Below are 50,665 nucleotides of genomic sequence, written 5' to 3' on the forward strand. Positions count from 1 at the left end.
CCTTCGTCTTTTGATGAAGACGTCTACCCTCTGGATATTTCCCGACGCCATCGGTTGGTGGTGGATCCGGATCGACCGTGGATTTCGTTCTATGGCGGCAAGCTGACCAACTGCATGGATGCTGCGGCGGACATTTATGCACACCTTCCGAGGCAACGGTTCGCAGCACCGCGAATCAACGGTGTGCACCACGAGCCGCCCGGGGCCATCGAGCAGATGTCCTTTCCCGGACTCAATGACCCGGTACCGACGGTTGGATGGACCGTTGAGCACGAGTTTTGTCACACGCTGGCCGACTACCTGCGTCGGCGAACGAATATCGCCCAGTGGGTCGCGCGACAGGGCTTGGGTCGCGGGGACGAAAATATAGCCCAGATCCGGCGCATCGCCCTCGAATTGAGTCAGGGTGATGTTCAGGCGGCGGACCGGGAGCTGGATCGCTATCGGGCCTTGGTCAGGGAGAACTTCGATCAGGTCTTGGGTGTTGCATAACCAGGAGGGAAATCGCATGGATACAAGAAACACAAAGCTTCCCGCGATTCTGGGTGGCCCGCCTGCAGTGACCGCGGACCAGCTTGCGGCCAACCTCTGGCCCCTGCTCACCCGGGAAGACGAAGAGGCTGTGTTGGATGTGATGCACGATGGAAACATCTCGACCCATCCCGTGATCCGTGGACTGGAACAGGATTATCGAGGGTTGACCGGGCGCAAGTATGCGCTCGCACATTGCAACGGTACCGCAGGGCTGTTGGCCGCATTTTTTGCCCTTGATCTCCAGCCCGGGGATGAAATTATCGTTCCGTCCGCAACGTTCTGGGCGTCGGTACTTCCGATGCTGTGGACGGGCGCGGTGCCGGTCTTCTGTGAGAGTGAGCCACAGCGCTTGGGTCCGGACCCGGAGGATATAGAGCGAAGAATCACGTCCCGCACGCGCGCGATTGTGGTCGTCCATCTGTGGGGCTTGCCGTGCCGCATGACCGAAATTCTGGACATCGCGCAGCGGCACGGACTACGCGTGATCGAGGACGCATCCCATGCCCATGGCGCGATTTGGCGTGATCGACCCTGCGGTTCTCTCGGAGACATTTCGGTCTTCAGTCTGCAGGGGGACAAACTGGCGCCGGCGGGGGAGGGAGGTGTTCTTCTTACCGATGACTACGCTCTCTATGAACGCGCGACGTGTCTCGGGGACATCACCCGTTTTTTTGAGCTGGAATGACAGCTGAAACACCTGCCGGAACGCAATCGGCGGCGTCGGAACAACCTGGAATACCTGTCACGGAAGCTGGAGGTCCTTGGATTTGACACCTTCCTTGCGCCGGCGCACATCGAACGTACCTATTTCGAGTTTCTGATCCGGCCTGATCCGGGGCAACTGTCTCTGCCGACCGAAACCCTGATTGCGGCACTGCAACAGGAGGGATGCCAGGTCGGGTCGCCACGATATCCACTGGTGCACCAGCAGCCTTTCTTCAGCGAAGGGCACTACCGAAAGGTCTTGCGCAGTGACCGCGAAGACCTGCCGGACTATTCACAAGTTCGTCTGCCGGTAACCGAGGCCGCGAATCAATCCCTGGTGAAGTTGCCAGCCTTTCCCAATGCGGATCGGGAGCTGCTGGATCAATATGCCCAGGCCTTTGAGAAGGTAATCTCCCATGCCGATGCAATCCTTGCACGAGCCTGACAATACGCCGATCCAGCCGGCGCATGGACTGAAGCGCGCCGCGTTGCTCGCCGCGGATCGGGGCCTGTACGTCCTGCACCTGACCACGACTCTGCTGATCGTGTTCGGCTGGATCCCTGCCGCAACCCGTATGATCAACTGGTATCTGATCGTGGCAACCTTTGTGTCCTGGCTGGGTTTTGGTCTGATCTTTGGATTCGGTTATTGCTTGTTTACCGATATTCAGACTCGAATTCGTCGGCGTTTGGGTACGGGTGAACCACTGGAATCCTTCGTGAAGGATGTCGCGGATCGCGTTACGGGACGCAACTGGAATGCGAGGCATGTGGAAACGGTCACCCAGGTGGTCTTCTATGTCTGTGCCGCCGCCTCGTTCTATGTGAATTTCGCCTCCGGCTGGATCTAGGTCCACCAGGAGGGTCACGCTCTAGACACGGCTGCTCATGTTGACCACATCCCTGGACAGGCCGAGTACGATTCGATCCCGTAGGCTCTCAATCTCACGCAGCAGCGGGGCGATTCCCGGCTGATTTCCGGCAACAATCTCGAATTCCATTTTCTGGCAGGCCTTCATGAGGTCGTAGTAGCCAAAGTTGCCGCTGGTTCCCTTGAGCGTATGCAGCTGTTGGCGCAGGCCATCATTGTCATTGGCGTCATAGGCGGCGCGAATCCTGGCCACCGTCTCCGGGAGCTGGTCGACAAAACGATGCACGAGATCCGCGAGATCGGGTTCCTCGACCAACAAGGGAGAAACGATAGGACTCTGTTCGACATCGGATTTGCCTTTCGGCCGCAAAAAGCGTTGCAACAGCTCGTTCAGGTGTTGGCGGTCTATGGGCTTCGCCGCGAATTCGGTGCACCCCGCCTCGAGGCAGGCGTCCGCGTCCGAACGCTGGGCTCCCGCGGTCAGTGCGATGACGGGGCCGGTATAGCCGTTGTTGCGGATCGCGCGTGTGGCGTCCAGGCCGTTCATGACCGGCATCTGGATGTCCGTGATGATCATGTCGAACTTGCCGTTCCGTGCCTTCTCCACGGCTTCTCTGCCGTGATTGGCCACGATCACGTCTGCCCCCGCCTTTTTGAGGTACATGGAGATCAGGCGTTGGTTGTCGATATTGTCCTCCGCCAGGAGTACCCGGCCCGCGATCAGGGTTTCGGGAGCGTGGACAACATCGGGCGAGAACTTGGGTGTGAAACTCTTGTCCGTCCAGCTTGCCTGACTCAGGTCGCCGGTGGCGATACGCACGGTGAAGCAGCTGCCGACTTCGGGCGTGCTGTCCAGGGTCAGATCTCCCCCAAGCTTGAGTGCCAATTCGCGCGAGAGGTGCAGACCGAGTCCGGTGCCGCCATAACGGCGGGTGGTGGAGGTATCGGCCTGCGCGAATGCCTCGAACAGGCGTGATGCCTGTTCCTCGCTCAACCCGATGCCGGTGTCGATGACCTTGAAGTAGAGGGCACCGGCATCACGATCACAGGAAACCTTGATTCGGACACTGCCTTCGTGGGTGAACTTGATCGCGTTGTTGCACAGGTTGATAAGGATTTGCTTGAGCCGCAAGGGATCGCTCTGGATCTGCAAGGGCAGGGGAAAATCGTACTCGATACGGAACGCGAGACCTTTTTCCTGTGCCATCAACGCAACGATCGACTCCACGTCTGCGAGAATTTCAAATGGATTGACCGGGATACGTTCGATTTCAAGCTTGTCGGCCTCGATCTTGGAAAGGTCGAGAATATCGTTGATGATCTTGAGCAGATGTTTGCCGCTTCGCGTGATCGTCCCAATGGCATCCACGCGCTCGGCCATGGATTGGTTCGCGTCAAGCAACGACTCGGAGAATCCGATTATCGCAGTCAGGGGTGTGCGAATCTCATGGCTCATGTTTGCCAGAAAGGCGCTCTTGCTTCGATTGGCCTTGATTGCTTCGTCGCGGGCATCCGCCAGCTGGGCGGTTCGCTCCTGCACCCGGACTTCCAGCTCATCGTGGGCGCGGCGCAGTTCGTCCACGTATTCATGCACGCGCTGCGCCATTTTGTCGAACGCGCGCCCGAGAATCGCTACCTCATCACTTCCGGACAGATTGGCCCGCACCTCCATTTCCCCAGCGGCAAAGCGCTGTGCCGTGCTTGCCAGCACATCCAGCCTCCGGGTCAGCAGATAGCCGATCAGCATACCGACCACGGCAATCACGCACATGCCTACGAGACCGATACTGATGCCGAGATTGAACAACTGCTGGTTGGTCTTGAGCAGGCTTTCGTGGGAGAAGCGCATGACCAGGGTACCCACCTTGCCGTTGGCATTTCTCAAATCGTGGGAGATCCAGATCAGGGAGGGACTGTTGGTGATTGGAGGCAGTGCCTTGCCGATGTAGGAATGTTGACTGCTGACGACAACGCGACCCCTGTCGTTCGCGAGGAACACAGCATCGATGTGGGGATCCTGCACCACCTGTTCGATATAGGGTTGCAGGTCGTCGTATTCCTCGGTCAACAGGCCGCTGCGACTCAATTCCCCAAGCAGCTTCATCATGACCGTTTCGCTGAGGCCCAGCTGTTTGCGGGATTCGCTCAGGGAGTATCGGAGGGTAACGCTCAACACCGTTACCATCATGATGGCCTCAAGGAGGAAGATGATGACTGCGATCCGGAACTTGAGGGAGTGTCGCAGTCTGCTCAACGGCGAGGTCATGGCTACCTATTCACGCGACAATTCGCGAACCACGTTGTAGTCGGAATCGCGAATGGGAATAAACGGACTGAGACGGCCCCGGGCCAGCAGCTGACGACCTTCTTCCGTCTTGGCCCAGCCCACGATTCTCTCGCGCAGGGCGTCCCGGTCGGACTTGGGCACCCGGGGATTGATGGCAAACAGGGTGTGCGGGATCGGGCGCGATGCCGCGATGGTCTTGAGTTTCACCTTCATCTTGTGCTCGAAAAATCGCAACGCGGGCGCTGCAGTACCGCAGACATCGGCTTCACGAATCAGAATCTGGCGCATGCAGGCCACGTGGGACCGGTGATAGGAAAGCTGAATATCCTGGTCCGGTACCAGACCATGCTCCTTGAGAAAAGCGCGCATCAGGCGGCTGACCGCGGCCATCTTGGGTGGCAGCGCCATCCGCTTGCCCCGCAGATCCGCCACCGACCGGAGCGGGCTGTCCGTACGTGCGACAACGATGGCGGTCAGTTTCTCGCTTCGTGTCGCCAGCGGCAGATAGCCATAGCGGTCCGCCATATGGATGTAATCGAACGGCTGGATGAAGGCGATATCGTACTCCTGCTTCTCCAGGTGCTTTGAGAAGCGCGCGTAGGTCGTACTGGAGCGCAGAACGATGTGGCGGTGAACAGTCTTTCCCAGGTCCGCGGCCATGGGAGCGAATACCTTCTCCAGATCCCGTGGCGGAAGGTAGGGAAACACACCAAGCACGTAGTCCTTGCCGGCATGGACGGAAGCAGTGGTCGCCAGCAGGGCAACCATGAGTATGAACAACGATGGTTTTCGAAACATGTTCGCCGGGTTAGGCACCCCTGCCTGTATTGATCTTCGTCCGGTTGCTTCGCATCAGAATGCAGTGGCTTGGTATATCCGGGCCCCTAGAGCATAGCAGTTGTCCGGCAGGCTGCAGTCGTGCAGGCCGGTGCGAGACCGTGCGTGGACGGGAGCCTAGATCTGGACGCCAATTTTTCAGGGATCGCGAACGCGCAGCGGGATTATTACCGGTTTTTCTGGCCGGCGATGGAAATCGACCTAGCGTGCGCCAAAGATGCCGGACCCGATCCGGACCATCGTGGCGCCTTCGAGGATGGCTGCTTCCAGATCCGCGGTCATGCCCATGGACAGCTGATCAAATTCGTCCATGCCGAATTGGCTTCGTGCATCCGTCTGCATGGAGCGCAGGGTGGCAAAACAGGTTCGCAGATCGGTTTCAGACCCGCCACGGGGGCCGATGGTCATCAGGCCGCGAAGGCGGATGCCCTCGAGGCGGGCGGCCACGACTTCCTCCATCAACCGGGAAAGCGAACCCGCAGCGATGCCCGACTTTGCTGCATCCTGTATGACGTTGACCTGGATAAGGCAGTTCAGCTTCGTTTGCATCGCAACCGCGGCACGGGAAAGCCGGCGGGCCAGGTCAAGATTGTCGAGTGTGTGAAGCCACTGGAAATGCCCTGGCACCAGACGTGCCTTGTTGCGCTGCAGGTGGCCGATGAAATGCCAGGTCATCGCGAGTTCGCGCAGGGAATCGATTTTTGGAACCGCCTCCTGAATTCGGTTTTCAGCAAAATCCACTTGTCCGGCTGCATAAGCCTGCCGGATCGCTCCGGCGGAATGGGTTTTGGAGACGGCGACCAGTCGTATGTCGGCGGGGTCGCGGCCCGCAGTCTGCGCCGCCGAGGCAATGCGCGCCCGGACCCGCTGCAGTTTGGATTGGAGGTCCATCGTATGTCTTGTTATGGGGCTCGGCGAGCGGTCCGCCGACCGGAGGTCAGGACGTCGGAGTACGGGGGCGAGCCGTCACCGGACCGTCCCGCTGCAAGTAGCCTTCCGGATCCATGTGCCTGCCTTGCTTGAGGACCTCGACATGCAGATGGGGTCCGGTGGACCGACCGGTGGACCCGACGGTGGCGATCGCCTTGCCTCGTTGCACACGGTCACCCGGCGCAACCAGAACCTCGCTCGCATGGGCGTAGCGGGTGGTGAGCCCCTGACCGTGATTCACTTCCACCATCAACCCATACCCCGGCCGTTTGCCGGCATAGCTTACCACCCCGTCACCGAGGGCGTTGATGGTGGAACCCAGTGGGCTGGCAATGTCCACGCCGCGGTGGACGGAGCGTCGTCCCGTAAACGGATCAGCGCGCACCCCGTAGTGAGATGAGAGCCAGCCTTGCTGGACAGGCCAGCCCCGCGGAAGTTGCGCACGCTGGGTGTGGCGGTTGATCAATACGGTCTCCAGAGCGGCCAACTGCTCGCTTTGCTGGGTGACATGCCGATCCAGGGAGTCCAGGGTTGCAAGCATATCGCGATTGCCGTCAGCGGAAATCGCCGGCGCAGGACCACGCAGGGACGCGTTGGTGCGAAAATCGAATTCCTGATTGTCGATTCCGGCCACGTGTGTAAGCCGTTCGCCCAGGGCATTGAGGCGAAGAATCTGTGCCTGCAGCTGGCCCAGTCGCTGCGCCAGCGCGTTGAGATGGGTTTCCGTCCGGAGCCGCGCGCGCTCGATGGAGGCGCGTTGTTCCTGCAGCTCGAGTTGCTGCTCCCGCAGGCGCTCCGCGGCCCCGGAGACGGGACCACGGGACAGGAGATTGGCGCCCTCGAACGCGATCGTGCCAAGAAGCACGGGCACGGCCAAGGCAAGGGAAAGCAGGACCAGGATGTGTCGGCGGGAAAAACTGGCGGGTCGCGCCGGCCGATTTCCCTCCGGGATCAGGATGATGTTCATACTATGGTGTATAGTCTGACGGAAAATATCCTTCCAGCAAATACGCGGGATTATGCAGGAACATGAACACAGCACGAACGGTTGGTGATTTTCTCTCGGGTCCCCTGGCGCAGCGCCTCGCCGAACGCCAGGCCCGGCAGGAGGCCCTGCGGCCGGCCTGGGACCGCTCCGTGAGCCCGGAACTGGCCCGTCATAGCAGTCCCTTGAAGCTGGAGCAGGGCAGGTTGACGGTGCAGGCGGACGGCCCGATTTGGGCCCACCGTTTGCGTACCGAGGGCGGCAAGTTGCTGCAACGTCTGCAGGCGGAGATGGCGGAACCGGTGTCGGAACTCGCGGTCCGCGTGGTGCCCCCGGAAGTGGAATTGATACCGTCCCGGGCCAGTGTCATGAGGGAATTGTCAGTTCATTCGCGTCTGTTGATCGACGACGTCGCGGTCAATATCGGCGACGAGGACTTGCGCAGGGCGTTGCGGCGGCTCGCGCGAGCGACGGACTGAGAATGCCGGGCCGAGTGTTTCGCTACCGTCCCGCTTTCTTCCCGAACCGTCGCGCCGTGGTTCGTGGTCTCGGCCTTGTGTTTGCGGGTGCGTTCCTGGCGGCGTGCGCGACGAAACCCGCGCCTGCACCCGTGGCCCAGCAATCCCCCGATGTGATTTCCATAGTCGCCGTGGGCGACATTATGCTCGACGGCAGTGCCCGTCCGGAATTGAAAAAATACGGCTATGACTATCCCTTCGATCGTACGCGCAAGGTACTCGAAGGCGCCGATATCGCCTTTGCGAATCTTGAGGGTCCGTTGACGGATCGGGGAGAGCGGGTCGAGGACAAGAAATACACCTTCCGGTCGCCGCCGGCCGAGGTTTCCGGTGCCCTCAAACGGGCAGGGTTCGACGTGGTTTCCCTGGCGAACAATCACACCATGGATTATGGCGCCGAAGGTTTGTCCCAGACCATCGGTGCTCTGCAACAGGTCGGAATTCAACATGTGGGAGCCGGAGCGGACCTGGCAGCGGCGCGCACGCCCGCTGAATTCACCGTACGAGGCAAGAGAATTGCCTTTCTCGCTTACTCCCTGACCTTCCCGGAGAGCTATTGGGCGGGCTCGATGCGCCCAGGTACGGCGTTCGGACACGAACAGCAGATCGTCGCGGACGTACGGGCGGCACGCGCGAAGAACGATATCGTGGCGGTATCCTTTCACTGGGGCCAGGAGTCAAGCACCCAACTGCGGGAATATCAGACACGGCTTGGGCACGCGGCCATTGATGCCGGGGCGAGCCTGGTAATCGGGCATCATCCGCATGTCCTGCAGGCTGTGGAACATTATAAGGGTGGCGTTATCCTCTACAGCCTTGGCAACTTCGCCTTCGGCTCCTATAGCCACAAGGCCAGGACATCGGTGATCGCGCGCGTCCGGTTTCACGGAAACAGGCTGTCGGCGGTCGATCTCTTACCGATCGATGTGTACAACCCGGACGTCGTGTTCCAGCCCACTAGCCCATGATCCGTCCGCTGGAGCTCTTTATCGGGCTACGCTATCTGCGCGCCCGGCGGCGCAACCATTTCATTTCCTTTATTTCGGTCATGGCGGGCCTGGGGATTGTCCTCGGGGTTACCGCCCTGATCACGGTGCTGTCGGTCATGAATGGTTTCGGCCAGGAGCTTCGCGACCGCATCCTTGGTGCCGTCTCCCATGTAACCGTACATGCCGCCCACGGACCGCTGCGGGATTGGCAGGCGGTTAATGAAAAGATTTCGCGGCTTCCCCATGTGCGCGCGACCGCTCCCTATGTGGAAGGAGAGGGCATGATTTCCCTGGCCGGGAACAGCCAGCCAACGGTGGTGCGGGGCATCGACCCGCAACGGACGGAGCGGGTTTCGACGTTCCGCAACCACATGCGCGAGGGTTCACTGGATGACTTGCGGCCGGGCCGATTCGGCGTGGTGCTGGGTTCGGAGCTGGCCTGGCGCCTGGGTGCAGGCGTGGGTTCGCGGATTAATCTGCTGTCATCCCGCGTGCAGGTCACGCCGGCGGGTCTGCTCCCTCGTTCCAAGACCCTGACGGTTGTGGGCATCTTCCAGTTGGGAATCAGCGAATACGACGGCGGCCTGGCGCTGATGAATCTGGATGATGCCTCCCGCATCTTTTTCTCCCACGGTGTCACGGGGATTCGGCTGGACCTGGATGACTTGTTCGCGGCCCCGGCTGTGAGTCGCGATATAGACCGGATCCTTGGCAAGAAATACCGTGCCATCGACTGGACCGAGCAACATGCGAGTTTCTTCCGGGCGCTGCGACTGGAGAAGATTGCCATGTTCGTAATCATGATGCTGGTGGTGGCGGTGGCGGCGTTCAATATCGTTTCCATGCTGATCATGATGGTGACGGAAAAGGAGGGCGACATCGCCATACTCCGTACCCTTGGGCTCAGTCCGCGAAGTATCATGGGGATATTCATGATCAACGGCGGCATCCTCGGCATCGGAGGCACACTGGCCGGCGTCCTGGGCGGGGTCCTGTTGGCGGACAACATCCAGGCCGTGGTTCAGTTCTTCGAAGATCTCTTTGGCGCCCAACTCTTCAGCCAGGACATCTATTACTACACGGGTCTGGTGGGGGATATCCACTGGCCGGACGTGATCGTAATTGCCATCGCGTCGCTGGTGGTGACCGTCCTGGCGACCGTCTATCCCGCGCGGCGGGCATCCCTGGTACAGCCCTCGGAGGCCCTGCGGTACGAATGAGCATGAGCGTTTCGTTAGCACAGTGGCTGTGGTTTGATATGCCGTCATGATTCGCCCGCTGGAAGTCTTTATTGGTCTGCGCTACACCCGCGCCCGCAGACGCAGCCAGTTCATCTCGTTTATATCGCTGATGTCCAGCTTGGGGATTGTCCTCGGCGTGGCGGCCCTGATCGTGGTTCTGTCCGTAATGAACGGTTTCGGCAAGGAACTGCGCGCGCGAATCGTGGGTGTTGTATCCCATATCACGATCACGGAGGAGCCGTTCGGATTGCGCAACTGGCGTGCCGTGGCGGATCGGATCGCACACAAACCTCATGTTGTTGCCAGTGCGCCGTATATCGACGGACGGGGACTGGTACTGCACGGGCAGACCGCAAAAGGCGTGTTCGTCCGTGGCATCGTCCCGCAGCGGGAGGAGCTGGTTTCGTCCATTGGAAAGCATATGCGCAGCGGAGCACTCGCCAGTTTGCAGCCCGATGCGCACAAGCTTGTGCTCGGTTTGGCCCTTGCGAAACAGCTGGATGTTCACACCGGGGATCATCTTGCGCTGATCGTTCCCGCCAATGGAAAGGGGGATGGCGCGCCGAGACTGCAGCGCTTCACCGTCAGCGGCATCTTTTCCCTCGGCATGTATGAATACGACAGTTCCCTCGTCCTGGTAAATCTTGCGGATGCCTCCAAACTGTTTGGCAAGCCTTCGTACGTCAGCGGTCTGCGTATCCGGGTCGACCGGCCCGATCTGGCACCGGCGATCAGCCGTGATCTGGGCGAAGAGCTGGGCGATACCGCGTATGCGCGCGACTGGACGCAGCGGCACAGGAACTTTTTCATCGCGCTTCAGGACCAGAAACGCATACTGTTCCTGGTTCTGACCTTGATCGTCGCGGTAGCGGCGTTCAATATTGTTTCGACAATGGTGATGCTGGTCACGGACAAGCGCGCCGATATCGCCATCCTCCGGACCCTGGGCATGAAGCCCACCGGGATCATGGCGGTTTTCGTGGTTCAGGGTTCTACCCTGGCGACGGCCGGTACGGTGCTCGGGGTTCTGAGTGGTGTCGTCTTGGCCTGGAACGTTGAATCCATTGTCCACTGGATCGAGCGTACCTTTGGTTTTCATTTCCTCGCCGCGGATATCTATCCGATCACCGATCTGCCGGCCTCCATACACTGGCCGGATGTCTGGTCCATCGCGGGCATCAGTATCGCCCTGGGTGTGGTGGCGACGATCTATCCCGCATGGCGTGCGGCGAGGATACAACCGGCGGAGGCTCTGAGGTACGAATGAGCGCGGAACTTGTACTGCAGGCGACAGGCTTGCGAAAGGTTTTTGAGGAAGGCCATTTGAGTGTCGAGGTGCTCAAGGGCGTCTATCTTCGTGTCGCGCGCGGCGAGCAGATCGCGATTGTCGGTGCCTCGGGCAGCGGCAAGAGTACATTGCTGCATCTTCTGGGTGGCCTGGATCGTCCGAGCGCCGGGCAGGTGGAACTGGATGGGCAGAATCTCGCAGAGCTGGGAGAGAGAGCGCGCGGCGAGCTGCGCAATCGTACCCTGGGGTTTATCTACCAGTTTCATCATTTGCTGCCGGAATTCACCGCCCTGGAGAATGTGGCCATGCCGTTGTGGATCGCGCGGGTCGATCCGGGGGAGGCCCTGCGGCGTGCCGGCGAGATGCTGGCGCGGGTGGGACTGGACGATCGTCTTCCGCACAAGCCGGCGGAACTCTCCGGGGGCGAGCGCCAGCGCGTGGCCGTCGCACGCGCAATGGTTACCCGGCCCCTTTGTATCCTGGCGGACGAGCCAACGGGGAACCTGGATCGACAAACCGCCGAGGGCGTGTACGAGTTGATGCTGGAACTGAATCGGGAACTTGGTACCAGTTTCGTGGTGGTGACCCACGATACGGGCCTTGCATCGCAAATGGATCGCATCCTGACCCTGAAAGACGGGGTACTACAGACGGAAGAGTCTCAGGAAGCCTCGTTCTGACGATTCCGGCGCAGCTCCTTCCGTCGTTGCCAGTTACGCAGGACGTGCCATCGCCAGAACGATCGCATCGCTACATAACCCAGCAGGCTGGCAATCCCTCCGACAACCACGCAACCGAGAAGAAACGGCTGCCAGATAGCCAGCAGACCGCTGGTCAACCAGTCCCATGACAGTTCAAAGTGGAACGGTTCGGGTGGAATGCGCAGGATCCAGGTACCCACCTTGTAACAGGAATAGAACAAAGCCGGCATCGTAACTGGATTGCTCACCCAGACCAGGGCCACGGAGATCGGCAGGTTGGCACGAAAGACAATCGCCAACAGGGCCGCGGGGATCATCTGGAACGGCATGGGTATGAAGGCCCAGAACAGGCCGATGGCAAAGGCGGTGGATACGGAATGGCGATTCAGGTGCCACAGGTTGGCGTCGTGGAGCAGGGTGCCGAAGATCCGCAAATGGCGATGATTGCGGATCATCTCCGGGTTCGGCATGTAGCGCTTGATCAGTCGACGTGGCATCAGAAAAGAGTCCGGTTTCTCGTTACCGTTCCCATGACCCGCGATGGCCGGGACCCAATTCCGCGGGTCGGCTGGAGCGCGCGCTAGTGTATAGTGTTGCCGTTCAAAGCACTAGCGCCGGCAAGGAGGCCGCCTATCGCTACCATCGCTCTCGCGTTCCTCGCGGGAATTCTTCTCGTTCAGGCCTGCGCCGGATTACCGTCGCCGCTATGGTCGCTGGCGCTGATCCCGTTGGCGGCAATGGTCTTCCATGATCGTCGCTTTCTACCCTTGTTGTTTGTTGTACTTGGGGTCGCCTGGGCCGGGTTTCGAGCCCAGATTGTATTGCAGGACGCGCTGGCGCCGGCGTTACAGGGGCGTACCCTCGAAATCTGCGGGACGGTTGCAGATATTCCCCGTCCGCTGGCGTACGGGAGTCGGTTTGATTTCCGTGCGGACAGCGCTCGAATCGGGCATACGCCGGTCGCGGTGCCTGAGCACATTCGCCTAACCGCCCCTCGGCGACTGCATATTGCCCCCGGTGAAGTCTGGCGCTTTCGTGCCCGACTCAAGCGGCCCCACGGCTATGAAAATCCGGGGGGCTTCGACTACGAAGCGTATCTGTTCCAGCACCGAATTCGGGCCGTGGGTTATGTGTTGGACGGCGGACGGATTCATGAGGCGGGGCGGGGGGAGGGGATTGGAAGACTGCGACAGTCCCTGGCCTTGCGCATGACCCGTCTCGCCCAACATCCCGACGACGGCGCGGTCCTGGCTGCCCTGGTCACAGGTGATCGCGGCCGAATTTCCCGCCGGCAGTGGGATCTGTTTCGCGCGACGGGTACCAGTCACCTCATGGCCATCTCCGGCTTGCATGTCGGAATGGTGGCGGGTCTGGTCTATTTCCTCGTCGCCTTGTTGTGGCGTCGGTTTGCCCTGGAGCCAAGCCTGTGGCCGGCGGCACGGGCGGCGGCGCTACCGGCGCTGTTCGCCGCATTCCTCTACGGGCTCCTGTCCGGTTTGTCCCTGCCCACACAGCGCGCCCTGGTGATGCTTGCGATTGCCCTCGGCGGCCAGGCAATGGCGGTGCGATTTCGCCCGAGCGTGGTTTTGGGTGCTGCCTTGCTCGCGGTATTGTTTTGGGACCCGATGTCGGTGCTGGCCCCCGGTTTCTGGCTGTCCTTTGTCGCGGTGGGCGCAATCTTCCTGATGTTGCAGGCGCAGGTGCAATCCCGCGGCTCGGTCCTTGCGCTCGTTCGGACACAGTGGGTTCTCGCGCTTGCCCTGGCCCCGCTCACCCTGCTGTGGTTTCAGCAGATCTCGCTCACGGCACCGGTGGCAAATCTGGTGGCAGTGCCCTTGTTTGCACTGGTCGTGGTGCCGGGCGCTCTGTTGGCCGCAGCTGTGGAAGTGTTCCTGTCCCATGCCCTGGCAACACACATGGTCTTTGTGTTGTCGATTTGTCTGGACGCATTGTGGAGCTTGCTGCAGTGGTTGGCGCGGATGCCGGTATGGACTCACGGTGGCCCCGGCCCCTGGGCACTGGCCGGCGCATTCGTCGGCGTATGTCTTCTCCTCTTTCCCCGTCCCCTGCCAGGCCGGTGGTTGGCAATCCCGTGGCTGCTCCCTGTTTTCCTTTGGGCTCCGCCCGGTCCGGGGTGGGGCGAGATGGACGCCTGCCTGCTGGACGTTGGCCAGGGTCTCGGCGCTGTGATACGAACCCGACACCACGTGCTGGTCTTTGATACCGGACCGCGCTATGCCTCGGGGTTTGATACTGGCAGGGCCGTCCTCGTCCCCTATCTTCGATCCCTGGGGGCGTCGCGCGTGGACCGCTTGGTGATTAGTCACGGCGACAATGACCATATTGGAGGCGCTCACTCCTTGCTCAGCCTGCTGCACGTAGATGACGTACTCAGCAGCGTGCCGCAGCGCCTGCCGCACGCACGATCCTGCAGCGCGGGCCAGAAATGGCAATGGGACGGGGTGCGATTTCGGATTCTGTCGCCACCATCGGTAAACCCGATGTCCCACAACAACCGGTCCTGCGTCCTGCAGGTGAAGGGACCCTATGGTTCATTGCTGTTGCCGGCCGATATTGAAAAGGACAGGGAAGAGGAGCTGGTGAGCAGACTCGGCGCAGGCCTGAAATCCGATGTGCTGGTTGCTGCCCACCACGGGAGCCGGACTTCGTCCACGTCGGATTTCCTCGATGCGGTGAGGCCGGAACTCGTTCTGTTCCCGGCCGGATACCTGAATCGGTATCACCATCCCCATCCGTCGGTGGTCACACACCTGCGAGCGCGGGGCATTCGGCTCATGGGAACCGCCGTCAGCGGTGCCATCTCCATTCAGTTCCGGGCCGACGGTCGGCATGTCACGCAATTTCGCCGGGATCGGGCCCGATACTGGTTCGATCGGCCCGCCTTTGCGCAACCCCGGAGGTCTGCTACATTAGCACCCGACCTGAAACCGCGCTGACAGGATTCCATGTTTGAGTTGATCAAGACCGGCGGCTGGGTGATGTGGCCCATCATCGCTTGCTCCATCGCCGCCGCTGCCATCATTGGCGAGCGTTTGTGGTCCCTGCAGAGAAAGTATGTAACCCCGGCAACCCTGATGCCCCAGGTTGAGCAGTGGGTAACCAATCACGAGCTCGACGACGCGCGAATCGAGCTGTTGCGCAAGACCTCACCGCTGGGCCGCGTTCTGGCCGCCGGGCTGGTCAATCGGTCCCACAACCGCGAAATCATCAAGGAAGCGATCGAGGACGCGGGTCGCCATGTGGTTCCGGAACTGGAGCGCTTTCTCAACGCGCTCGGCACCATCGCTTCTATTAGTCCTTTTCTGGGCCTGTTCGGGACAGTGATCGGCATGATTGAAATGTTTGCCGGGATCAGCACCCAGGGAATCGGTGATCCCGCCGTGGTGGCTGGAGGCATTGCCCAGGCCCTGATCACGACCGCGGCGGGACTGGCCGTGGCCATTCCCAGCGTCATGTTCTATCGCTACTTTCGTGCGCGCGTGAACGAGTTGCTGGTGGAAATGGAACAGGAGGCGATCAAGCTCACCGAGATTCTCCAGGGCCAGCGTGAGCACGACTGAAGATTTCGCGGATACCAGATCATGAAATTTCGTGTAAATCGAAGCGAAGAGCCAGAGTTGAATCTGGTTCCACTCATCGACGTATTGTTGATGACCCTGATCTTCCTTGTCGTGACCACAAGTTTCTCCAAGGAGACCCAGCTTCGAATCCGTTTGCCGGAGGCATCGGCAACAGCCAAGATCAATGACAATTCAGTGCGTGTGCTCATCGACGCGCAAGGTCACTTCTACATCGGCGACCAACAACTAGCCAGCTCCTCGGTAGAGGCATTGCGCGCCGCCATCGCCCGCGCCGCGGGCAACATCAAGGATCCCGTCATCGTCATCCACGCCGACGGCAGAACACCCCACGAAGCCGTTGTTCATGTCATGGATGCGGCAAGGCGACTGGGGTATACACGGATCACCTTCGCCACCCAGAAGCCGGCCTCCGACGCGTCCCCGTGAGCCAGCGAAAACCCCTAGCCAGCGGTTTTTCCCTGTACTGGCGGCTCCTGCGTTATACCCGGGACTACAAGCTTGTACTGCTGCTAAGCGTCCTTGCCCTGGCGCTCTCGTCCGGGGGCGACGTGGGCCTGAGCGCCCTGGTGCGGCCCCTTTTCGACGAAGGCTTTATCGGCAAGAAACCGGAGGCAATTTTGTGGGTGCCGGTCGCGCTCGTTGCCGTGGTCGCGCTCCGGGGTATTGCTACATTCCTTGGTACGTACGGAATGAACTGGGTAGGGCGAAAGATCGTTTATCGTATCCGCAATGAATTGTTCGATCGCATGGTCTATCTGCCTACGCGATTCTTTGTCACCCATCCAGGCTCGACGCTGATCAGCAAACTGATCTATGACGTCCAACAGATCCAGAACGCCGCCACAAGCGCCCTGTTCGTCCTGATACAGAACAGTCTGAAGGTGATCGGGCTGCTGGGATGGATGGTTTATCTCGACTGGAAGCTCACTCTATTGTTTGCCGTTCTTGCGCCGGTGTTGGCCTTTCTCGTACGAGCCATGGGTACGCGTATGCGCAAGATCAGTCACCGCATACAAAACTCCATGGGGGAAATCTCCCGCGTTGCCGGGGAGGCCGTGGACGGCGAACGCGTAGTAAAGGCATTCAACGCGCAGGAAGCGGAGAAGCACAAGTTCGAACGGGCCAACAACCACAATCGCCAGCAAGCCATGAAGATGGTTCTGATCAACGCGGGCGGCACCCCGCTGCTCGAGATAGTAGGCGCCGTGGTCATGGCCGTGGTGCTGCGACTGATTCTGGACGAGGTTGCATCGGCGCAATACACCACCGGCGCGGCAGCGTCTTATTTCACCGCCATGATGTTGATCATGCAGCCGGCGCGGACGCTTTCGAATGTGAACCAGACACTGCAGAAGGGGATCGCGGCTTCACACAGCGCCTTTTCCGTATTGGACGAGATTCGGGAGGAAGACAAGGGGGGCGACGATTCGACACCCATCACTGGCAGGATCGAATATCGCAACGTGGGTTTCCGCTATCCGGGAAGCGATATGGCGGCCATCGAGGACGTATCGTTCTCGACAGGCCCGGGCGAACTGGTGGCCCTGGTCGGCGCGTCGGGCAGCGGCAAGACCACGCTTGCAACCCTGCTGGCCCGTTATTACACGCTCGACACCGGATCCATTCTGATCGACGGAGTTGCCATCCAGGACTATCGCCTTTCCTATCTGAGGCGGCATTTGGCCCTGGTGAGCCAGGACATCTTCCTGTTCGATGACAGCATCCGCGGGAATATCGCCTATGGTGAGCCCGGCGAGATCGACCACGAGCGGCTGATGGATGCCGCCCGCAGCGCCCATGTTCTGGAGTTCGCGGAACGCCTGCCAGAGGGGCTGGATACCCGGGTGGGGGAGAAGGGCATGCTCCTGTCGGGCGGACAGCGCCAGCGGGTGGCTATCGCCCGGGCGATGTACAAGAACGCCCCGATTTTGATACTGGACGAGGCGACCTCTGCGCTTGATCCGGAAACAGAGCGAAAGGTGCAAGACGCGCTGAATGTACTGACCGCCCACCGCACAACGCTGGTGATTGCCCACCGCCTTTCCACGATTGAGCGGGCCGATCGAATCATCGTGATGGACCAGGGCAGGGTGGCAGAGACCGGGTCCCACGCCGAACTGCTCGAATCGGGCGGCATCTACGCCGGTTTCTACCGTACGCAACTGCAACCCACGGACTAGGCCGGCCTCATGTCACCGCTCGAGCGAAGCTGGTACCGCTTCAGTTGGCTGACCGTCTTGTTGCTGCCCCTGGCCGCTTTGTACTGTGTGGTCACTGGCTTGCGGCGCGCCCTCTATCGCCTGGGAATTCTGGCCACGGTCCGACTGGAGGTACCGGTTCTGGTTGTGGGCAATCTTACAGTCGGTGGCACGGGCAAGACGCCATTGGTCATCTTCCTGGCGTGCGCCTTGCGTGACAGGGGTTATCATCCCGGTATTGTCTCCCGGGGTTATGGCGGAAAGTCGGATTCCTGGCCCCGCGAAGTGCACCCGGACAGTGATCCGGCCCTGGTTGGTGATGAGCCGGTGCTGCTTGCAAGACACTGCGAGTGTCCGGTGTGGGTGGGTCCGGACCGCGTGGCCGCCGCCCGGCAATTGCTACGCGCCCACGACTGCGATGTTTTGCTGAGCGATGATGGGCTTCAACATCTGCGGCTCGGGCGGGACTTCGAAATTGTCGTGATTGACGGGGAGCGTCGTTTTGGCAATGGGCTCTGTCTGCCGGCGGGACCCATGCGCGACCCCATGGGCCGCCTGCGGGATATCGACCTCGTGGTGGTGAATGGGAAGGCAAAATACCCCGGTGAGCTGGAAATGAAGTTGCATGCGCAGGAGTTGATGCCGGTGCGCAACGGGAGCGCGATTTCCTTTGATGCATTTCGGGGAAAAAGCGTTCATGCCCTGGCGGGCATCGGCAATCCCGGACGGTTCTTCCGGCAACTGGAGGCCCTGGGAATGAAACCTGTGCCCCATGCCTTTCCGGACCACCACCGATTTTGTGCGGCGGACCTGGAATTTGCCAACGATCTGGACATCATCATGACGGAGAAGGATGCGGTAAAATGCCGCGAAATCGCCAGCGACAAATGTTGGTATCTTGCAGTCCGCGCGGAAGTTGATCCCGACGTGTTGCGCCAGATGGAAAATACATTGAATAGGAGGAATCGTGGATAGAAAACTTCTGGACATCCTTGTCTGTCCGGTGTGCAAGGGTCCCCTGCGCTTCGACAAGGCCCGCAGCGAACTCCTGTGCCGTATCGATCACCTTGCCTTCCCGGTGCGCAATGGAATTCCGGTGATGCTCGAAGACGAAGCCCGGCCCACCGAAGAGCCCGAACAACGATAGCCCGATTCATTTTCGATTTTGTAAGCCTATGCAGGTCATCATCCCCGCGCGTTTTCAATCGAGCCGGCTTCCCGGTAAGGCGCTCGTTGACATCTGCGGCAAGCCGCTGCTGCAGTGGGTCTATGAACTGGCGTGCCGGACTCGCGCGGCCCGGGTACTGATTGCCACGGACGACGAACGCATCCAAAGTGCAGCCATCGGCTTTGGCGCCGAGGTCTGCATGACTTCCGATTCACATCGTTCCGGAACAGATCGTATCGCCGAGGCGATCGAGGCGATGGACATCGATGACGACGAGATCATCGTCAACCTCCAGGGAGATGAGCCGTTAATGCCGCCCGCCCTGATTGACCAGGTGGTTGACTGCCTGACGAATCATGGCAAGGCGGCTATGGCGACGGCCGCCCATCCGATCGAACACGAGAGCGACTATCTTGATCCAAACGTGGTCAAGGTGGTTACGGATACGGAAGGCTATGCACTGTATTTCAGTCGCGCGGCGATCCCGTGGCATCGCGATGCCATGAGCGCGGGGGCGGCACCTTCCGCACCCGGGCACCGGCATATTGGCCTGTATGTATCGCGTGCGGGATTCATACGGCGCTACACGGCCTGGGATCCCTGTCCCCTGGAGCGGGCTGAGGCCCTCGAGCAGTTGCGTATCCTGTGGCATGGAGAGCGCATCGCCGTTTGTGATGCCATCGAACAACCGGGGCCGGGGGTCGATACCCCCGCCGACCTGGAACGGGTGCGTTCGCTGATTTGCGGTTCAGAAAAAAACTGAAGAGGAGTTAAAGGCAGCATGGTGAAGGTTCTGTTTGTGTGCCTCGGGAATATCTGCCGGTCGCCAACGGCGGAAGGGGTCTTTCGGCAGGCGGTGGAACGAGCCGGCCTCGGCACGGAGTTTGAGATCGATTCCGCGGGGACCCATGCCTATCACATCGGTGAGCCGCCGGACTCGCGCGCACAGGAGGCGGCCGCGCGACGGGGCATTGACCTGAGCGGACTGCGCGGTCGGCGTGCCAGTACCGAGGATATTCGTGAATTCGACTACGTGCTGGCCATGGATCAGGAGAACTTCGAAAACCTGCAGGCCATCTGCCCGCCCGAATATTCAGGTCGCGTGCAATTGTTCATGGAGTTCGCCGCGGGTCGTGCCGAGAAGGAGGTTCCGGATCCGTATTTTGGTGGCGGCGGGGGGTTCGACCGCGTCCTCGATATGATCGAAGACGCGTCCGAAGGTCTGCTGCGCCATATCCGTGAGCAGCGAGGACTCTAGACCTGTGCCGGGTTCGGCAGTCTAGTCGCGACTGTCCTCGCTGGTGACCGGGGCGGGGCTCTTCTGTGGAGCGGGGTTGTTTTCCCTGGTAGCGCGCTGGTTGCCATTGGGTTCATTCTTGCCCCGGGAGGACTGGTCGTTCTTCGCCCGATTGCCACTCTCGCCTGCGCTACCGCTTCCACCTCCACGACGGCCGCGTCGACCGCGACTGCGTCGACCGCCACCGCCACCGGACTTGGTCTGCTGGCCCTCGTTTCGGGATTCCTGTCCCTTGTCTGCGCCCTCGGGTTTTCCGCCGCCGGAAGAGCCGCTGCGCTGACGCGGTCGGCGCCGGCCACCACCACCGGGACGCTGCCGCTGTTGGCCGCCTCCGCGTCGGGATTGGGGCCGGGAGGGTGCGGGCTTGGACTTCTTCTTGGTCCCGGTTCCAAACAGAAAGCGGAACAGGCGAATCAGCAGTCCTTCCTTCGGACGCTGACGCGCGGGTACAGCACCGGAGTGCACCAGCTGTCCGATGGCTGGCCGCTCCGCCGCCGGCTTGCTCAGACCCGGTACCGCCTCGGGTGCCTCGGTCTCCTCTTCAGGTGCCACAATCTCGAAGCTTGGCTGCTCCTCCTCCTGATCCAGCTCTTCGCTGCGCAGCCGCCGGATGCGGAAATGTGGAGTCTCCATATCGGCCGTGGGCAAAATATAGATCGGAGTTGCGAGACGCGATTCCAGGCCGTTCAGCTCGTGTCGCTTCTCGTTCAGCAGATAGGTCGCAGTGGCCACCGGCAGGTGCACATGCAGCGCCGCTGTGTTTTCCTTCATGGCCTCTTCCTGGATGAGTCGCAGGATATGCAGGGCCGACGATTGCACGCCGCGGATGTGACCGGTCCCATTGCACCGCGGACATACCAGGCTACTGGCTTCGCCCAGGGACGGACGCAAACGCTGGCGCGACATCTCGAGCAGACCAAAGCGCGAGATGCGACCGACCTGAACCCGGGCGCGGTCGACCTTGAGGGCTTCCATGAGCTTTTGCTCAACGGCGCGCTGATTCTTGGTCGGCGTCATGTCGATGAAATCGATCACGATCAGGCCACCGATATCGCGCAGCCGCATCTGGAGCGCGATTTCCTCGGCCGCCTCCAGATTGGTGATCAAGGCGGTCTCTTCGATGTCCGCGCCCTTGGTGGCACGGGCGGAGTTGACGTCAATACTGACCAGGGCCTCGGTGGGATCGAAGACGATGGATCCCCCGGAAGACAGCTGGACTTCCCGTGAAAACGCCGATTCGATCTGCTGCTCGATCTGATAACGGGAAAACAGCGGGATCGGATCCTGGTAGAGTTTGAGCTTGCTCTGGTTGGCCGGTGATACCTGTTCGATGAACTTGCCCAGCCGCTCATGGATCTCCGCGTTGTCCACCACAATCTCGCCAATGTCCTGGCGCAAGTAGTCGCGTATGGCACGAACCACCAGATTCCCTTCCTGGTAGATCAGGAAGGGAGCAGGGCGCTCGGCCGATGCCTTGGAAATGGCGTCCCACAGGTGAATCAGGTAATCGAGGTCCCCCTGCAGTTCATCGGTGCTTTTGCCGAGGCCTGCGGTGCGGGCAATAATGGCGTAGTCATCGGGTGCCTCCAGCTGGGCCATGGCCTCGCGCAGTTCGGCCCGCTCCTCGCCTTCGATGCGGCGGGAAATGCCACCGCCCTTGGGGTTGTTTGGCATGAGCACCAGGTAACGCCCGGCCAGACTGATGAAGGTGGTCAGGGCGGCTCCCTTGGTCCCCCGTTCTTCCTTTTCCACCTGTACGATCAGTTCCTGCCCCTCGCGAATGACGTCCTTGATGCGCACCTGGGACATGGGAGTGGATTCGAAGTTTCCGCTGAAGTAGATGCGGGAGATTTCCTTCAGGGGGAGGAAGCCCTGGCGTTCGGCACCGTAGTCCACGAACGCCGCTTCCAGGCTCGGTTCCACGCGGGTTACGCGGCCCTTGTAGATGTTGCCCTTCTTCTGCTGGTAGGCGGTGGATTCGATATCGAGGTCAAGCAGACGCTGACCATCAACAATAGCCAGCCGCAACTCCTCGGCGTGAGTTGCGTTGAACAAAATTCTTTTCATTGAATCTTCCCAGGCGGCCCGAATGTCGGGTATTCCCGCCGGATATGCGTCAGTGGGCCGCCCTCGAGCGTGCCGCCGCGCGCGATCCCGCGCGGACTTCGCGCGCGGGCACCCCTATCCGGGTTCGCCATTATTCTGTTGCGCCGCTCAAACAGGGGGCGACGCGAATCCCTGGTTCGCGGGGATGAGCCCTGCGTGGGTCCTGCCGTGTGTTGGCAGCGACGGGTCGCCGGGGTCCCGCGCATGTTCGGCAACGGGCCAAACATGTAAAAAAACTATATATTCCGTATAGTTCGCAGCCATTTTTCAGGCACAATCTCTAATACGGACAGCCGTCAATATATCAACCCCGGCCGAAATCCACAATCTGTTATCCTGCGCGCCGATGCACTCTCCAAAGGCAAAAAAAGGGCCTCGGGCACGGTTCGTAACCGTGGACGAGGCCAGCGAAGGACAGCGGCTGGACAATTTCCTGCTGCGGGAGCTCAAGGGCGTCCCGCGGGGCCGCATCTATCGCATGGTCCGCATGGGGGAGGTGCGCATCAACAAGGGCCGGAGCAAGCCGGATTCCCGGCTCCGGCTCGGGGATATTGTGCGTATCCCGCCCGTGAGAACGGCCACCCCGGCCGCTCGACCGGAGCGCTCCGCGCGCGACCTTTCCTGGTTGGAGGATCACATCCTGTTCGAGGACGAGGATCTGATGGCGGTGAACAAACCATCGGGCATGGCGGTGCACGGGGGTAGCGGGATTCAGCTGGGCTTGATTGAGGCCATGCGGCTGCTGCGGCCCGCGGAGAGAGAACTGGAGCTGGTACACCGGCTGGACCGGGACACCTCGGGCTGTCTGTTGCTGGCAAAACGGCGGTCCACCCTACGCCAGCTGCATGCCGATTTGCGGGAAGGGCGGGTGCACAAGCGCTATGTCGCCCTCGTGCGGGGGATCTGGGAAGGAAAGGGGCGACGCGTTTCCCTGCCCCTGGAGAAGAACCGGCTACAGGGCGGGGAGCGCATGGTATCCGTCGGAGACGAAGGTAAGGAATCCGTGAGCCGATTCATTCCACGTCAGAATTTCTCCGCTGGCGCGGCCCTGGTCGCGATCGATCTCGTTACCGGACGCACACACCAGGCCCGGGTCCATGCCGCCCATCTGGGTCACCCCATTGCCGGCGATGCGAAATACGGGGACAAGGAATTCAATCGGCAGATGCGTGCCTACGGACTGCAGCGACTGTTCCTGCATGCCGAGCGGCTGGAATTTACCCATCCACGCAAGACTTGCAAAATGGTCATCGAGGCCCCATTGCCGCCGGAACTGGCGGAAACCATTGACCGGATCAAACATGCCACGTCGCTATGACCTGATCATCTTCGACTGGGACGGAACCCTGATGGACTCGCTCGCGCGCATCGTAAACTGCTTTCGCGGCGCGGCCGCGGATGTGGGTGTCGATTTCCCGGGGGACGATGCGGTGCGCAATATCGTTGGCCTTGGCTTGCAGGAAGCTATGGAACAGCTGTTTCCGGACGCCGATCCGGAGATACATCAGCGCTTGCAGGAAGCGTATCGGGAGCATTTTCTTGAACGGGATCGGACCGAAATGGTGCTGTTCCCGGGTGTGGCTGAAGGCCTGCCGCAGCTCCATGGCGAGGGCCATCGTCTTGCCATTGCGACGGGCAAGGCACGCCGTGGACTGGATCGCCTGCTCGTGGATTCGCCCTTGCGCAATCTCTTTGCGTCCACCCGCTGCGCCGACGAGACACGGTCCAAGCCCCATCCCCTGATGCTGGAGGAAATCCTGCAGGAAACCGGCGTGCCGGTGGAACGCGCCATCATGGTGGGCGACTCGATATTCGATTTGGAAATGGCGAAGAATGCCGGTATGGATTCCCTGGCGGTGAGCTATGGCGCCCACCCGTGCGACCGCTTGCAGAGTCTCGATCCCCTGGCCTGTGCCGAAAGCTTTGAGGATATCCTTGAGTGGATGCGGTAGGGAGCTTCCTCTGTAATGCCGACCGCTTGGTCGATGGCGGTCCGGGTATTCGCTTCCGCGTGCGCAGCGAGAATCGCGTCATTCCCGCTTTTGTGATTCGCTTTCAGGGTAAGGTATACGCCTATCTGAACCAGTGCGCCCACCAGTCGGTTGAACTGGACTGGCAACCGGGGCAGTTCTTCGACCCGGATCGGAATTTTTTGATCTGCGCGACCCACGGCGCACTGTACGATCCGGACACCGGTGCCTGCCGTACCGGCCGATGTGCCGGGCGAGGGTTGACTCCCCTGCCGGTGGAGGAGCACCAGGGATCGATTCTCCTCGCCGGTGGTCCCATTGGAGTACACTTGGTCGATACCGAACTTCCGGAAGACGGATCCCGTGCCTGAAGAGACGAATCATCCCCAATCCTCCCCATCCTCCGAAAATGGGGCACTGAACGATATAGCACTGGCCGTCGTCCAGGAGTTGCGGCGGAGCCGGCGCTGGAACATTTTCTTTCGCTTCGCCTGGGCGGGACTGTTTCTGCTCTTTATTCTCATCGTTTCGTTACCCGATGTGGAAAGCAAGGGGTCGCCAGGGGGGAACTACACCGCCGTGGTCGAGCTCGACGGGGAGATTGGTCCAGGAACCACCGCCAGTGCCGACAATGTCATTGGCGGTCTGCGCGATGCCTTCCGGAGCAACGCGAGGGCGGTCATCCTTCGGGCGAATAGCGGGGGCGGTACGACGGTACAATCTTCGGAGATCAGTGACGAGATTGCGCGTCTGCGCAGGAAGTATCCGAAGAAGCCGATCTACGGTGTAATCGAGGATGTGTGCGCGTCCGGTTGCTACTACGCGCTCTCCGGCACCGATCGGATCTATGCAAACCGGTCCAGCATTGTCGGGTCCCTGGGTGTGCTGCTGGATGGGGGCTTCGGTTTTGTGGACGCCATGAAGAAACTGGGCATTGAGCGACGCCTGTTTCATTCCGGTCAGCACAAGGTCGCGTTTGACCCCTTTCTCCCATTGACGCCATCCGATCGCCGAAGCATGCAGCGGATGCTGGACGAGGTGCATCAGCAGTTCATCGATGCCGTGAAACGGGGCAGGGGCAAGAAGCTCAAGAAGGATCCTGAACTCTTTACCGGAAGATTCTGGAATGGGAGTACCGCGCGAAAGCTGGGTCTGGTCGACGAGTTCGGGACCGCCGACTCGGTTGCGCGAGACGTCGTCGGCGCGGACAAGCTGGTCGATTTTACCTATCGACCCGGGTGGCTGGACCGTTTCGCCAGTCAGATCGGCGCCTCCATGGCTCACGTGTTGACGTCGGAGCTGCGCGGGCAAAACGGCGGTACGCGTTAGCGCTGCTCAGAGTATCGCAACGCCTTCCTTTTCCAGCATGTAGACCAGTCGAATGAGAGGCAGACCGATCAGGCTGTTGGGGTCGTCTCCCTCAAAGCGTTGCAGTAGCGCGATACCCAGTCCTTCCGACTTGACGCTCCCCGCGCAATCGTAGGGCTGTTCCTTTCGCAGATAGCGTTCAATCTGTTCGTCGTTGAGTTCGCGAAACACAACCCTGTAGGGAACCACTTCCGATTGCACGCGACCACTGTCGGCGTTGATCAGGGCCAGCCCGGTGTAAAGCGTAACGGCGCTTCCGGAGGCCTGTCGCAACTGGCGCACGGCATGGTCATGGTCGCGCGGCTTGCCGACAACCTCGCCGTCGTGCACGGCCACCTGGTCCGAGCCGATGACCAGCGTGCCGGGGGATACACTGGCGACCGTGGATGCCTTGAGTATCGCCAGACGTTCCACCAGTTGTTGCGGTGTTTCCCCTTCATGCGCCGATTCGTCTACGTCCGGCGATACGGAATCGAAGGGAAGGCCCAGTCGGGACAACAGTTCGCGGCGATAGGGCGAACTGGATGCAAGAACCGGATCGCCGGCGCGGACTTCCGTGCCTTCCTGGGCCAGGATATCGACGATGGTGCCGGGCATGGAACTGGTGACGTCGCCTTCCTTGCTCGCCTTGGGACGTTTGGACCCTTTCACGACCCGGCGCGTATCGACCATGCCGCCTTCCGTGGGTACGGTTTCCTGCAGAGCCTCCAGCAGGATTTCCTCGGGCACTCCGTCGACGGTGAGATAGAACGGCCGCTGTTCGTCATTCTTGTGTCCGACGCCGGTTACCTTAATATGGTAGGTCTCGCCGTGCATGGTGACGTTGAAATCGGTGGGGGCGAGTGGCGAACCAGCTTCCACTGCCTGCTCTACGGCCTCCGGCAGCAATTCCTCGGGCTGCAGGGTTCCAGCGTTCCGTTCCTCGAGGAAGTTGCGGCCGACCTCGGGGAACATGGCAAAGGTCAGCACGTCCTCTTCCGATCTGGCGATCTCGCCGATTTCCTGGCGGATCTTGTCCATCTCCGGCTCCAGGCGATCCGCCGGCCGGCAAACAATCACCTCCTCGTCGCCGATGGCCTGGTTGCGGACCTCGTCGTTGATGGCCCCCGGGGCGCGGCCGTAGCGTCCCTGGAGATAGAGCTTCACTTCGTTGGTAATGCTCTTGTAGCGTTGGCCGGTGATGACATTGAGCACTGCCTGGGTACCCACAATCTGTGACGTGGGTGTTACCAGCGGCGGGTAACCCAGGTCTTCGCGCACCCGCGGGATCTCGGCAAGGACCGCGTTCATCTTTTCCAGTGCACCCTGTTCCTTGAGCTGGTTGGACAGGTTGGAAATCATGCCGCCCGGCACCTGGTTGATCTGTACGCGGGTATCAATGTTGGTGAACTCGCTTTCAAACTGGTGGTATTTCTTACGGACTTCGTGGAAGTAGAAACCGATCTCCTGGAGTTTGGCCAGGTCCAGTCCGGTATCAAATGGCGTTTCCCGGAAAGCGACGACCATGCTTTCTGTCGGCGAGTGGCTGGTGCCCCAGGAGAACGCACTTATGGCAGTGTCCACATGCCGGGCGCCGGCCTTGACCGCTTCCCACATGCTGATATTGGCGACCCCCACGGTGGTATGGGAGTGGAAATGCAGAGGCACCTTCACGGCAGTGGACAATGCACCGAACAGCGAGGCGGAGCGCCCCGGCGTCAACAGACCGGCCATGTCCTTGATGCAGATGCTGTGGCAACCCATGGACTCCAGCTCGCGCGCCTGTTCGACAAAGTGTTCGATGGTATGGACCGGGCTGGTGGTGTAGCAGATGGCTCCCTGGGCATGCTTGCCCGCCTGGATCACCGCGCGAACCGAAGTCTCGAGATTGCGAAGATCGTTCATCGCATCAAACACGCGGAACACATCGACTCCGTTTTTCGCCGCCGTGAGCACGAAGGCCTCAACTACATCGTCGGAGTAGTGACGGTAGCCCAGCAGGTTCTGACCCCGCAACAGCATCTGGATAGGTGTGTTCGGCAACGCGGCCTTGAGTGAGCGCAGACGTTCCCACGGGTCTTCCTTCAGGAAACGCAGGCAGGCATCGAAGGTTGCACCGCCCCAGGCCTCCAGGGACCAGAAACCGATCGCATCCATCTTGTCGCAGATGGGGAGCATGTCCTCGGTCCGCATGCGGGTCGCGATCAGCGACTGATGGCCATCGCGCAGGGTCAGATCGGTTATCAGTACCTTGTTCTTGTCGTTCATATGCGGAATCCAGAATCGGCTAGAGCCCGTAGTGGGCAGCAATGGCTGCCGCAATCGCCGCGGCCAGATCCGCCCGAGGGCGGCGGATGGAGTAGTTTATCAGTTCGGGGTGCTGCTCAACGAAACCGGTATGAAAACGTCCGGCCTGAAACTCCGGTGTCTTGAGGATCTCAAGGTGGAAAGGTTTGGTTGTCTTGACGCCATGCAGACCCACGTCCTTCAGCACACGTTGGGCGCGACTCAAAAGCTGGTCCCAAGTCAGCGCCCACACTGTCAGCTTCGCGCACATGGAGTCATAGTAGGGCGGAAATTCGTATCCGGTATAGATCGCCGTGTCCGTGCGCACACCGGGACCGCCCGCCGAGTAGTATCGGGTGATCCGACCGTAGTTGGGCAGGAAATCGTTGCGCGGATCTTCGGCATTGATCCGGAACTGGGCCGCGAAGCCACGCATCTTGATGTGGTTCTGGCGGAAGGAGAGGGGGTTGCCGCTGGCGATAGAGATCTGTTCCTGCACGATGTCGATGCCGGTGACCTGTTCCGTAATCGTGTGCTCAACCTGCAGGCGGGTGTTCATTTCCATGAAATAGAATTTCCCGTCTTCATTCAGAAGAAATTCCACGGTACCGGCGTTCTTGTATTTCACGGCACGCGCTGCCTTGACTGCGAGGCGACACACCGTTTTGCGTTGTTCGTCGTTCAGCTGGGGCGAAGGGGCGACTTCCACCAGCTTCTGGTGACGCCGCTGTATTGAACAGTCGCGCTCAAACAGGTGGATTACCTTTCCCTGGCCATCGGCCAGGATCTGAACCTCGATGTGACGTGGATCGACGATGCATTTCTCGAGGAATACCTCGGCGGAACCAAAGGCCTTGGTGGCCTCCGACACGACACGCTGGAAGTTTCGCTTCAGTTCGTCCTCGCCGTCGCATCGTCGAATGCCGCGCCCGCCGCCGCCGGAAGTTGCCTTGAGCATGACGGGGTAGCCGACCTCGGTGGCGATTCGCAGGGCCTGGCCCAGGTCCTGGATGTTGTCCTCGGTCCCCGGCACCACTGGTACACCGGCCTTGATCATGGCCTTGCGTGCCTCGGTCTTGTCGCCCATTCGGCGAATGACATCCGCATCCGGTCCGATAAAGATGATTCCGCGCCGTGCACAGATCTCGGCCAACAGGGGATTTTCCGACAGAAAGCCGTAGCCGGGGTGCAGCGCATCACAGCCCGCGGCCACGGCGATGTTCACGATGCGATGGGCGTTGAGATAGCCGCCGACGGGATCGGGTCCCAGGTTATAGGCCTCATCCGCCTTTTTCACGTGCAGGGCATGGCGGTCGGCATCGGAATAGATCGCGACCGAGGTGATTCCCATCTCGGCGCAAGCGCGCACAATTCTGACCGCGATTTCGCCGCGGTTGGCCACCAGTATCTTTCTGATCAACGACCGCTCCCGGGAGCTTGGACGGGGTGCCGGCCCGCTATCGTGCCGGCAGTGTTTTTTACGAAATGGGCCCCGGGGTGTCAACACGGCATATTCGCCCTGGACAGGAAAAATCCTTGTTTTGACACAAGTTACAGGCGGTTATATGATGCGCGCCCTATGTCCGGGGCCTTACCCGTAAGCGTGGATCCGGTCCGTCTCGCGGACCAAGACGCGCAACTGCGCGGGACCTTGCCGATTGCGCGCATGAAGCGCCTGGTCAGCATGTGTGTCTCGGATGCCGGCGAGGCGCAGCTGGAGCTGCACTTTCGTCGGGAAACGGAGAGCGGGCTGCGAAGGATCACAGGCCGGATCGAAGCGGTCGTGCGAATCCGCTGTGAGCGTTGCATGGATCCGTTCGCGCTACCCCTGACGGCAGAGGTGGATTTGCTGCTGGCCCCACCGGGATCCGGTGAGCTCGCAGGCGAAAGCGATGTTCTTGAGGCCGCTGGCCCGATATCCCTTTCGGAAATGGTGGAAAATGAATTAATCCTGGCCATGCCAATGGTGCCCATGCATCCGGCCGACCAGTGTCCTTCGGCGCTGGCGGCAGGCAAGACCGGGAAAGAGGATGCGTCAACGGAGACGCATCAGGACAATCCGTTCGGGGTCCTTGCCGCATTGCGGGAGAAGGGCGCGGACAAACAGAACTCGTGACAGAACTGAGGAACGAACATGGCGGTACAACAGAATCGAAAGACCCCTTCCAAGCGCGGCATGCGTCGCTCGCACGATTCCCTGTCGGGCCCGACCCTGTCGATCGATTCGGCCAGTGGGGAGACCCATCGTCGGCACCACATCACCGCGGACGGCTACTATCGTGGTCGCAAGGTGATCGAAACCAAGTCCGACTAGGCCGGTCCGGGGTCGCCGGGTATACCGGTTCCGATGACGACCATAGCGCTCGACGCCATGGGTGGTGACCACGGGGTATCGGTCACGGTCCCAGCGGCCCTTTCCCTGCTCGCCCGGGAATCAGCCTTGAGGCTGATTCTGGTAGGGCAGGAAGATGTCATCGGCGAAGAGCTTCGTCGCCATGGTTCGGCCCCCGGCGAGCGGCTGCGTATTCACCATGCGTCGGAAATCGTGGGCATGGATGAACCGCCAGCCCAGGCCCTGAAGAAGAAAAAAGACTCCTCCATGCGCGTTGCTATCAACCTCGTCAAGGAGGGTGAGGCGGCCGCCTGTGTCAGTGCCGGAAATACCGGTGCACTCATGGCCACTGCCCGCTTCGTGCTCAAAACCCTTCCCGGTATCGATCGACCCGCCATCTGCAAACTGCTACCCACCATGCATGGGCAGGTTTATGTGCTCGACCTGGGGGCGAACATCGATTGCTCGGCAGAGCAGTTGCTTCAGTTCGGCATCATGGGATCGGTCGTTGCCAGTGCCGCGGGGAGTGAAGGTCAACCCGGTGTCGGTCTGCTGAATATCGGCGAAGAGGAGATCAAGGGCAGCGAGGTCGTCAAGCAGGCGAATGAATTGCTGCGTGAGTCCCGGCTGAACTACCTGGGCTACGTGGAAGGGGATGAGATCTACACCGGAACTGCCGATGTCGTCGTTTGCGACGGTTTTGTCGGCAACGTGGCCCTGAAGACCACCGAAGGCCTGGCCAAGATGATCACATCGTTCATGAAAGAGGAGTTCGGGCGCAACCTGTTCACCCGCCTTGCGGCATTGATCTCCATGCCGGTGCTCCGTGCCTTCGGTCGCCGGGTCGATCCCCGCCGCTATAACGGCGCAAGCCTGGTCGGGCTCAACGGCGTCGTCATCAAGAGCCACGGCGGCGCCGATGCCATGGCGTTTGAAAGCGCGATCATCGAGGCGATGAAACAGGCGGATAGCCACGTGCCAGAGCATATCGCCGAACAGGTGGAAGACCTGCTGGCCGGGGTACCCGCGTGAAGTATTCGCGCATCATCGGCACCGGAAGCTATCTGCCGGAACGGGTAATGACCAATCAGGAACTCGAATCCATGGTCGATACCTCGGATGAATGGATCGTTACCCGTACCGGGATCCGCGAACGCCGGCTGGCGGCCGAGGGAGAGACCACCCGGGATCTGGCGTATGAGGCCTCGGTTCGCGCGATGGACGCCGCTGGCGTCACCAAGGACGAAATCGACCTCATCATCGTGGCGACGACTACCCCCGACCGGATCTTTCCAAGTACCGCTTGCCTGCTCCAGGACAGGCTCGATATCCACGGATGCGCGGCATTCGATGTGCAGGCGGTGTGTACCGGTTTTGTGTACGCCCTCAGCGTGGCGGACAAGTTCATTCGCACAAATGCCGCGCGCTGTGCCCTGGTGGTAGGCGCAGAAACGCTGTCCCGCATCATCGACTGGACCGACCGCTCCACCTGCGTACTGTTCGGCGATGGCGCCGGGGCGGTGGTGCTCAAGGCCTCCGACAGCCCCGGAATCCTGAATTCCCATCTACATGCCGATGGTCGCTACAAGGAACTGCTGACCGTACCCGTCGGTGTTTCCGATGGATTCGAAAAGATCAAGGCGGGCGAGGCCTACGTGCAGATGCAGGGGAACGAGGTGTTCAAGATGGCGGTGAACACCCTGGGCCGTATCGTGGACGAGACCCTGGAAGCCGCCGATCTCAAACAATCCGATATCGACTGGCTGGTTCCCCACCAGGCGAATATCCGAATCATCGGCGCAACGGCCAGGAAGCTGGACCTGTCCATGGATCACGTGGTCGTGACCGTGGATCGTCATGGCAATACTTCCGCCGCATCCATTCCGCTGGCATTCGATGAAGCAGTACGCGATGGCCGCATCAAGAGCGGCGACACCATACTGATGGAAGCCTTCGGTGGCGGATTCACCTGGGGATCGGTGCTTCTCCGCTACTAGGTCGTGTCGCTTCATTGTCGATAGAAAAAACGCAAGAAGGTTGCAAATGAAATTCGGTTTTGTATTTCCCGGGCAGGGTTCCCAGGCGGTCGGCATGTTGGCCGAACTCGCAGGTGCCTTTCCCCAGGTGCAGGAGACATTTGACCAGGCCTCGCAAATTCTGGGTGTCGATCTCTGGAAATTGTGTCAGGAAGGTCCCGAAGCAGAGCTGAATCTGACCCAGAATACCCAGCCGGCCATGTTGGCCGCCGGCGTTGCCGTATGGCGCTGCTGGAAGGCGCGGGGCGGCCCGGATCCGATGATGATGGCCGGTCACAGCCTGGGTGAATACACCGCCCTGGTTTGTGCCGGGGCCGTGGAATTTGCCGACGCGGTGGGTCTGGTCGCCGATCGCGGCCGGTTCATGCAGGAGGCAGTGCCGGAGGGAGAGGGCGCCATGGCCGCGATCATCGGATTGGACGACGAAGCCGTGCGCGCATTGTGTGAGCAAAATGCGGGCGAGGAAGTCCTTTCACCGGTGAATTTCAACGCCCCTGGCCAGGTCGTGATCGCGGGCGCACGGGCGGCGGTGGAGCGCGCCGTCGGCGCGAGCAAGACCGCCGGCGCGAAACGAGGTTTGTTGTTGCCGGTCAGCGTGCCTTCCCATTGTCGGTTGATGCATCGGGCGGCGGAGAATATGGCCGCACGCCTGGCCGACGTGGCCATCAAAAAACCGGCGATTCCGGTAATACAGAACGTAAACGCCCGCGAGGAGAAAGACCTGGATGCGGTCCGCGAGGCGCTGGTCCGGCAGGTCGAATCGCCGGTCCGCTGGGTAGAGTCGGTACAGAACATGGCCTCGCGCGGCTCACAGATGCTGATAGAATGCGGCCCGGGCAAGGTCCTGACCGGCCTGAACAAGCGAATCGACAAGAACATCCAGTCCGTTTCCGTCAACGACGAGGCCAGCCTGGGCGAAGCCCTGGCGGCGGTCGCGGCGGGGGACTAGGCGTGGGAGGCAAGAAATGAGTCTGGAAGGAGAAATCGCCCTCGTCACCGGGGCGAGCCGTGGCATTGGCCAGGCGATTGCACTGGAGCTGGGAAGGGAAGGGGCCACCGTCATCGGTACCGCGACTTCTAGTAAAGGTGCAGAAAGTATCAGCAACTACTTGAAAGATAAGAATATTACTGGAACCGGGATTGTACTTGATGTCACTGACCCGGAATCCATCGATGCCGCCCTCAAGCAAACGGCAGAGGCCTTCGGAGATCCGACCATCCTGGTCAACAACGCCGGTATTACGCGCGACAACCTGCTAATGCGCATGAAGCCGGAGGAGTGGGACGAAATCATGGAGACCAATCTGAGCTCCCTGTTTCGCATGACCCGCGCCTGTCTACGGGCCATGACCAAGGCGCGCAAGGGGCGCATTATCAGTATCGGTTCGGTCGTGGGATCGGCGGGAAACGCGGGGCAGACGAATTATGCGGCGGCCAAGGCCGGTGTAATCGGATTCAGCAAGGCGCTGGCGCGGGAAGTGGGGTCGCGCAACATCACCGTAAACGTGGTTGCCCCTGGCTTTATCGATACCGACATGACGCGGGCCCTGCCGGAGGCGCAACATCAGGCCTTGCTGCAGCAGATTCCCCTGGGGCGTCTGGGGAGCGCGGAAGAAATTGCCTCGGCAGTGGCGTTTCTCGCCTCGCCGAAGGCGGCCTATATCACGGGGACCGTGCTCCACGTCAACGGCGGAATGTACATGGCCTAGGGCCGCTTTTTGCCGTCTCTGGCCAAGGGCAGGAAACTGGACTGGATTTCTCTTGTATGTAAATATGCGGCCACATCGCAGAGGCCGACACCTGCAATCTTTCGGAGGATTGGAAAACTATGAGCAGTGTAGAAGAACGCGTCATCAAAATCGTCGCGGAGCAATTGGGAGTGGCGGAAAGTGAAATCTCGTCCAGCTCCTCGTTTGTCGACGACCTCGGCGCGGATTCGCTCGATACGGTCGAACTGGTGATGGCACTCGAGGAAGAATTCGACACCGAGATCCCGGACGAAGAGGCCGAAAAGATCACCACCGTCCAGCAGGCGATCGATTACATCAACGCGAACAACGGCTGATTGAGATCGAGTACCGGGGCCGCCGACGTTGCACGTCGCCGGCCCCTTGTTTTGTCCCCGCATGATTCCAGTCAGCCAAGGCGTGCCCAAAGTCCCGGCACGGAGGTATAACCCTTGACCAGCAAGCGTCGCGTCGTCGTTACCGGCCTCGGGATCGTTTCTCCCGTTGGCGCAAATCTCACCGAGAACTGGGAAAACATCACCGCCGGTCGCACTGGTATCACCCGTGTTTCCCGTTTCGATATTACCGGCTATCCCTCCACCATGGCCGGAGAAGTGAAGGGCTTCGATCCTGCCGAGTACATTGCGCCAAAAGAGGCGCGCAAGATGGATCGCTTCATCCAGCTCGGAATGGCAGCGGGCATACAGGCGATGCGGGACTCCGGGCTGGAGATCACCGACACAAACGCGGAACGCATTGGCGCCAATATCGGTTCCGGCATCGGGGGCCTGGAGTCGATCGAAAACACGTCCATTACCCTGCATGAAAAGGGTCCGCGGCGGGTGTCTCCGTTCTACGTGCCCGGCTCCATCATCAATATGATCTCGGGCAATCTGTCCATTCTGTACGGAATGAAAGGCCCCAACCTGGCCATGGTGACCGCATGCACAACGGCGACCCATGCGATTGGCGATGCCTCGCGGATCATCCAGTTTGGGGATGCGGACGTTATGGTGGCCGGCGGGGCCGAGGCGCCTGTAACGCCCACGGGACTGGCAGGATTTGGCAACGCCAAGGCCCTGAGCACGCGCAACGATGATCCGGAAGGCGCGAGCCGACCCTGGGACCGTGATCGCGATGGTTTTGTGATCGGGGAGGGTGCCGGTGTCGTGGTGCTGGAGGAGCTGGAGTTTGCGAAGAAACGCGGCGCCCGCATCTACGCTGAGGTCATCGGCTTTGGAATGAGCGGAGACGCCTACCACATGACCCAGCCGGCAGAAGGCGGCGAGGGTGCAGCACGGTGCATGGATGTTGCCCTGAAGAACGCCGGCATCGATCCCGCCGACGTCGACTATATCAATGCCCACGGGACATCGACGCCGCTGGGCGATCTGGCGGAGACCAAGGCCGTGAAGAGAAGCTTCGGCGATCACGCGGGCAAACTGGCCGTCAGTTCTACCAAGTCCATGACCGGGCATCTGCTGGGCGCGGCTGGCGGCATCGAGGCGATCTATACCGCGATGGCGATCCACAATCAGCTCGCTCCTCCTACGATCAATCTGGAGCATCCGGATCCCGAATGTGACCTGGATTTTGTCCCGAATACCGCGCGGGAGATGAAGATCGACGTTGCCCTGTCCAATTCCTTCGGATTCGGCGGTACCAACGGCACCCTGGTGTTGCGCCGCTTTCAGTAGTGTTCGCGGGCGCAGCCATGCACGGCCATACACAGGTGCAGCGCAACGCGTCCGAGACCATGTCCCACCGCCTCGACCCGGTTCCGGATCTTTTCGAACTCCATGCCCGGTTCCCCGAGCGCTATCCGGCCCTGCTGGAAAGTGCGGCTGCCGGTCCCAACGGCCGCTTTGATATCCTGTTCGCCTTTCCGGGCAATCGGCTGGAACTCACCGCCGACAATACGCTCCTGCGCAACGGCGAGGCGGAAGAAGGCGATTTTCTGGATGCCCTGGAAAAGGAACTGGAGCGCGAGAGTGTTGACCCGGTAAACCGTCCTGAAACGCGCGAACTGCCGTTCCGCGGCGGCTGGTTTGTCTATCTGGCCTATGAACTGGTGCGGGAGATTGAACCTGGTCTCGCCGACATGTTGCCGCCGTCCGATTCGATCCTGGCATTGGCCATTCGTTTCCCCGCCGCGGTGATCCATGACCGCAGCGACGGGCAGACCTGGTTCCTCGGTGATCATACGACGCCGGCGAATAGTCTTGATCAGCTACAGTCAGATCTGGCCGCCGTGTCGGCGGAGGCCTCCCCGTCAGTTGCCTGCACGGCAATACCGCAGGAAGATGAGGCTGCACAATTCCTGAAAGGCGTTGCAGGAATCAAGCAGTTCATTCGCGAGGGTGACGTGTTCCAGGTGAACCTGTCGCGCTTGTGGCAACTGAAAATGACCGGGCCCGCAGATGCCCCTTCCATCTATCGAAACCTGCGCCAATCCAACCCGGCACCCTTCGCGGCCCTGGCCCGGTTGAACGATCGCATCACCATCATGAGTTCTTCTCCCGAGCGGCTGGTGCAGGTGAAAGACGGGCAGGTCTCCACCCGACCCATCGCGGGTACCTACCCCCGGGCAGCGGACCCGGAGGAGGACCGAAACCGGGCCCGGGACCTGCTTCGCCATCCGAAGGAGCGGGCCGAGCACATCATGTTGATCGATCTGGAACGCAACGATCTCGGCCGCATCTGCCAGCCGGGGAGTGTTCGGGTTCCGGAGCTGATGAGCCTGGAGACCTACGCCCACGTGCACCATATCGTGTCGGAAGTAACTGGTACCCTGCGCCCGGACATCAGTCCGGTGCAGGTCATCCGCGCGGTATTTCCAGGCGGAACCATTACCGGCTGCCCCAAGGTCCGTTGTATGGAAATCATCAGCGAACTGGAGCAGACGTCGCGCGGCGCCTATACGGGGTCCCTTGGCTACATCAATCGCGACGGCTCCATGGATCTGAACATCCTGATACGCACACTGGTGCTGCACGGCGACACCCTGAGCCTGAGAACCGGTGCGGGGATCGTGGCCGATTCGGATCCTGTGCGTGAATTGGCGGAAACCCGCGCCAAGGCGCGGGGTGTGTTGCGGGCCCTGGGTGTATCGTGACACAGGCGCGCCACCTGGTTAACGGATGCGAGGACCACCTCGTGGATGTCGCCAATCGGGGCCTCCAGTACGGTGATGGTTGCTTTGAAACCATTGCCATTCGGGACGGTCGTCCGCTCCTGTGGCAGCCACATATCGAGCGTCTGCGGCGGGGGCTTGCGCGGCTGGGTATCGACGTCGATCAGAGTGGATCGCGCGATCGTGAAGCTGACGGTGACCCGCGGAACCGGGGAACGGGGATACCGCGCCCGCCCCGGGGTCCGGACGACACGAATCACGAGCCTGTATGCCTGGCCGGATTTGCCGGCGCGAATTTTCCAGGAGGGAATGAGATTGTGCCTGTGCCGTACCCGGGTTTCGCGCAACCGGCGTCTTGCAGGAATCAAGCACCTGAACTGCCTGCCCCAGGTACTGGCACGGAACGAGTGGGATGACGAATACGATGAGGGCGTGATGCTGGATGAGAGTGACCATGTTGTGGAGGGAACCATGACAAATATCTTTCTGCAGCTGGAAGGCCGCCTCGTGACGCCCCGCCTGGACCAGGCCGGGGTCGAGGGAGTGATGCGACAGCAGGTCCTCCGCGAGGCGCGGGATCTGGGATACGATTGCGTGGAGGAAGATGTGACCCTGGCCATTCTGGAACGGGCCTCTGGAATGATCCTGACGAACAGTGTGCTCGGCGTGATGGGCGTCGCCGAGTTTGATGATCGGACGTTGTCCAAGGTGGAATGTCTGGCAAGCTTGCGGGAAAGACTTCGTGATGTTGTCGCGACCTAGGAAACAATGTGGAATGCGCTGCCGGCTCGTGGCCGCGGCCGTGGCGCTCCTGGTGCTGGTCCCGTTGGTGGTATGGAATCTGCCCTTGTCACCCGCGGATCATACTTACGAAGTCAGGACCGGGACCAGCGTACGCGAGCTCGCCAGGGAACTCTATGCCGACGGAGTGCTGCCGGACCGCCATTCCCTGGTGCTGCTGGCGCTGCTGCGGGGCGATCAGCGGCGCATACGCGCCGGTGAATACCGTTTTAAATCCGGCATCAGCGAGTGGGGTATCCTTGACAAACTGGTGGCCGGCAAGTCGGTGACCTATCCATTCCTCATTCCAGAAGGGTGGACCTTCAAGGAAATCCTCGCGGCCATGGCTGGCGCTCACCGCCTGCAGCGGACCTTGACGGGCCTGTCCCCGAAGGAAATCATGGACAAGCTCGGCCATCCGGGAATGAACCCCGAAGGCCGCTTCTATCCCGACACCTACAAGTACACGGCGGAAACCACGGACCTTGCAATCCTGCGCCAGGCCTTCGACAAAATGCAGAAGGTCCTGGCCCGCGAATGGGCGGACCGCGATCCGGATCTTCCGTACAAGACCCCGTATGATGCCCTGATCATGGCTTCCATTGTCGAAAAAGAAACCGGAGCAGCCCGGGAGCGGCCCGAGATCGCCGGCGTTTTTATCAACCGCCTGCACAAGAGGATGCGCCTGCAAACCGACCCAACCGTGATCTACGGCATGGGTGATCGCTTTGACGGCAATCTGCGCAAACGCGATCTGCATCACGATACGCCCTACAACACCTACACCCGTGGCGGACTGCCGCCCACGCCCATTGCCATGCCAGGCGAAGCCGCAATCCACGCAAGCCTGCACCCGGCCAAAACGGGTGCGCTGTACTTCGTTTCGCGTGGTGACGGTACCCATGTATTTTCCGCAACCCTGGAAGAACACAACCGCGCCGTGGCCCGTTTTCAGAAGGCGCCGGCGCGCCGCGCCATCCATCATCCCCCCGACCGGAGACAGGACTAGTGAAACGCGGTTGGTTCATTACGCTCGAGGGCGGTGAAGGTGCCGGCAAGAGCAGTTGCATGCCGTACATACGAGAACACCTGGAGGCGACAGGGCATCGGGTGTTGATGACCCGTGAGCCCGGGGGCACAGCCCTGGGAGAACGGGTGCGCGAAATTCTGCTTCATCCGGATGGGGCGCCGATGCATGGCGATACCGAACTGCTGTTGATGTTCGCGGCCCGTGCGCAACACCTCGCGGAGGTGATTCTGCCTGCATTGGCCGCCGGTAGCGTGGTCCTGTGCGACCGCTTTACCGACGCGAGCTATGCCTATCAGGGCGGTGGCCGCGAGATCCCACTGGAACGCATCTCCGCACTGGAGACCTGGGTGCAAGGGGACCTGCGCCCCGATCTCACGCTCCTGTTTGATGTGCCGGTGGAGCAGGGCATTGCCCGGGCGAAAGGCCGCAGCGCGCCGGATCGATTCGAACAGGAAGACCTGGCCTTTCTGCAGCGGGTTCGCAAGGCCTACCGGGACATCGCCAGGCGGGAACCGGAGCGTGTTCGACTCGTGGATGCCAGCCGCGATCTTCCGGAGGTACAGGCACAGGTGCAGGAACACCTGAATACCTTGCTGGAGCGGCATGTCAGCTGATAGGGACATCCTGTATCCGTGGCTGTCAGGCCCGTGGCAGCGTCTGACCGGAGACCTGGAACGGGTATCCCATGCGATCCTTTTGTCCGGAACCGCGGGGCTGGGCAAGCGGGCCCTGGCGGGGGAGCTTGCCCACAGTCTGCTGTGCGACAAGCCTGTCGATGGCCACGCCTGTGGCCAGTGCAAGAGTTGTCAGCTGTTCGCGGCCGGTACCCATCCCGACCTGACCGTGGTTCAACCGGCAGAAGAGGGCAAATCCATTCCCGTCGACGACATCCGCGAACTGAACCGCTTTCTCTCCCTGACGGCCCATACGGCCCCGCGCAAGGTCGTGCTGTTGTCACCGGCGGAGACCATGACGTTGCAGGCAGCCAATGCGCTGCTGAAACAACTGGAGGAACCGCCTCCCGGAAATGTCCTGATACTCGTCAGCCACCAGAGCGACCGGCTGCCTGTCACCATACGTAGCCGCTGTACACGGGTGGAGCTGTCCCCACCGTCCCGGGAGCTTGGTGGGGCCTGGCTGGTGGAGCAGGGCGTGCCCGCGGAGGTGGCGCCCCTGCTGCTGCGCAACGCGGGGGACGCTCCCTTGCGGGCCCAGGCCCTGTGGTCCGGGGGGTTTCTGGAGCAGCGGGAACGGCTGATGGAGGGATTGGCGGGGCTCGCACGGCGGGGCGGCGACCCGGTCGCCTGTGGCGGGGACTGGCTGGAATCCGGGGCGCATACCTCCCTGGTCTGGTTCTACGGGCTGTTGCGTGATTTGCTTCGCGTCCGCTTTGATCGCGGCGCGGAAAAGGAGCTGGCCAACACCGATCTTCGCTCACGGCTGGCCCATGCCGCTGAAAAGATGCCCGCGGCTGCGATCGCAGAGCTCGCTGGCCGGGTTCAGGAGGGATTGCGCCTGCTCGGGAGCGGCGTGGACGAGCGCTTGCTAATTGAAGATATTCTGATACGCTGGAATAAGTCCAATTTGACCGCGAAGTAGACCAATTTCTATGGCTGGACCAGCGAATCCGACCCCCGCGGCCCGACCGGGCGCGCGACCCGGGGTTCTTTCATTGACGATCAAGGACAAGAACGCGCTCTACGCCGCGTACATGCCATATTTGAAGAATGGCGGCATCTTTGTCCCGAGCAACAAGTCCTACCAGCTTGGTACCGAGGTGTTCATGCTGCTGACCCTGGTCGACAGCAAGGAAAAGATCCCGGTGGCCGGCCACGTGGTATGGATCACTCCGGCAGGCGCCCAGGGCAACCGCGCTGCCGGCATTGGCGTCCAGTTCAGCGACAAGGATGCCGGAGCCGCCCGCAACAAGATCGAAACCTTGCTGGGCGGGGCCCTGAAATCCGAGCGACCAACGCATACGATGTAAACTGTGGTTCGCCTGGTCGATTCCCACTGCCACATCAATTTTGATCCCCTGGGCGAGGAAACCGAGGCCGTGCTGCGCCGCGCGCAGGAGCAGGGCGTCGGTCACATGTTATGCGTGTCGGTGAACCTCGAGGACTACCCCCAGGTCCGAGAGCTTGCCCGTGTCCATGACAATGTATTCGCCTCGGTGGGCGTACATCCAAATGAGCGCGAGGGCAGGGACCCGGCCAGTGAGGAACTCGTGGATCTGGCGCAGGATCCGTCCGTGGTCGCCATTGGCGAGACCGGCCTGGACTACTTCCGCACTGAAGGGGCCATGGACTGGCAGCACGACCGGTTTCGGAACCATATCCGCGCAGCCATCGCCGCGAAGAAGCCCTTGATCATTCACACACGGGATGCGGCCAGCGACACGATGGAGATTCTGCGCGAGGAGTCGGCCCGGGATGCCGGCGGGGTTATGCATTGCTTCGTCGAGGACTGGGACATTGCGACCCAGGCCCTGGACATAGGATTCTATATTTCCTTTTCCGGAATCGTGACCTTCAAGAACGCGGATGACTTGCGCGAGGTGGCGCGCAAGGTGCCCCGGGACCGCATTCTGGTGGAGACGGACTCACCGTACCTGGCGCCGGTTCCCTATCGTGGCAAAACCAATGAACCATCCTACGTGCGTTATGTAGCGGAAACCCTGGCAGACCTGCGCGATGAAGATATCTAGGATTTCTGCGGGCAGACCACCGACAACTTCTTCCGCCTGTTCTCCGACGCCGTGCCGGTCAGTTAGCGGCGATTTCAACCGCCGCGCGAAGTTCGTCCTGTGTGTTGTAGCAGTGGGGTGAGAAGCGTATCCCGCCGCCACGGGGCGCGCACATCACCTTGTTGTCCCGTAACAGCTGGTACAGCTCTTCCTGGCTTCGGTGGCGATGGGCGAACGTCACGATGCCGGCCACGCGACCGGGCGCGTGGGTCGATAGCGCGACCAGGTCCCGATGTCCTGCAATTTCCTCATACAGGAATTCACTGTTGGCAAGGATGCGAGACTCCACTATTTCGATTCCCACCTCGTTCAGCAGCGAGAGGCTTGCGGCAAGAATGTGAATCCCGAGCATATTGGGACTGCCACATTCAAAACGGCGCGCGTTGCTGGCCGGTTCCCATTCCTTGCGATCGAAATCATGGGCATGCTCGACCATGTGCCAGCCGAACTGGTGCAGGGTCAAGCGATCCCGCCATCGGGGCGAACAATAGAACACGGCAATCCCTTCGGGCCCGAGCATCCATTTGTGGGCATCGGCCGCGAGGAAGTCGATATGCATGGCCTGCACATCATGAGGGATAACACCGAGACCCTGTATGCCATCGACGCACAGGGCAATGCCCCGGCGGTGACATTCGTCACCAAGGCGGAGCAGATCCATGCGCAGCCCGCTGGCATACTCCACGGTGCTGATCGCCAGGAGACGGGTTCGGCCGTCACAGGCGGCCAGCAACGCGTCTTCCGGTTCGGTTCCCAGGGAGACCTGCCGGACCTCCACGCCGACCGGGGCCAGGGATTCCCAAACGATCCGGTTGGAAGGAAACTCCTCGTCGGAAATCACCACGTTGTCGCCGGATTTCCAGGGGAAGCCATGGGCAACGACGGACAGGCCTTCGGAGGTGTTCTTGAGAAAGGCAATGTCCCCGGCCTGTGCATTGAGCAGGGATGCCACGGTGCCGCGCAGCGCCTGTTCCGCCTCCGCCCAGGCAGGGTAGTTCAGCGATCCATGGGTAACGTTCTCGTCAGCGAATGCGGCAGCGGCGAGACCTGCCCGTCGTGGCCACGGCGCGACCGCGGCATGGTTCAGGTAGATTCCGTCCTGGCGCACCGGGAATTCCCCGGCAAGCAAACGTTCGACGGTTTCGCGTTGATCTGTTTGCGGGTGTGGTGCCATGGATCCGGTTTGCATCGACTCGAAAACCCAATGATCGCGCGTTCTCGGGTCGCTGCAAAACGCTGACGATATCGCAGCGGGGTCTGTTGTAGAAATAGGGAGTTTTCCCGGGAATCTGGAATAGTTCGGGGGGTATCTGGATATGCGTATAATGTATATTATGTAAAACGACACAGGACCCCGAACTGGGGGATCGCCCGGCATGCACACCCCTGCCGGCGCGCGGCGGCCCTTGAAATCTGGTATAAAAGTCTACCAGTAAGACCACAGAAGCCACGGTGAAACGGTCTTTCCCAGCGCGTTCACCGTAAAAAAGCCGTCGAATACGATGAATCTGACCCAGCCCCAGGACAAACATTTGCGGGCGCGCGTGAAGCTGCTCGGCATCGCCCTGGGCAACGTCCTGCGCACGCACGCCAGTGAAGGCGTGTACACGGCGGTCGAGACCCTGCGCAAGGGGTTTCTGCGGCTTCGCCAGGAGGAAAATCCCCGCCTCCGCGCCCGCCTGATGCGCGTGATCAGCACCATGGAGGCCGGCACGCTGACCGAGGTGGTTCGCGCCTACAGCATCTACTTCAGCCTGCTGAATATCGCGGAAGAGGAATTCCAGCATCGCCAGCGTCACCGCCAGCGCCAGCTCGGCGGACCGATGTGGACCGGATCTTTCGACGAGACCCTCACCGCATTCAATTATCAGGGCGTCGACCCCGAAGGCCTGCAATCGATCTTCGACGGTATGTTGTACATGCCGGTATTCACGGCCCACCCGACCGAGGCCCGCCGTCGCACCATCCAGCACACCCTGCGCCGGATTTTTGTGACCAGCGAGCAACTGGACGATACGCGCCTGCGCAAACGCGAGCGCGAGGAGATCATTGCCCAGTTGCAGACCCAGATACAGATCCTGTGGAAAACAAACGAGGTTCGCGTACAGCGCCCACAGGTTCGGGACGAGATCCGCAACGGCCTGTTCTATTTCCGCGAGTGCCTGTTCGAGGCCATTCCCGAGGTGTATCGCAACCTGAACAATTCCATCGCACGGGTCTACGGGCCGGATGCGAATGAACTCCGGATCCCCAGTTTTCTGCGCTTCGGTTCCTGGATCGGCGGGGATCGTGACGGCAATCCCAATGTCACGCCGGAAACAACCGAACTGGCCGTGCGGCTGCACACCCAGGAGATTCTCGAGGAATACCTTTCGCGCGTACACAACCTGAGTGAGGTCTTGTCGTTTTCCATTCGAATCTGCACACCACTTCCGGCCGTACTGCAGAAGATCGATGAAGGCGAAGCCTTTGTGTCGCAGGTATTCGGTGCGAACCCCGATCGTTTCCGTGAGGAACCCTATCGCCGTCTGTTGTACCTGATGCGCTATCGCCTGCAGCGTAATCTGGCTTGCGTCCAGGCACGGCTGCGGGGCGACCCGGCCCCCGACCCGGGCCCCGCCTATGCCCGGGAAGAGGAATTTCTCGAAGACCTGCGATTGATCCGCGAGTCGCTGGTCAGCCATGGCGATGCCAATGTGGCGGATCGCGAACTGGCGAATCTGATTCGTTTGGTCGAAACCTTCGGTTTCTACCTGGTGCATCTGGATATTCGACAGGAATCGTCCCGGCACAGCGCCGCCATCGATGAGTTGTTGCGCCAGGGCGGGGTCACGGAAAAGTATCTGGACCTGGACGAGCCGGCGCGCATGGATGTGCTCAGCCGCGTCCTGGAATCTCCGGAACCCGTTGGTTTCGACGCATCAAACATGAATCCGGAGACCAGGGAGACACTGGAGGTATTTCAGTCGGTTGCGCGGATGCGCAGGGAAGTCAGTGAGAGCGCGTTTGGCAACTATGTGATTTCCATGACCCATGCCGCCAGCCATGTCATGGAAGTGATGGTACTGGCGCGAACGGCAGATCTGGTCGGGCGTGACGATGGAACCTGGCGCTGCGCCATGGGTGTCGCCCCCCTGTTCGAAACCATCGAGGACCTGGCTCACATCGATCAGGTTTTGACCAGCCTGTATGACAACCCCGTCTACATGGGATTGTTGAAGGCCGCGGGTGGTCAACAGGAGATCATGCTCGGCTACTCCGATTCTGCCAAGGATGGAGGAATTCTGGCCTCCGGATGGAACCTGTACGAGGCACAGCGAAAGATCGTCGCCCTATCCGATCGCTACGGGGTTTCCTGCCGCCTGTTTCATGGCCGCGGCGGCACCATCGGTCGTGGGGGCGGGCCGACCCACGAATCCATTATTGCCCAGCCCCCTGACACGGTTCGGGGAACGATCAAGTTCACCGAACAGGGCGAGGTTCTGTCCTACCGCTACAGCAATGTGGAGACAGCACGATACGAACTGGCCATGGGTATCACTGGTTTGCTCAAGGCGAGTGGACCCACGGCGCCGTCGGCCGGGACCTACGAAAACTATCATTCGGTGATGGTGGAACTGGCAGCGGCCGGCGAGCAGGCCTATCGCAATCTCACGGATCGCACCCCGGGTTTTCTGGACTACTTCTACGAAACCACGCCGGTGAGCGAAGTCGGGCTGCTCAAAATCGGTTCGAGGCCTTCGCATCGGGCGAAGGGAGATCGCTCCAAGTCTTCCATTCGCGCGATACCATGGGTATTCGGCTGGGCCCAGTCCCGCCATACCCTCCCCGCCTGGTATGGAATTGGTTTCGCGCTGGAGCACTGGCGCGCCAACGATCCGGACCGCCTGGCGGTGCTTCGGGAGATGTATACCCACTGGCCCTTCTTCCGTTCTCTCCTCAGCAATACGCAAATGTCCCTGGCGAAGGCCGATATGGGCATTGCCGAGGAGTACGCCCTGTTGCTGCACGACAAGGCCTTGCGGGAGCACATTTTCGGGCGCATTCGCGAAGAGTACGAACGTACCCTGAACCAGGTCCTTGAAACCGCCGATATTCGCATCCTGCTGGAGGAGCTTCCGTCGCTGGCACTTTCCCTGTACCGTCGCAACCCGTACCTGGATCCCCTGAATCACATCCAGGTGGCTCTTCTGCGACGGGCACGCAACCCGGAGGCGGCCCCGGAAGAGCGGGAACGGTGGCTGGATCCCCTGCTCCGCTCGATCAACGCGATCGCTGCCGGGATGCGAAATACCGGATAGCATGGCCGGGTCTTGCGCGGGATCAATTCCGGCTTACCACCTCTTCCGGTAGGCTAGGCCCATGAATCAGGACCTCGCACGACAATTCCTCTTCGACATGAGTCTGGCACGGGCCTTCGAGCAGGCCAGTGCCCAGCAATATTCTGAAGGCAAGATCGGCGGCTTTTTACATCTGTACCCCGGGGAGGAAGCGGTGGCGGTTGGTGTGCTGCGGGCCGCGGATCCCGGCGACTATGTCGTCAGCACCTATCGCGAACACGTGCACGCCCTGGTCCGGGGAATCCCGGCCCGCGAGGTCATGGCTGAGCTCTTTGGGCGCTCTACCGGTTGTTCCGGCGGTTACGGCGGTTCCATGCACCTTTTCGACATCGGCCGCCGGTTTCTGGGTGGCTATGCCATCGTGGGCGAGACGTTTCCCGTTGCCATCGGTGCCGGCTACTGGTTACGCATGCGTGAGCAATCCGAGGCGGTGGTGTGTTTCTTCGGCGACGGTGCCGCCAACCAGGGGACGTTTCATGAGTCCCTGAATATGGCCGCCCTCTGGGAGCTGCCGGTGCTATTCGTATGCGAGAACAACCGCTATCAGATCGGGACCGAGATCCATCGGCATTCGGCACTCACGGAAGTGCATAGACGTGCCTGTGCCTACGGCATGGATGCCGAGCGGGTCGACGGCATGGACGTGGTTGCCGTGTATGAAGCCACGGACGCAGCACTTCGACACGTCCATGCCGGGAACGGACCCTACCTTCTGGAATGCGAGACCTATCGCTACCGGGGTCACTCCATGGCGGACAGTGGCGCCTATCGGCCGGAGGCGGAGCTGGCCGAGGAACGTGGGCGCGATCCGGTTTCCGGATTCCGCGACCGTGCACTGAAGCAAGGTTGGCTCGATGAGCGACAGGCCAGCCAGATCGAGTCCGAGGCGGATGCAGCCGTGCAGGATGCAGTGCAGTTTGCCGATGCCAGCCCTGCCCCCGACGACTTGCAGGCAAACGTGTACAGCAATCCACTTGATCTCTACAAGGGGCGCCCATGAGCCCGCGTCAGCACAATGACCAGGCCGGGCGTATCGCGCCCGCCCAGGCCCGTGAGGAACTCATGGTATGGGAAGCGCTGAATATTGCCCTGGACCGCGAAATGGACGCGGACGACAGTGTGTTTCTCCTGGGCGAGGACGTGGGCCTGTATGGCGGCAGCTACCGCGTCAGTCAGGGCCTGCTGGCCAAATACGGTGAGTGGCGTGTTCGCGATACACCCATCTCCGAGGGCAGCTTTACCGGACTCGGTGTCGGCGCCGCCCTGGTCGGCGGACGGCCAATCATCGAGATCATGACCGTGAACTTCTCGCTGTTGGCCCTGGATGCCCTGGTCAATATGGCGGCCAAATTGCGCTACATGTCCGGCGGACAGTTGCGGGTTCCCCTGGTGGCGCGCATGCCTGGAGGTGTCGCCCATCAGTTGGCCGCGCAACACTCGCAAAGACTGGAGCAGATGCTGATGAATGTGCCTGGCCTCAGGGTCGTGGCCCCCGGGACCCCACAGGACAGCTACTGGCACATGCGACAGGCAGTTCGCACGGATGATCCAATCGTCATCCTGGAGCATGAGCTGCTGTACTTTCACAAGGGACCGTTCGATCCGGACGCGAAACCCCCGCCCATGCACAGCGCCGCGATTCGCCGTCACGGCACGCAGGCAACAGTGATCGCATGGCACCGTATGGTGGAAGTGGCGCTGGAAGCGGCGGAGCGCCTGGCGGCGGATGGCATCGAAATCGAGGTGATCGATCTGCGCAGCCTGCGACCGATCGACCTGCCGACCCTGCAGGCCTCCGTACGGCGCACGGGTTGTGCCCTGGTGGTGGAAGAGGATGTGCGATTCGCCGGAGCCGGCGCCGAGATTGCCGCCGCCTTGGGCGAACGATGCTTTGGCGACCTGAATCAGCCGGTACGCCGCCTCGGGGCCGCCGATGCGCCGACGCCGTACGAAGCCGGGCTGGAATCGGCCTCCATTCCGGACCTCACGGCCGTGGTCAATGCCGTGCGCATGATGCTCGGCTCCTAGATTTCGCTACCAGGACAGCGAACCGGCGGCGATGGCCGCCCCGAGCAGACCCGGCGAGGGATGGGTGATCAAGGTGACCGAAATGTCGCGAAGTAAATCACTCATTCGCCCCTTGTCGACAAAGGCCTTCGCGAACCGTTGGTCCTCCAGCACGCGGGGAAGAATCTTGGGTGCGATACCACCGGCGACGTAAACCCCGCCGGTGGCCAGGCAGCTCAGGGCCAGGTTTCCGGCCTGGGCGCCATAGACATCCACGAACAGGTCCAGCGCCTGCAGCGCGACGGAATCACCATCATCCAGCGCACGGGAACTGATTTCCGCTGCCCCGAGCTCGGGTTCATTCATGCCGTTCAGAAACGCGTAAATGGTTTCGAGCCCCGGACCAGACACCACGCGCTCGTAACTCACATGTTTATGGCGTTGTTGCAGGTACTCCAGCATCTGTGCTTGCGTGTGGTTACGCGGGGCAAAGTCCACATGGCCACCCTCAGTAGGCAGGGCTCGCAGCGTGTCCTCATCCGGCAACAGGATCCCCTGCCCCAGGCCGGTGCCGGCGGCGATCAGCGCCCGTGCACCGGCCGGATCCGCCGTGCCGGATTGCAGGGATACCATTGCGTCCGCTCCCAGCGCCGGGATCGAGTAGGCAATTCCCGCCATGTCGTTGATAAGCTTCACCGGACCGATGCCGAATCGGCCAGCCAGCGACTGCGCATCCACGATCCACGGCAGGTTGGTGATTCGGGCCCGGTTCCCTGTGACCGGTCCGGCAACGGCGAGACAGGCTGCACCCGGTGCGCCAGCCCCTTCGAGGAATCCGGCAAGCATGGTTTCGATATCGGGATAATCGCTGGAGGAGAACTCGGCTTGGCGAATGAAACTGCAATGTGTTCCCTTCACGTCTGCCAGCGCCAATCGCGCGGTCGTGCCACCGAGATCAACCGCGAGAACAGTCACCGCGCCAGATCCCGACGGCCGGCATCGACGGAAGGAATCAGGTGCGCGTCAGCCATGGTGTCGTGCGTAGGTGGCAAAGAACTCGGCTTTGGCAATGATGTGGCCGCTCATGGCCCGTTCCAGGTCGTCGACATCATCGATTCCGGAATCGTCCAGCACGGTGTCCAGGGCATAGAGCTTGTGGAAATACCGGTGACGCCCGACAGGGGGACAAGGCCCGCTGTAGGCGTTTCGTTTCCCGCTGTTGGCGCCAACGCAGGTGCCGGCCGGCAGCAAGCGGGAGCTTTCGACCGCCTCAGGCAAACCGTTTTCCAGGGGCGGTATGTTGAACAACAACCAGTGTACCCAGGTCATGAGCGGCGCTGCAGGGTCAGGGGCATCCGGATCGGCGATGACAAGGACCAGGCTTTGTGTACCCTGCGGAACTCCGGACCATTCCAGGGCTGGAGAGATATTTTCCCCGTCGCAGGTGTACCGGCGCGGAATCTCGCCGCCGTGATCAAAGGCTTTCGACCATAGCTTCAGGCTCATACCTGTCCCTTCTTCCAGATATCCCTCCTTCGCGGCACCGGGATCTCTGGATCTCTCAATCAGGTCGATTGTACGGAAATCCGGGCGAGGATTTCGATATTTTGTTTGCGCCGAACGGGATCGGGATCGCTGGTAAAGGAAACCGTTTCGATCATTTCTACGTAAGCGCGTTCGAAGCCGTGGAAGCGGGCGCCCTGGAGTACGAATTCGCGATACCAGTCAAATGGAAGCAGGCTCTTGTCCACCCACGGATCCATGGCCTGATACAGAAAGGCCTCCATCTCCCCTTCCGGCGTCGACACGACCCGATCCATCGTGCGGTAGCCGGCTCCCTCGATCTGATCGAGAATTCGACACTCTGCAGCCGAGATTTCATAGATCGCTCCATACACCCGATGGGTCGGGTCGCCGGTACAGAAGGCATCGCATTTGCCCGACTGGTCCCCTCCCCGCTTGTGGAAACAAAGCTGGTGTTCGGGCAAGACCGCGGTAGTCAGGAGACTCGCTGAAGGGGTCCGGGCAAGCAGTCGCTCGGGAAGCAAATTGGAGCCATATGCGAAATACTTCACATCGCTATGGTAACAGTTGTCGCTTCGGCGTGCGTGCAATTGGCGAATAGACAAAGGCCCCGCCACAGAGCGGGGCCTTTGGGTTCGCCGGGCGATATCCGCAGACTAGCTGGAGGGTGCGTCAGTAGCCTCACCCTGGGTTTCCCCGGTGGCCGCCTGGATGCACTGTTCGATGTAGGCCTGAAGCTCCGCCGGATCTTCGATTCCTGCCGCCTGGGCATCGGCCTGGCATTGGGCGCGAACCTCATCCGTGTCGGCGCGCGCAGCCGGCAAGCTCGCCAGCAGCCCGCCAGTCACTACCGCAATAGCCAGACCGCGTACAAATGTGGATTTCATGGTCATGCTCCTCGAGCGTATGGGATTGGGCGGCCTTGTCGCGGGTCACCTTTCGGTTCGCGCGCCCGGTCTCGCCGCACGCTATTTAAACTGCGCCAAGTTCCCGGTAAAGCGAATTTATGTGATCATTACGATCGATTTGTTGCATGGAACCCGCCGCAGCTAGCGGGGATGTACAGCCCCTGATGCCGGTCGCCCCATGGATATCGAAATCCTGCGTACGTTTCTTGAGGTGAGCCGGACCCACCATTTCGGCCAGGCGG

The 50,665-nt window shown here is 61.0% G+C and carries 50 protein-coding genes and 1 pseudogene; 38 read left to right on the forward strand and 13 right to left on the reverse strand.

What is annotated here, in order from left to right; translation table 11 throughout:
- The 3 genes and pseudogenes from P8X48_08930 to P8X48_08940 all read left to right on the forward strand — a co-directional run.
- A partial coding sequence (locus tag P8X48_08930; GenBank protein MEJ2107437.1) for a hypothetical protein occupies window positions 1-492 on the forward strand: 492 nt, incomplete at its 5' end.
- Window positions 493-508: 16 nt separating this feature from the next.
- Window positions 509-1,684: pseudogene (locus P8X48_08935) on the forward strand (DegT/DnrJ/EryC1/StrS family aminotransferase).
- A complete protein-coding gene (locus P8X48_08940; protein ID MEJ2107438.1) occupies window positions 1,656-2,090 on the forward strand; it encodes a DUF2784 family protein in 435 nt (144 codons plus the stop codon). The pseudogene P8X48_08935 and the gene P8X48_08940 overlap by 29 nt, the downstream one beginning before the upstream one ends.
- A gap of 21 nt (window positions 2,091-2,111) precedes the next feature.
- On the opposite strand, the gene P8X48_08945 is transcribed toward P8X48_08940, so the two are convergent.
- From P8X48_08945 to P8X48_08960, 4 genes are all read right to left on the reverse strand, one after another.
- A complete protein-coding gene (locus P8X48_08945; protein ID MEJ2107439.1) occupies window positions 2,112-4,376 on the reverse strand; it encodes a response regulator in 2,265 nt (754 codons plus the stop codon).
- A 6-nt stretch (window positions 4,377-4,382) separates the two neighbouring features.
- Window positions 4,383-5,195, reverse strand: a complete 813-nt coding sequence (locus P8X48_08950; protein ID MEJ2107440.1) for a phosphate/phosphite/phosphonate ABC transporter substrate-binding protein — start codon at window positions 5,193-5,195, stop codon at window positions 4,383-4,385.
- Window positions 5,196-5,435: 240 nt separating this feature from the next.
- Entirely contained in the window at window positions 5,436-6,125 is a 690-nt protein-coding gene (locus P8X48_08955; GenBank protein MEJ2107441.1) for a YggS family pyridoxal phosphate-dependent enzyme, read from the reverse strand.
- A gap of 46 nt (window positions 6,126-6,171) precedes the next feature.
- Window positions 6,172-7,131, reverse strand: coding sequence for a M23 family metallopeptidase (locus P8X48_08960; protein ID MEJ2107442.1), 960 nt, complete (start codon window positions 7,129-7,131; stop codon window positions 6,172-6,174).
- Between the two features lie 62 nt (window positions 7,132-7,193).
- Between P8X48_08960 and P8X48_08965 the strand changes: the two genes are divergently transcribed.
- From P8X48_08965 to lolD, 5 genes are read left to right on the forward strand one after another with little or no spacing between them, the layout of a single operon-like run.
- Window positions 7,194-7,628 carry a DUF721 domain-containing protein gene (locus tag P8X48_08965; protein ID MEJ2107443.1) on the forward strand — a complete coding sequence of 145 codons (435 nt, stop codon included), beginning with the start codon at window positions 7,194-7,196 and terminating at the stop codon, window positions 7,626-7,628.
- A 2-nt stretch (window positions 7,629-7,630) separates the two neighbouring features.
- The gene (locus P8X48_08970) at window positions 7,631-8,635 is read left to right on the forward strand and encodes a CapA family protein (GenBank protein MEJ2107444.1); all 1,005 of its coding nucleotides are present in this window, start codon (window positions 7,631-7,633) and stop codon (window positions 8,633-8,635) included.
- The gene (locus tag P8X48_08975; GenBank protein MEJ2107445.1) at window positions 8,632-9,876 is read left to right on the forward strand and encodes a lipoprotein-releasing ABC transporter permease subunit; all 1,245 of its coding nucleotides are present in this window, start codon (window positions 8,632-8,634) and stop codon (window positions 9,874-9,876) included. Before P8X48_08970 ends, P8X48_08975 begins: the two co-directional genes overlap by 4 nt.
- A 46-nt stretch (window positions 9,877-9,922) precedes the next feature.
- Window positions 9,923-11,164 (forward strand): lipoprotein-releasing ABC transporter permease subunit, encoded by a 1,242-nt coding sequence (locus P8X48_08980; protein ID MEJ2107446.1) that lies wholly within the window; start codon window positions 9,923-9,925, stop codon window positions 11,162-11,164.
- Window positions 11,161-11,865, forward strand: a complete 705-nt coding sequence (gene lolD, locus P8X48_08985; GenBank protein MEJ2107447.1) for a lipoprotein-releasing ABC transporter ATP-binding protein LolD — start codon at window positions 11,161-11,163, stop codon at window positions 11,863-11,865. Before P8X48_08980 ends, lolD begins: the two co-directional genes overlap by 4 nt.
- On the opposite strand, the gene P8X48_08990 is transcribed toward lolD, so the two are convergent.
- A complete protein-coding gene (locus P8X48_08990; protein MEJ2107448.1) occupies window positions 11,847-12,383 on the reverse strand; it encodes a DUF2062 domain-containing protein in 537 nt (178 codons plus the stop codon). The genes lolD and P8X48_08990 overlap by 19 nt on opposite strands.
- Window positions 12,384-12,476: 93 nt before the next feature.
- Here P8X48_08990 and P8X48_08995 point away from each other — a divergent pair, with 93 nt between their 5' ends.
- The 8 genes from P8X48_08995 to P8X48_09030 are packed head-to-tail and all read left to right on the forward strand — an operon-like array spanning window position 12,477 to window position 20,112.
- Complete coding sequence (locus P8X48_08995) at window positions 12,477-14,843, forward strand: DNA internalization-related competence protein ComEC/Rec2 (protein MEJ2107449.1); 2,367 nt, start codon at window positions 12,477-12,479, stop codon at window positions 14,841-14,843.
- A gap of 9 nt (window positions 14,844-14,852) precedes the next feature.
- Complete coding sequence (locus tag P8X48_09000; GenBank protein MEJ2107450.1) at window positions 14,853-15,467, forward strand: MotA/TolQ/ExbB proton channel family protein; 615 nt, start codon at window positions 14,853-14,855, stop codon at window positions 15,465-15,467.
- A 21-nt stretch (window positions 15,468-15,488) separates the two neighbouring features.
- Complete coding sequence (locus tag P8X48_09005; GenBank protein ID MEJ2107451.1) at window positions 15,489-15,914, forward strand: biopolymer transporter ExbD; 426 nt, start codon at window positions 15,489-15,491, stop codon at window positions 15,912-15,914.
- The gene (gene msbA / locus P8X48_09010) at window positions 15,911-17,668 is read left to right on the forward strand and encodes a lipid A export permease/ATP-binding protein MsbA (GenBank protein MEJ2107452.1); all 1,758 of its coding nucleotides are present in this window, start codon (window positions 15,911-15,913) and stop codon (window positions 17,666-17,668) included. Before P8X48_09005 ends, msbA begins: the two co-directional genes overlap by 4 nt.
- Before the next feature lie 9 nt (window positions 17,669-17,677).
- Window positions 17,678-18,661 carry a tetraacyldisaccharide 4'-kinase gene (gene lpxK / locus P8X48_09015; protein MEJ2107453.1) on the forward strand — a complete coding sequence of 328 codons (984 nt, stop codon included), beginning with the start codon at window positions 17,678-17,680 and terminating at the stop codon, window positions 18,659-18,661.
- A complete protein-coding gene (locus tag P8X48_09020; protein ID MEJ2107454.1) occupies window positions 18,654-18,833 on the forward strand; it encodes a Trm112 family protein in 180 nt (59 codons plus the stop codon). Before lpxK ends, P8X48_09020 begins: the two co-directional genes overlap by 8 nt.
- Window positions 18,834-18,861: 28 nt before the next feature.
- Complete coding sequence (kdsB, locus tag P8X48_09025) at window positions 18,862-19,617, forward strand: 3-deoxy-manno-octulosonate cytidylyltransferase (protein MEJ2107455.1); 756 nt, start codon at window positions 18,862-18,864, stop codon at window positions 19,615-19,617.
- Window positions 19,618-19,635: 18 nt separating this feature from the next.
- Window positions 19,636-20,112, forward strand: a complete 477-nt coding sequence (locus P8X48_09030; protein MEJ2107456.1) for a low molecular weight phosphotyrosine protein phosphatase — start codon at window positions 19,636-19,638, stop codon at window positions 20,110-20,112.
- Between the two features lie 21 nt (window positions 20,113-20,133).
- On the opposite strand, the gene P8X48_09035 is transcribed toward P8X48_09030, so the two are convergent.
- Complete coding sequence (locus tag P8X48_09035) at window positions 20,134-22,218, reverse strand: Rne/Rng family ribonuclease (GenBank protein ID MEJ2107457.1); 2,085 nt, start codon at window positions 22,216-22,218, stop codon at window positions 20,134-20,136.
- Between the two features lie 433 nt (window positions 22,219-22,651).
- Between P8X48_09035 and P8X48_09040 the strand changes: the two genes are divergently transcribed.
- The 4 genes from P8X48_09040 to P8X48_09055 are packed head-to-tail and all read left to right on the forward strand — an operon-like array spanning window position 22,652 to window position 25,556.
- Window positions 22,652-23,575: an RluA family pseudouridine synthase gene (locus P8X48_09040; protein MEJ2107458.1), complete on the forward strand. Its 924-nt coding sequence runs from the start codon at window positions 22,652-22,654 to the stop codon at window positions 23,573-23,575.
- Window positions 23,559-24,209, forward strand: a complete 651-nt coding sequence (locus tag P8X48_09045; GenBank protein MEJ2107459.1) for an HAD-IA family hydrolase — start codon at window positions 23,559-23,561, stop codon at window positions 24,207-24,209. Before P8X48_09040 ends, P8X48_09045 begins: the two co-directional genes overlap by 17 nt.
- Complete coding sequence (locus tag P8X48_09050) at window positions 24,197-24,598, forward strand: Rieske 2Fe-2S domain-containing protein (GenBank protein ID MEJ2107460.1); 402 nt, start codon at window positions 24,197-24,199, stop codon at window positions 24,596-24,598. Before P8X48_09045 ends, P8X48_09050 begins: the two co-directional genes overlap by 13 nt.
- Window positions 24,591-25,556, forward strand: a complete 966-nt coding sequence (locus P8X48_09055; GenBank protein MEJ2107461.1) for a S49 family peptidase — start codon at window positions 24,591-24,593, stop codon at window positions 25,554-25,556. The genes P8X48_09050 and P8X48_09055 overlap by 8 nt, the downstream gene beginning before the upstream one ends.
- Before the next feature lie 6 nt (window positions 25,557-25,562).
- Here P8X48_09055 and oadA read toward each other — a convergent pair whose 3' ends face one another.
- Both oadA and P8X48_09065 read right to left on the reverse strand, forming a co-directional pair.
- On the reverse strand, window positions 25,563-27,842 hold the full coding sequence (gene oadA, locus P8X48_09060; protein ID MEJ2107462.1) for a sodium-extruding oxaloacetate decarboxylase subunit alpha: 2,280 nt from the start codon (window positions 27,840-27,842) through the stop codon (window positions 25,563-25,565).
- Window positions 27,843-27,861: 19 nt separating this feature from the next.
- Window positions 27,862-29,280 (reverse strand): acetyl-CoA carboxylase biotin carboxylase subunit, encoded by a 1,419-nt coding sequence (locus P8X48_09065; GenBank protein ID MEJ2107463.1) that lies wholly within the window; start codon window positions 29,278-29,280, stop codon window positions 27,862-27,864.
- A gap of 159 nt (window positions 29,281-29,439) precedes the next feature.
- Between P8X48_09065 and P8X48_09070 the strand changes: the two genes are divergently transcribed.
- The 15 genes from P8X48_09070 (at window position 29,440) to P8X48_09140 (ending at window position 41,605) form a co-directional block, all read left to right on the forward strand.
- Window positions 29,440-29,976, forward strand: a complete 537-nt coding sequence (locus P8X48_09070) for a YceD family protein (protein MEJ2107464.1) — start codon at window positions 29,440-29,442, stop codon at window positions 29,974-29,976.
- 18 nt (window positions 29,977-29,994) lie between these two features.
- Window positions 29,995-30,174 (forward strand): 50S ribosomal protein L32, encoded by a 180-nt coding sequence (gene rpmF / locus P8X48_09075; GenBank protein ID MEJ2107465.1) that lies wholly within the window; start codon window positions 29,995-29,997, stop codon window positions 30,172-30,174.
- Window positions 30,175-30,207: 33 nt separating this feature from the next.
- Window positions 30,208-31,224 carry a phosphate acyltransferase PlsX gene (gene plsX, locus P8X48_09080; GenBank protein ID MEJ2107466.1) on the forward strand — a complete coding sequence of 339 codons (1,017 nt, stop codon included), beginning with the start codon at window positions 30,208-30,210 and terminating at the stop codon, window positions 31,222-31,224.
- Window positions 31,221-32,189, forward strand: a complete 969-nt coding sequence (locus tag P8X48_09085) for a ketoacyl-ACP synthase III (protein MEJ2107467.1) — start codon at window positions 31,221-31,223, stop codon at window positions 32,187-32,189. The genes plsX and P8X48_09085 overlap by 4 nt, the downstream gene beginning before the upstream one ends.
- 46 nt (window positions 32,190-32,235) lie before the next feature.
- Window positions 32,236-33,177, forward strand: a complete 942-nt coding sequence (fabD, locus tag P8X48_09090) for an ACP S-malonyltransferase (protein ID MEJ2107468.1) — start codon at window positions 32,236-32,238, stop codon at window positions 33,175-33,177.
- A 16-nt stretch (window positions 33,178-33,193) separates the two neighbouring features.
- Entirely contained in the window at window positions 33,194-33,937 is a 744-nt protein-coding gene (gene fabG, locus P8X48_09095; protein ID MEJ2107469.1) for a 3-oxoacyl-ACP reductase FabG, read from the forward strand.
- Window positions 33,938-34,056: 119 nt separating this feature from the next.
- Window positions 34,057-34,293, forward strand: a complete 237-nt coding sequence (gene acpP, locus P8X48_09100) for an acyl carrier protein (protein ID MEJ2107470.1) — start codon at window positions 34,057-34,059, stop codon at window positions 34,291-34,293.
- A 114-nt stretch (window positions 34,294-34,407) separates the two neighbouring features.
- The gene (fabF, locus tag P8X48_09105) at window positions 34,408-35,652 is read left to right on the forward strand and encodes a beta-ketoacyl-ACP synthase II (GenBank protein ID MEJ2107471.1); all 1,245 of its coding nucleotides are present in this window, start codon (window positions 34,408-34,410) and stop codon (window positions 35,650-35,652) included.
- Window positions 35,653-35,669: 17 nt separating this feature from the next.
- A complete protein-coding gene (locus tag P8X48_09110) occupies window positions 35,670-37,070 on the forward strand; it encodes an aminodeoxychorismate synthase component I (protein ID MEJ2107472.1) in 1,401 nt (466 codons plus the stop codon).
- 75 nt (window positions 37,071-37,145) lie between these two features.
- Complete coding sequence (gene pabC, locus P8X48_09115; GenBank protein MEJ2107473.1) at window positions 37,146-37,850, forward strand: aminodeoxychorismate lyase; 705 nt, start codon at window positions 37,146-37,148, stop codon at window positions 37,848-37,850.
- A gap of 13 nt (window positions 37,851-37,863) precedes the next feature.
- A complete protein-coding gene (gene mltG, locus P8X48_09120) occupies window positions 37,864-38,877 on the forward strand; it encodes an endolytic transglycosylase MltG (GenBank protein ID MEJ2107474.1) in 1,014 nt (337 codons plus the stop codon).
- Window positions 38,877-39,512 (forward strand): dTMP kinase, encoded by a 636-nt coding sequence (gene tmk / locus P8X48_09125; GenBank protein ID MEJ2107475.1) that lies wholly within the window; start codon window positions 38,877-38,879, stop codon window positions 39,510-39,512. The genes mltG and tmk overlap by 1 nt, the downstream gene beginning before the upstream one ends.
- Window positions 39,502-40,497, forward strand: coding sequence for a DNA polymerase III subunit delta' (locus P8X48_09130; GenBank protein ID MEJ2107476.1), 996 nt, complete (start codon window positions 39,502-39,504; stop codon window positions 40,495-40,497). Before tmk ends, P8X48_09130 begins: the two co-directional genes overlap by 11 nt.
- Before the next feature lie 10 nt (window positions 40,498-40,507).
- Window positions 40,508-40,885 carry a PilZ domain-containing protein gene (locus P8X48_09135; protein ID MEJ2107477.1) on the forward strand — a complete coding sequence of 126 codons (378 nt, stop codon included), beginning with the start codon at window positions 40,508-40,510 and terminating at the stop codon, window positions 40,883-40,885.
- Between the two features lie 3 nt (window positions 40,886-40,888).
- Complete coding sequence (locus tag P8X48_09140) at window positions 40,889-41,605, forward strand: TatD family hydrolase (GenBank protein MEJ2107478.1); 717 nt, start codon at window positions 40,889-40,891, stop codon at window positions 41,603-41,605.
- A 58-nt stretch (window positions 41,606-41,663) separates the two neighbouring features.
- Here the strand turns inward: P8X48_09140 and P8X48_09145 are convergent, their stop codons facing one another.
- On the reverse strand, window positions 41,664-42,818 hold the full coding sequence (locus P8X48_09145) for an aminotransferase class V-fold PLP-dependent enzyme (GenBank protein MEJ2107479.1): 1,155 nt from the start codon (window positions 42,816-42,818) through the stop codon (window positions 41,664-41,666).
- 328 nt (window positions 42,819-43,146) lie between these two features.
- On the opposite strand from P8X48_09145, the gene ppc reads away from it, so the two are divergent.
- The 3 genes from ppc (at window position 43,147) to P8X48_09160 (ending at window position 48,012) form a co-directional block, all read left to right on the forward strand.
- On the forward strand, window positions 43,147-45,945 hold the full coding sequence (ppc, locus tag P8X48_09150) for a phosphoenolpyruvate carboxylase (protein ID MEJ2107480.1): 2,799 nt from the start codon (window positions 43,147-43,149) through the stop codon (window positions 45,943-45,945).
- Window positions 45,946-46,006: 61 nt separating this feature from the next.
- Window positions 46,007-46,984 (forward strand): pyruvate dehydrogenase (acetyl-transferring) E1 component subunit alpha, encoded by a 978-nt coding sequence (pdhA, locus tag P8X48_09155; GenBank protein ID MEJ2107481.1) that lies wholly within the window; start codon window positions 46,007-46,009, stop codon window positions 46,982-46,984.
- Entirely contained in the window at window positions 46,981-48,012 is a 1,032-nt protein-coding gene (locus P8X48_09160) for a pyruvate dehydrogenase complex E1 component subunit beta (GenBank protein MEJ2107482.1), read from the forward strand. Before pdhA ends, P8X48_09160 begins: the two co-directional genes overlap by 4 nt.
- Window positions 48,013-48,018: 6 nt before the next feature.
- Here P8X48_09160 and glk read toward each other — a convergent pair whose 3' ends face one another.
- The 4 genes from glk to P8X48_09180 all read right to left on the reverse strand — a co-directional run bounded on the left by glk (window position 48,019) and on the right by P8X48_09180 (window position 50,402).
- Window positions 48,019-48,966 (reverse strand): glucokinase, encoded by a 948-nt coding sequence (gene glk, locus P8X48_09165; protein ID MEJ2107483.1) that lies wholly within the window; start codon window positions 48,964-48,966, stop codon window positions 48,019-48,021.
- Between the two features lie 48 nt (window positions 48,967-49,014).
- Window positions 49,015-49,497: a YbhB/YbcL family Raf kinase inhibitor-like protein gene (locus P8X48_09170; GenBank protein MEJ2107484.1), complete on the reverse strand. Its 483-nt coding sequence runs from the start codon at window positions 49,495-49,497 to the stop codon at window positions 49,015-49,017.
- A 59-nt stretch (window positions 49,498-49,556) separates the two neighbouring features.
- On the reverse strand, window positions 49,557-50,066 hold the full coding sequence (locus P8X48_09175; GenBank protein ID MEJ2107485.1) for a gamma-glutamylcyclotransferase: 510 nt from the start codon (window positions 50,064-50,066) through the stop codon (window positions 49,557-49,559).
- 105 nt (window positions 50,067-50,171) lie between these two features.
- Entirely contained in the window at window positions 50,172-50,402 is a 231-nt protein-coding gene (locus P8X48_09180; protein ID MEJ2107486.1) for a hypothetical protein, read from the reverse strand.
- Between the last annotated feature and the right edge of the window lie 263 nt (window positions 50,403-50,665).

The organism is Acidiferrobacteraceae bacterium (genome assembly GCA_037388825.1).
In the GTDB taxonomy this organism is placed as follows: Bacteria; Pseudomonadota; Gammaproteobacteria; order Acidiferrobacterales; family JAJDNE01; genus JARRJV01.

Excerpts from the sequence above, each read along its gene's own strand:
- P8X48_08940 (MEJ2107438.1), top strand. The coding sequence starts at position 1,656 with ATGCCGATGCAATCCTTGCACGAGCCTGACAATACGCCGATCCAGCCG.
- P8X48_08945 (MEJ2107439.1), bottom strand. The coding sequence starts at position 4,376 with ATGACCTCGCCGTTGAGCAGACTGCGACACTCCCTCAAGTTCCGGATC.
- P8X48_08950 (MEJ2107440.1), bottom strand. The coding sequence starts at position 5,195 with ATGTTTCGAAAACCATCGTTGTTCATACTCATGGTTGCCCTGCTGGCG.
- P8X48_08955 (MEJ2107441.1), bottom strand. The coding sequence starts at position 6,125 with ATGGACCTCCAATCCAAACTGCAGCGGGTCCGGGCGCGCATTGCCTCG.
- P8X48_08960 (MEJ2107442.1), bottom strand. The coding sequence starts at position 7,131 with ATGAACATCATCCTGATCCCGGAGGGAAATCGGCCGGCGCGACCCGCC.
- P8X48_08965 (MEJ2107443.1), top strand. The coding sequence starts at position 7,194 with ATGAACACAGCACGAACGGTTGGTGATTTTCTCTCGGGTCCCCTGGCG.
- P8X48_08970 (MEJ2107444.1), top strand. The coding sequence starts at position 7,631 with ATGCCGGGCCGAGTGTTTCGCTACCGTCCCGCTTTCTTCCCGAACCGT.
- P8X48_08975 (MEJ2107445.1), top strand. The coding sequence starts at position 8,632 with ATGATCCGTCCGCTGGAGCTCTTTATCGGGCTACGCTATCTGCGCGCC.
- P8X48_08980 (MEJ2107446.1), top strand. The coding sequence starts at position 9,923 with ATGATTCGCCCGCTGGAAGTCTTTATTGGTCTGCGCTACACCCGCGCC.
- lolD (MEJ2107447.1), top strand. The coding sequence starts at position 11,161 with ATGAGCGCGGAACTTGTACTGCAGGCGACAGGCTTGCGAAAGGTTTTT.
- P8X48_08990 (MEJ2107448.1), bottom strand. The coding sequence starts at position 12,383 with ATGCCACGTCGACTGATCAAGCGCTACATGCCGAACCCGGAGATGATC.
- P8X48_09000 (MEJ2107450.1), top strand. The coding sequence starts at position 14,853 with ATGTTTGAGTTGATCAAGACCGGCGGCTGGGTGATGTGGCCCATCATC.
- P8X48_09005 (MEJ2107451.1), top strand. The coding sequence starts at position 15,489 with ATGAAATTTCGTGTAAATCGAAGCGAAGAGCCAGAGTTGAATCTGGTT.
- lpxK (MEJ2107453.1), top strand. The coding sequence starts at position 17,678 with ATGTCACCGCTCGAGCGAAGCTGGTACCGCTTCAGTTGGCTGACCGTC.
- kdsB (MEJ2107455.1), top strand. The coding sequence starts at position 18,862 with ATGCAGGTCATCATCCCCGCGCGTTTTCAATCGAGCCGGCTTCCCGGT.
- P8X48_09030 (MEJ2107456.1), top strand. The coding sequence starts at position 19,636 with ATGGTGAAGGTTCTGTTTGTGTGCCTCGGGAATATCTGCCGGTCGCCA.
- P8X48_09035 (MEJ2107457.1), bottom strand. The coding sequence starts at position 22,218 with ATGAAAAGAATTTTGTTCAACGCAACTCACGCCGAGGAGTTGCGGCTG.
- P8X48_09045 (MEJ2107459.1), top strand. The coding sequence starts at position 23,559 with ATGCCACGTCGCTATGACCTGATCATCTTCGACTGGGACGGAACCCTG.
- oadA (MEJ2107462.1), bottom strand. The coding sequence starts at position 27,842 with ATGAACGACAAGAACAAGGTACTGATAACCGATCTGACCCTGCGCGAT.
- P8X48_09070 (MEJ2107464.1), top strand. The coding sequence starts at position 29,440 with ATGTCCGGGGCCTTACCCGTAAGCGTGGATCCGGTCCGTCTCGCGGAC.
- rpmF (MEJ2107465.1), top strand. The coding sequence starts at position 29,995 with ATGGCGGTACAACAGAATCGAAAGACCCCTTCCAAGCGCGGCATGCGT.
- plsX (MEJ2107466.1), top strand. The coding sequence starts at position 30,208 with ATGACGACCATAGCGCTCGACGCCATGGGTGGTGACCACGGGGTATCG.
- fabD (MEJ2107468.1), top strand. The coding sequence starts at position 32,236 with ATGAAATTCGGTTTTGTATTTCCCGGGCAGGGTTCCCAGGCGGTCGGC.
- fabG (MEJ2107469.1), top strand. The coding sequence starts at position 33,194 with ATGAGTCTGGAAGGAGAAATCGCCCTCGTCACCGGGGCGAGCCGTGGC.
- acpP (MEJ2107470.1), top strand. The coding sequence starts at position 34,057 with ATGAGCAGTGTAGAAGAACGCGTCATCAAAATCGTCGCGGAGCAATTG.
- P8X48_09110 (MEJ2107472.1), top strand. The coding sequence starts at position 35,670 with ATGCACGGCCATACACAGGTGCAGCGCAACGCGTCCGAGACCATGTCC.
- pabC (MEJ2107473.1), top strand. The coding sequence starts at position 37,146 with ATGGTTGCTTTGAAACCATTGCCATTCGGGACGGTCGTCCGCTCCTGT.
- mltG (MEJ2107474.1), top strand. The coding sequence starts at position 37,864 with ATGCGCTGCCGGCTCGTGGCCGCGGCCGTGGCGCTCCTGGTGCTGGTC.
- P8X48_09130 (MEJ2107476.1), top strand. The coding sequence starts at position 39,502 with ATGTCAGCTGATAGGGACATCCTGTATCCGTGGCTGTCAGGCCCGTGG.
- P8X48_09135 (MEJ2107477.1), top strand. The coding sequence starts at position 40,508 with ATGGCTGGACCAGCGAATCCGACCCCCGCGGCCCGACCGGGCGCGCGA.
- P8X48_09145 (MEJ2107479.1), bottom strand. The coding sequence starts at position 42,818 with ATGGCACCACACCCGCAAACAGATCAACGCGAAACCGTCGAACGTTTG.
- ppc (MEJ2107480.1), top strand. The coding sequence starts at position 43,147 with ATGAATCTGACCCAGCCCCAGGACAAACATTTGCGGGCGCGCGTGAAG.
- pdhA (MEJ2107481.1), top strand. The coding sequence starts at position 46,007 with ATGAATCAGGACCTCGCACGACAATTCCTCTTCGACATGAGTCTGGCA.
- P8X48_09160 (MEJ2107482.1), top strand. The coding sequence starts at position 46,981 with ATGAGCCCGCGTCAGCACAATGACCAGGCCGGGCGTATCGCGCCCGCC.
- P8X48_09170 (MEJ2107484.1), bottom strand. The coding sequence starts at position 49,497 with ATGAGCCTGAAGCTATGGTCGAAAGCCTTTGATCACGGCGGCGAGATT.
- P8X48_09180 (MEJ2107486.1), bottom strand. The coding sequence starts at position 50,402 with ATGAAATCCACATTTGTACGCGGTCTGGCTATTGCGGTAGTGACTGGC.